Genomic DNA, 57,671 nt, shown 5'->3' with positions numbered 1-57,671 from the left:
AATTTCCTCTTCTAAATAAGGAGGACGAATGGTGTCGTCACTACATGCAGTAATGAACAGCATGGTAGTGAATAGTAACATGGTCAACCATTTAATCTCTGATGTTTTCATATAGTTCTTGATTTTGTGATAAATTACTTAATAGCCAGGGTTGTTTTTCCAACCTCTGAGTTCGCATTGTCTTACAGGTATCGGGAAAAGATAATTCTCTTTATTAGCGTTTAATCTCGCTCCAATTGCTGCATTCTTGCCTATAGCCTCGTCTACTTTTTCTGTTCTTACCAATTGGAACCATCTTTTGAATTCAAATACATTTTCCCAGCCAAATTCATCGAATACCGCATCTGCAAATTTTTCTGGTGTTAAACCTGCATATTGATGACTTTGATCTCCAAATGCCCTGTCTCTGACTCTATTTAAACATTTATATGCAAGAGTGTTGGGGGAACCCTCTGCTTTATTGCTGGCTTCGGCATAAATTAGCAATACGTCTGCAAATCTGTAAATAGGAGTGAGACCTTCTGAAAGTGAACTACGTGTAGAGGTGTTTCCATCAATACCGTATGTTCCACAGCCTCCATAGTTCCTGTATTTCCGGATAAAAGGTGCGCCTATATCAAAGTCTTCCCAGTCAATCCGATTTCCTTTAGTATCCACGGTTGATGTAATATAGCAGAATTCTTTTCTTTTGTCATTAGGGAAGTTTTTGAAGAATACAGGATCACCTACATAGTCATACCAGCCATTTTCTTCTTTTCCAAGATAGGATATGCCATATTGGCTTGGTAAATAAGATAGTGAATGCTGTAGTGCGAATATATGTTCAGTTTTATCCGTCTTTTTAGTGTTCATCCAAAGATCTTTATATTCACCGACCAGATCGTAAGGTCCATTTTCTATGATATCTTTTGCAGTTTTAGCAGCTTCTGCATAATAATTCTCTTCTTTTAATGGCCATCCAGCCATGGTTATATATACGTCACTAAGCAAAGTCTTGGCAGCCCAGGTGGTTGGAGCCTGATTGTTATTGTCACGGCTTTGTAATGGTAGCAGGTTGATTGCATTACTTAAATCAGGAAGAATTATTCTTTCATAGATGTCTTTCACCGGTTTACGTGGCATATTACTACTCCCATCTATGTCTGTACTTGAGTTAGGGTCTGTAATAGCAGGAGCATCTCCCCAATATCTTACGATATAGAAATAGGATAAGGCTCTGAAGAAATAGGCTTCTCCTAAATACTTATTACTTATTTGGGTGTCGAGATTTTCGTTTTCATTGATTAGATATATTATATTATTTGCAGAGTATATTGTTTGATAAAAATATTTCCATAAATTTAGCACATCTGCATTATCTATTGGAACTTTTAGTTGATCGTCCAAAACATTCCTGACTTTGTCCAAAGCACCTGAAGTCATATCGTCACCAGCCAATGCGAGTGATGCCAACCGGCAGTTAAAGCCGAAATTTTCTCCCCATAAATCTTTGTAAAGCCCATTGGTCATGCTTTCAAGAGTTTGTTCTGTCAACTCGATGGTGGCAGGCGTTAATTTGCTTTGCGGTTCTTGCAATAAGTCTACGCAAGAAGCTAAAGAAAAACTTGTCAGAAGTATGAATATATATTTTTTCATTGTATTCTTGTATTTAGAATGAAACATTTAAGCCAAGTAGATATTCTCTTTGACTGGGATAAGTTCCCATATCAAGTCCGGGGCGTAGAGGGTTACTTATTGACAATTCAGGATCGTTTCCGGAATATTTAGTGATTGTACAAACATTCTTTATCGAAAAATATACTCTCGCTGCACTTAGATTTATTTTTGATAATAAACCTTTGGAGAAATTATAACCTAAAGTAATGCTTTTCAATTTTACAAAATCTCCTTTTTCTACAAATGTAGATGATGCTACCGTTTCAGGGCTTGTTATAGCGTCCCGGTCCTTACCGAATCCGGCTATAATTGCATTCTCATTTTTGCCTGCAATCCAGCGTTCGGCTAATTCGGGGAATGGAGATAAGGAACTTGTAAGTCTGGCTCTTGGGTAATTGTAAATATCAAATCCATGAAAACCGATTAAGAAAATATTTAAGTCAAAGTTTTTATAGGTAAATGAATTATTCATTCCCCAATTGAATTTGGGTTGCCCGTTACCGATAATGACATAATCATCTGCATCTATAGTTCCACTATCGTTTTGATCGACATATTTGTAAGAGCCGGGTCTTACTGTAGGAGAAGTTGGTTTTTTAATATCAGGGTTATTATACTCTTCGGTACTCCACACTCCCGTGGATTGAAGGCCGTAGATTGCACCGATCGGTTCTCCTACAAAGTAACGATAGAATGAATTTCCCCATCCTGTGCCTATTTCCATGAAATCCGAATCTATATCTCCTAATTTTTCAATTTTAGCTTTATTATGAGCCAATGAAATGTCTGCTTTCCAATAGAAGTCTTTTGCTGTAATCGGAGTAATTCCCAAAGTAATTTCAAACCCCTTGTTGCTGATTTCAGCAGCATTTCTTAGTCCGGATGATAAACCTGTATCTGCCGGGAGAACTACAGTATTAATGGCATCTTTTGTTTTTTTGTCGTAATAATCGAATGTGAATGAAATTCTGCCATTTAGAAAAGCTGCATCAACCCCATAGTTGTGTTGATGTGTTTTTTCCCATTTTAATATAGGATTACCTGGGACAAGCGTATAAGCTATTTGGCCATTCCCTATTGTTGCATCATATTGTGTATATGCCGAATAAGCTGCTACTGCCTGATTTCCGGAAACTCCGTATCCGTATCTTAGTTTCAATTGGTCTAAAGAATTAATATTTTTAAGGAATGATTCTTCTTTTAGATTCCAAGCCAGACTGAAAGAAGGAAAGTTATCCCATCTATGGTCGTAAGACAACAAGGAAGAACCGTCTCTTCTGAATGTTACTGTGGCCATATAGCGGTTCATTAAGACATAGTTGATTCGTCCGAAATATGATATGGCTGTTGTCTTGCTAACCTCATTGTCTTCTAGTTTGCTGGTTTCTGCCAACATCATATTTTTCCAGCCGATGCTTTCGGAAGTTAATCCTTCTGCAGTCTGCCTCATGATGTATGAACGTGATAGGCTTTCTTCTACACCAATAGTAGCGTTGATACGATTATTCTTGTTTAGTTCCTTTGTATAGTTAAGTGTATTTGTCATGCGCCACCCCCATGAATTTGCATCATAATATGTAGCTAATGATTTTCCTTTTAGGAATCCATTCATACTTTGTTTGCTGCTTGTGGTTCCATAAAAACGGTTTCCTATATTTATTTGCTGTTCATTTCTGAATGTTAATCCGGGAATAATTTCATAACTGATATATGCCTGTAACCAGTTATTAAAAGTCATATCCTCGTTGTTATTCCTTTTTTGTTCATCAATGAAACCTATTGGATTGTAAATACCGGTATTGTCGATAGTTCCTTGGGTGAGGTTTCCTTCTTTATCATACGGAAGTACAGTTTGCGGAAATTGTTGTGCCAAAGTGAGTAGACTGTATTGTCCGGAGAAGTTATTTCCTGCAGCACTATTAATCATTCCATAAAAATTAGCTCCAAATTTTAGTTTTTTAGTGATATTAGCATCCACTTTTAAACGATAGTTCCATCTGTCATTTGTGGAATGGCCGGCAATTCCTTTATTATGAATATATTGAGTGGAAAATAAGAAGCTCATTTTATCATTTCCTCCTTTGATGCTGATGTCATGAGAATGGCTGATGGCGTAATCATTGATGATATTTCCCATATAATCATAAGTATCATATCCATTGGTGAAATTAGTGATTTGTCTTTCTGTATATAGGTCTTTACCATAATATGCCTGATTCCAATCATTGGCCATACGGGCGAACTCATTTACGGGCATGATGGAAGGTTTGTCGGCTGGTGTTCCGGCAACAATATAACCATTGTAGTCTACTGATAATTTGCCCTCTTTAGGAGACTTTGTTGTAATCAAGATGACACCGTTGGCTCCTCTTGAACCATATATTGCTGTTGATGAGGCATCTTTTAGTACTTCAATAGATTTTATATCAGCGGGATTTATGGCACTGAGGTTACCACCAGGAAAACCATCGATAACGACTAGTGGGCCACCGTCTGCTTTTATGGAGTTTACACCGCGGACACGTAGCGTAGGGGCAGCACCTGCTGCTCCGGATGAGTTTACAATACTAAGCCCGGCAATGCGTCCTTGGAGCAAATCGGCTACTTGGGCCGCAGGCATTTTTTTTAAAGTCTCAGCTGCATTAATGGAAGATATAGCTCCGGTTAAGTCGGACTTTCGTTGTACCCCATAGCCAACCACTACGACTTCATCTAAATTACTAGTTTCTTCATTCATCTTTACATTGATGACATTTCGACCTTGTATTTTAATTAGTTGTTCTTCATAGCCAATATATGAGAATCTTAGTGTTGCATTTGTGGAACTTATATTGAGAGAGTAGGTACCATTCATATCTGTGATGGTCCCATTTGATGTTCCGGTTTCCAAGATACTAACTCCAATAAGAGGGTTTCCCTGAACATCTTGTACGCTTCCTGTTATTTGCTTTCTACTCTGGGAATAAACAAAGGGAGTAAAAAGGAAAAAGAACATAAAGATGCATATCGGTAAAGATTTTATTCGTGATGCATCTCGCAGAATTTTGCTTTTCAATAGTTTCATTTTCATTTTGTATTAAATTTGGTATTGCAGTTTATTGATTGGATATCCTAATAGTGCAAATATAGCCTGATATATCAAGGTATCGATTTGATTTTACGCAGACTAGTCCTCAAAAAACGTAAGTTTAATCTACTGTATTCTTCATTTCTTTTATGAATTTTAAACTTTCTTGCCATATTGCTGTATTCGTGTCAGGTAGATTGTTGTTTATATCATGTATTATTATACCGTTACACCATTGTTGGGCGGTTTTCAATGCAGTTTTCCATTCCGTTGCTTTTATTGTATAATTGTTATTAAGCGAGGTGGTTGGCAAATATACATATATTGGTTTTCCTTCAGATTTGAATTGTGCTTCTTTTATAGTAATGTATAATTCTTTCTTCCAAGTGATTGTGTCATTATCAACGATAGGGGCATTTATGATAATGGCATCTGTGAATTTTTCCGGCTCTTGCGGAGAATTCATTGTATTTATTGCCCAACTTCCCATGTTGACATGCATATTTGAATTATGAAGCCTTAGTTTACCTAAACTTGTGGAGGGTATTTGCCATATTTGATTACCATTGTCTTTTTTTAACAATTTGTAAATTTCTTGATAATCTAATGTATCACTCTTTTTATTAATCGGTGCAATACATATAGGCGTATTGGAGGATTTTGGAGTTTGTATGGCAAATTGTTTCACTTTGTCTACATCAAGAACAAAAGTTTCATTGGTACAGTTTCCCAAATCTTTTTCATTAATCATTTGTATCGTCTGAACTCCATATTGGGCTAATTGGGGGTGATTTGTGTTTAAATATATATTGAATTCTTGTGGAGTAGAAGTCAATATGGACAAGTTTTCTTTTTCAGGAAACACAATCTGTCTTTTGTGGGAATGGATAAAATGTTTTGTTACTTCCCAGATTTGTTGAACCCGAAGATCCTCCCAGAATACTGATTGATCATTTTCATCTGTTCTACTTGACCATATGATACTTCCATCACAATATGTATAAGTAGCCTCTAGCATTTGTTTCCAAATGTGGGGGGGAATGAATTGTTTATAATATGGACTATCTTTTTTATCATAGTATTGGGGCCAAATATATGCTATAATTTTTTTATTGGGGTAGTGCTTTTTTATTTCTTTTACTGTTATTTGTAGATCTTTTATCCAAGATTCGATATTAGGCTCGGCAATGTAAAGAGAGGGTTGAGCTACATCTGCATATTTGAGTGCAGCCCAACGTTTTTTATTGCTTTTTCGCCAAGTCATCAATATACTATCTTCTGACATTTTGGGATGGTAGTATCGGTGTACACATAAGGCTGTAGGAGCGGCTCCATAGTTGCCGATTGTTATGTTTGGTGAAATATTTTGTCTAAAGTAACTAAATAATGTGTCGAATCTTTGTTCTATTTCCTGGTCTGTAAGTGAAGGCTCGTAATACCATTGTTCTATATCCGTTGAAATCATAGTTCTCGGAAATAAGGATGCAAGTTTGGCTTGTTTCTCGATTTTGTTGAAGTCAAGTATGACTTTTGAAGGATGATCGGAGTGTTTTTTTGTCAAGGTTACTTCATACATTAGATAAACAGGCTGAAGACCATAGTAACTTAAGTCTGGTTTGCCGATGTATGACATAGCATCATAAATGAGAAATTGTTTTATTTCCTGTTCCTTATTACTACAATATGCTGTGGAAATATAGCATAAAGTGAGAGAGAGCAAAATGAATCGATTGATAGTGGCTCTGCAATTAATTTTTGAGTTTTTCATAAGATATTTTTTATTATGTAATGTTTTTTGTCAACTAGTGGAACATAAATACCACTCGAAGAAATTGTAAAGGATTTCATTTGATTCGGGATCAGGATCATGTTTCGCTCTATTGGTCATCGCTACTCTGTTTTCATACCCTAGAATTCGATTAATGAGTATTGTATGATTTAGAGGTATCCATCTTTCAGGTCCGTCAGAGAAGCCTCCGGAAACAAGAAAAGGGCGGGGAGCCATAAGTGCATGAATTTCATGTAAATCATGCCCATTTTTACGTAACTGCGAATAAATTCCTTTTGCTTTAGTATATCCGTTTTTGTTCCAGGTATCTTTCCAGGGCGGAGGGTAATAGCCAAGATACCAAGGTTCCCAATAGTTGATGTATCCCCTTTTGGTTTCATCAAAAACAATACCCGGATCACTCCATGCAGCGCATGCAAATTTGTCATAGAGGCAAGATGCAAACATTGCCCATTTCCCTCCATATGAATGTCCGACAATGCCAATTTTAGTAGAGTCTACATCAGGAACTTTGGCTAATGCTTCCCATGCATTGGCAGCTGCATAGGCTAATGCTGATAGAGGTTGTAGAGAAGCATTATTGATCGTCGGATAATATATGGAGTATGTTTTTTCTTTCGTTGTTTGGGTTGTTCCTAATGACAGGGTGATAAATCCTCTTTTAGTAAGTTGATAAGCGAAGTCACGATTAGGTTTTCCACCGATTCCAATGGCAGTTTCAGGTTCATAAAAAACAGAAATAATAGCAGGCTTCTTCCCTCTCTTATCAGGGATTAGTAAATACCCTTCTGTTTGTTCATTAGGAACCCAATAGAAGCGGACACGATATTGATAGAAGTTCTCACGTTTAAGCGTATCTAATATTTCAAATTTTTGATTTTTAATTATAGGAGGCCATTTCCCCATTAAATTCATCCATGTATCTTTTATTTTTTTTCGTTTTTTATTCCAATCATTTACATTCTTGATAGTGTCTCCATTATTCAGTAACAGAGGGGAACGATAATTTCCATAATTATCTTTATATATCACTGGCGGATTGAAATAATCTTTTATTTTATTCCATGCTTTTGTATTATATTGCAGTGAATTAGTTTGTTTATTCTCTATACAACTAGCTGTGCAGAACCCTATGCAGATAATTATATAGTATATAAAAAACTGTTTGGAAAATCCGAACTTTATTGTTAGCTGCGCTTTCCTTTTGCTGTGTTTTTGAATGGTATTTGACATTTTAGAATATATTTATTTAAGGATATAACAAAGATTGGGTATAGCTAATACATTCTTCGTTAAATTGAGAGAGTATTAACTTTTATGACAAAAGTAGGTTGTTTCTATAATAGTTTTTATAGTAAAAACGAAAAGTACTATTCAAAAAACGAAGATTAAATATGACTAGTCTTCTTTTGGCGATATTCAAGAGGTGAACAACCTTTATATTTTTTAAAGACGCGCGAGATATTATTATAATCTTTGAACCCTACCTCTATTGCCAAATCAGCTAAAGACCGATCTGTCGTGAGCAATAAATCCGCCAGATGGTTACAACGGCAATTCAGAATATATTGATATATAGAGGTATTCATCGCATTCTTGAATTTCACCTCAAAGTTTCTGCGCGATAACGGAATGTTGGCAAGCAAAGATTCTATCGTCAGGTCGGAGCTGTAATGTGAATCTATATATTTCACCACTTCGAGAATATAAGGGTCTTTGATATTGTGTTTCTCCGTCGATTGGCGTAGTTCGATGCGGATGGGGTTGATAACAATATTGAAAGTGCCTTCATGTTCTTTCTTTATTTGTTGGTGGATGAGTCTGCCGATAGAATAGCCTCCTCTTTCTACTTCCAGCTCTATGGATGAAATGGGTGGGTCGGAAATATTACACATCAGTTCGTCGTTATCTACACCCAATAGAGCGATTTCTTCGGGGATATGAATGTTGTTCATCCGGCAAGTTTCAGAAATGAACAGGGCGTGCGCATCATCACAACAAAATAGAGCGACTGGCTTGGGGAGTTGCTGTAACCATTGGCTGACTTCCATCCTTATCTCATCTTCCTGTTTATCAGATTCGAAACTGAAAAATTCGCCTCCGATACGTTTCACTTCCTGCCGATACCCTTCGCAGCGTTCGTCAGACCAAACCACCCCTTTAACGCCGAAATAAGCAAAATTGCGAAACATTCTTTTGGCAAAAAACTGGGCTGCCATTCTTCCCGTTCCTTTATAATCACCTGTCAGATTAGAGTAAGTGACGCTCCGGTGATGGTAGTTTTGTAGTACTACTGGAATATTCAGCTCCTTCTGCAAATCGATCGTATCGTTATTCCACTGACCGATAATGGCGTCGGCTTTCCATTCTTTCGCCCATTTCAGAATGCCTTGTTCGCCATGCATTGTGCTATAATAAGAAGGTAGTCGGTAAAAGAGCCAGGGGCCGTTTTCTTTGGAGTATTGGACAAGTCCCCGTAGCAGTTTCCTGTCAAATTCGCTTGAATAGTCTATCAATAGAAGAATCTTAATCATAGTTCTATGTTTTTCTTTAGTATAATGTAGGGATGCACAAATATAGAAGAATTCTTTTGTTCTCTCGCAATAAAGACTTAATTTTGTTGCAGCCAACACTTATCTGACACCCGGGTCTCATGAGCACTGACACCCGGGTGTTGGTATGCTTGACACCCGGGTCTCAATGGTGTTGACACCCGGGTGTCAGATAGAACGCGAGTATAAACGAAAAAAGAAAGGAGTATAAACGATGGCAGTGCCTTATGTAGTGAGAAAAAAAGCCGATTTAACATCGGGAGAAAGAAAAGAATTATGGTATGGTGTACCCAAAAAACTGATAGATCCGATTCGGAATAGAGAATTTGCCGAGTACATGGAAAAACGGAGTGGATTTCATCGCGGGCAGATAGATGGTATATTGACGGAAATGGTTGATGCTATCCGTAGTCTGTTGTCTATCGGACAGCCGGTTACTATCGAAGGACTTGGCACATTTCATACGTCACTGACCAGTCCGGGATTTGAACGCCCCGAACAGGTAACTCCGGGAAAAGTGTCCGTTTCACGTGTCTATTTCGTGGCTTGTCCTGAATTTAGCCGGGAAGTGAAAAAGATGAAATGCATGCGTATTCCTTTTAATCTGTATATGCCCGAAGAGATGCTGACCAAAGAAATGAAGAAAGCGGACCGGGAGCAGGAGCGGGAAGAATATGACCGTATGGTGGCACCGGAAATCGATGAAGAAGTTCAGGAATAAGATAAATTAATACCCTCCCTGTCTTATTTATGAGATAAATCCCTATCTTTGTGGCACTTTTTACGAAAAAAGCAAATTCAAATTAATAGATATAGAAAAGAAAATGGCACAAGAAGACGTTTTTAAGAAGCTTGTATCGCATTGCAAAGAGTATGGTTTCGTATTCCCTTCGAGCGATATCTACGACGGACTAGGCGCTGTGTATGACTACGGTCAGATGGGCGTTGAATTGAAAAATAACATCAAGAAATACTGGTGGGACAGCATGGTGCTGTTGCACGAGAACATTGTCGGTATCGACTCTGCCATCTTTATGCATCCTACTATCTGGAAGGCTTCCGGACACGTAGACGCATTCAATGACCCTTTGATTGACAATAAAGACTCTAAGAAACGTTATCGTGCTGACGTGTTGATCGAAGATCAGCTGGCTAAGTATGACGATAAAATCAATAAAGAAGTAGCGAAAGCTGCCAAGAGATTCGGCGAATCTTTTGATGAGGCTCAATTCCGTTCTACCAACGGACGTGTATTGGAGCATCAGGCAAAACGTGACGCACTTCACACTCGCTTTGCTAAGGCTCTGAACGACGGTAATCTGGAAGAATTGCGTCAGATCATTATTGATGAAGAAATCGTATGCCCGATCTCCGGTACAAAGAACTGGACAGAAGTTCGTCAGTTTAATCTGATGTTCTCTACTGAAATGGGTTCTACTTCCGAAGGAGCCATGAAGATTTATCTTCGTCCGGAAACTGCACAAGGTATTTTTGTAAACTACCTCAATGTACAGAAGACGGGTCGTATGAAAGTTCCTTTCGGTATCGCACAGATTGGTAAGGCTTTCCGTAACGAAATCGTTGCCCGTCAGTTCATCTTCCGTATGCGTGAGTTCGAACAGATGGAAATGCAGTTCTTTGTAAAACCGGGAACTGAACTTGACTGGTTCAAGAAATGGAAAGAAATCCGTTTGAAATGGCATAAAGCTCTTGGATTCGGCGATGCAAGCTATCGTTATCACGATCACGATAAACTGGCTCACTACGCAAATGCCGCTACTGATATTGAATTCCTGATGCCGTTCGGATTCAAAGAAGTGGAAGGTATCCACTCTCGTACTAACTTCGACTTGTCTCAACATGAGAAGTTCTCCGGCAAGAGCATCAAATACTTCGATCCGGAACTGAACGAGTCTTATACTCCGTACGTAATCGAAACTTCTATCGGTGTTGACCGTATGTTCCTTAGCATCATGAGCGCATCTTATTGCGAAGAGCAATTGGAGAATGGTGAAAGCCGTGTGGTTCTGAAATTACCTGCTGCTTTGGCTCCGGTGAAACTGGCAGTTATGCCGTTGGTAAAGAAAGACGGTCTGCCTGAAAAAGCCCGTGAGGTTATTGACAGCCTGAAGTTCCACTTCCATTGCCAATATGACGAAAAGGATAGTATCGGTAAGCGTTATCGCCGTCAGGATGCTATTGGTACTCCGTACTGTGTAACAGTCGATCATCAGACATTAGAAGATAACTGCGTGACATTGCGTAATCGCGATACCATGCAACAAGAGCGTGTAGCTATCTCTGAATTGAATAATATCATCGCAGACAGAGTAAGCATCACTTCTCTATTGAAAACTTTACAATAAACCTTTGACGAATGAGTAAAAAGATCTATTTATTCTCCATCCTATTGCTGGCTCTTGCATTCACTGCTTGCAGTGAAACGGAAGAGACGGGCAAATATGATAACTGGCAGGCACGTAATGAAGCTTTTATAGATTCAATAGCCAATGCTCATGCAAATACCGCTACACGTGGTCAGTTGGATTCTATTCATATGATTGCATATCCTGGAGTTCCTATCTATTTTAAAAAGAAAACTCCTGTGGGAGATGGGGTGATTCAAAATATTATCCCGCGGGCAACAGATGAGGTTACTGTATATTATAAAGGTTCTTATATCATTTGGGGTAATACTGGTGGTTATGTTGATAAACAAGATAACTTTATAGGGGAAGCGTTTGATGGCTCTTTTACTGAAGCGAATCCTAGCATTGATTTTTCAAGAACTGCGAACTTAACAATTAATGGGCTTGTGACTGGTTTGTCAGAGGTATTGCAACGAAGAAAAATTGGTGAACGTTTGGAAGTGTATGTTCCATGGAAATATGGTTATGGTAGTAGTGATTATACTCCAAAAGGTTCTTCGATTACTATTTTAGGTTATTCAACTTTAGTATTTGATATTCAAATGTTAAAGTGCGAAAAATAATCACTTATTATCATTTGGAATTTATTAAAATAAAGTTCCCTTATTCTAATCCTATTTCATCTATGGCAAAGGATAGAATAAGGGAGCTTATTATTAATATAGCATTGGTTTAGATATGATTTTTATTCTATGAATTATTTCTAAAACTGAAGTATTTCATATATTGTATTTCTACCAGGAGTAATACCATGGAAATTCTTATCTGCAGGTAAGTCATATCCTATAGGATTGTTCCATTTATCCCATACAATAGCTTGATTTGCATTCTTTTCATTTTCATCATCAATCCATAATCCTCATTGTCATGATGTCGTTTGACTACTCCTTATGTTTTGTTCCTTCTTGCTTATATTACAGAAGATTACATTTTTGATTTTTTATACTACTCTCCCTAATCTGCAAATGTGTTGGAATCGTCACCTGCTTGATAGTCTTATCTCCTTTTATCTGATCGATAAGTAGTTGGCAGGCAGTTTCTCCCATTTTATAGGTCTGATGTGATACTGCTGATAATTTCGGTTCCACATAATTAGCATGCTGCTCGTCTGTATACCCGATGATTGCCACATCATTCGGAATCCGGAGGCCGTGATTTTTGATAACTTCCATTGCTGCGAAAGCCAATGTGTCATTCATGGCAAGAATAGCATCCGGAGGCTGTGGAAGTGACAGTAAAGTTTCTGTGGCAATCTTGCCTTCCTCATAATCAATCTTCCGGCAGACTACCAACTCTTTTTCGATCGGAATACGATTTTCACGCAAGGCTTCCAGATAGCCATGTTTTCTTCTCTTTACAATATCCAGATGATTGGCTCCTCCGATAAAAGCTACCCGCTTACTTCCATTATCCAGAAGATGCTGTGTAGCTATCTGTGCGGATTGGGCCCCATCTGCTATCACCGATGAAAATTGGTCGGTCAGGCAAACACGGTCGAACAGGATAAGTGGCATATTAATGTCTTTCAAGGCGGAGATGTGGGAGAAATCGGTTGTTTCTTGAGACAGACAGGCGATGATGCCTTCCACACGCATATTGACCAGATTCTCGATATTTCTTTTTTCGTGCTCGTAAGACTCATGCGAGGTCGTGATAATCACGAAATACCCGTTGGCAATAGCCATATTCTCTATTCCATTCAGAATTGATGCAAAGAAATGAGTGACAATATCCGGAACGATCACTCCGATGATACGTGGCGCATTTTTCCGCAGGCTCATGGCAAAAGGGTTGGGACGGTAGTTCATCTCTTTGGCCAGTGCCTTTGCTTTGGCGCAAAGTTCACGGCTGATTTCCGGACTATCTTTTAGTGCCCTGGATACAGTAGGAATCGACACCCCCAATGCTTGGGCGAGATCTTTTAATGAAGTATGTTTCCGGTTTTCCATTTGAAAGTCTGCAACTTAGATTCTTTTTACAAAGAAAGCACATTCCCGGAAAATTAAAAGCATCTGAAGCAATATTTTTTACGTAAACCGTTACGTTGGTTTTTCGACCGCTCTCTGCTGCACTGAAACTATTACTGACCTATTTTTGTCGCATACAAAATGATTTAAAACCTAAAAGTATGCAATACCATGAAATCGGAAAGACAGGGATGAAAGTATCATCTCTTAGTTTTGGAGCTTCTTCTTTAGGAGGAGTTTTCCATGATTTGAAAGAAAAAGAAGGCATTCAGGCTGTGTTTACCGCTGTTGAGGCAGGAATGAACTTTATCGATGTGTCTCCTTATTACGGACATTATAAAGCGGAAACTGTTTTAGGAAAGGCACTTAAAGATCTTCCTCGCGACCGTTATTACCTTTCTACCAAAGTGGGACGTTATGGAAAAGATGGAGTAAATCTGTGGGATTACTCTGCAAAACGTGCGACAGAAAGTGTGTATGAGAGCATGGAACGTTTGAATATAGATTTTATCGATCTGATAAATGTACACGATGTTGAATTTGCCGATTTGAATCAGGTAGTTAATGAGACTCTGCCTGCTTTGGTTGAGTTGCGTGAAAAAGGAGTGGTAGGACACGTTGGAATTACCGACTTGCAACTCGAGAACCTGAAATGGGTAATTGACCATTCACCAAGCGGTACGATTGAATCTGTGCTTAGCTTCTGCCATTATTGCCTGTGTGATGATAAATTAGCAGACTTCCTGGATTACTTCGAATCCAAAGAAATCGGCGTGATTAATGCTTCTCCGCTTTCAATGGGACTGTTGAGTGAACGTGGTGTTCCTGCCTGGCATCCGGCTCCCAAACCCTTGGTAGAGGCTTGCCGTAAAGCAATGGAACATTGCAAAGCTAAGAATTATCCGATTGAGAAACTGGCTATGCAGTTCTCCGTCAGCAATCCTCGTATAGCAACGACTTTGTTTAGTACGACTAATCCGGAGAATGTGAAAAAGAACATCGCTTTCATCGAAGAACCTATTGACTGGGAACTCGTTCGGGAAGTGCAGGAGATTATCGGAGAGCAGAAACGTGTAAGTTGGGCGAACTCATAAAACAGCGTCTTCGTATGGACTATACAATTATTGATGCGCACGCCCATCTGTGGTTACGGCAGGATACTGTTGTGGACGGATTGCCTATCCGGACTTTGGAAAATGGCCGTTCGGAATTTATGGGAGAAATCCGGCAAATGGTTCCGCCCTTTATGGTAGACGGAGTGAATAGCGCGGAAGTTTTTCTTTCGAATATGGACTATGCGCAAGTGGCTGCGGCTGTCATTACCCAAGAGTTTATTGACGGTATTCAGAATGATTATTTGTCGGAAGTCGTTTCCCATTATCCCAACCGTTTCTTTGTTTGCGGAATGTGTGAGTTTCGCAAACCTGGATTTTTGGAGCAGGCGAAAGAGCTTATAGCCAAAGGTTTTAAGGCTATAAAAATACCTGCCCAACGCTTGTTGTTAAAAGAGGGACGGGTAATGCTGAATAATGAGGAAATGATGCAGATGTTTCATTCGATGGAAGAACAGAATGTCATGCTTTCCATCGATTTGGCTGACGGAGCAACACAGGTTCCCGAAATGGAAGAGATTATTCAGGAATGTCCCCGCCTAAAAATAGCTGTCGGGCACTTCGGAATGGTGACACGTCCGGACTGGAAAGAACAAATCCGCCTGGCACGTCATCCCAATGTGATGATTGAATCCGGCGGAATCACCTGGCTTTTCAATGATGAATTTTATCCTTTCAAAGGAGCAGTGAAGGCCATTCGGGAAGCGGCGGATTTAGTTGGCATGGAGAAACTGATGTGGGGATCGGACTATCCGCGCACCATTACAGCAATCACCTACAAGATGTCATACGATTTTGTGGTGAAGTCTTCCGAGCTGACGGAAGAGGATAAAAGACTCTTTTTGGGAGAAAATGCCCGGAACTTCTATGGATTCACGGATCTCCCCGTACTTCCTTACATCAAGAACATGTCCGAATGATAGAGAAAACATCCTTATCGTAAAACTAGATTTATACCATGAAAAAGAATACATATACAATACCTTTAGCATTAGTTTTCTGCCTGTTCTTTCTGTGGGCGATAAGCAGCAATCTGCTTCCCACGATGATCCGGCAATTGATGAAGACATGTGAACTGAATACCTTTGAAGCCTCTTTTACCGAGACTGCCTACTGGCTGGCTTATTTTATTTTCCCCATCCCCATAGCGATGTTTATGAAACGTTACAGCTATAAGGCGGGAATTATTTTCGGACTGGTATTAGCAGCAATCGGAGGCCTGCTTTTCTTTCCCGCCGCCATTTTAAAAGAATATTGGGCTTACCTCTGTATCTTCTTTATTATCGCTACGGGAATGTGCTTTCTGGAGACAGCTGCCAATCCGTATGTGACGGTTTTAGGAGCCCCCGAAACAGCTCCCCGCCGATTGAATCTGGCGCAGTCTTTCAATGGACTCGGAGCTTTTATCGCTGCCATGTTTTTGAGTAAGCTCATCCTTAGCGGAACTCATTACACGCGAGAGACCCTTCCTGTAGATTATCCGGGAGGCTGGCAGGCCTATATCCAATTGGAAACGGATGCCATGAAACTTCCTTATCTGATATTGGCTATACTGTTGATTGCCATAGCTGTTGTCTTCATCTTTTCAAAATTGCCGAAGATTGGGGACGAAGGAGAAACGGCTTCTTCCGATAAAACGACTTCTTCGGGTAAAACGAAAGAGGGTAGCCAGAAAGAAAAACTGATAGACTTCGGTGTATTGAAACACTCACACTTGCGGTGGGGAGTGATTGCGCAATTCTTCTATAACGGCGGACAGACGGCGATAAACAGTCTGTTCCTGGTTTACTGTTGCACTTATGCCGGATTGCCGGAAGATACAGCGACTACCTTCTTCGGATTGTATATGCTCGCATTTCTTTTGGGGCGTTGGATCGGTACCGGATTGATGGTGAAATTCCGTCCACAGGATATGCTACTGGTTTACGCCTTGATGAATATTCTTTTGTGCGGGGCAGTGATGATATGGGGAGGTATGATCGGGTTATACGCAATGTTGGCTATCTCTTTCTTTATGTCTATAATGTATCCCACGCAGTTTTCATTGGCGCTAAAAGGACTGGGGAATCAGACAAAGAGCGGTTCGGCATTTCTGGTAATGGCTATTGTCGGCAATGCCTGTCTGCCACAGTTGACGGCTTATTTCATGCATGCCAATGAGCATATCTATTATATGGCCTATTGTGTACCGATGATTTGCTTTGTCTTCTGTGCATATTATGGTTGGAAAGGTTATAAAGTAATCGATTAATAAATTTATTTATCAAACATATCCAATGAAAGCAGTTCAAATTGTCAATCCCTCCGAAATGAAGGTGGTTGAACTGGAAAAACCGACCGTTGGTGCCGGTGAAGTATTAGTAAGAATCAAGTATGTTGGTTTCTGTGGCTCTGATCTGAATACCTTTTTGGGGCGTAATCCAATGGTGAAGTTACCGGTAATCCCGGGACATGAGGTAGGAGCGGTGATTGAGGAGGTTGGTCCGAATGTTCCGGCTGGCTTCGAAAAAGGGATGAACGTGACATTGAATCCATACACCAATTGTGGTAAATGTGCTTCTTGTCGTAATGGTCGTGTCAATGCTTGTGAACATAATGAAACGTTAGGAGTGCAACGCAATGGAGTGATGTGCGAATATGCCGTATTGCCTTGGACGAAGATTATTCCGGCTGGTAATATCTCTCCTCGCGATTGTGCGTTGATTGAGCCGATGAGTGTCGGATTCCATGCGGTATCTCGTGCGCAGGTGATCGATAATGAATATGTGATGGTTATTGGCTGCGGTATGATTGGTATCGGTGCCATTGTACGTGCTGCTTTGAGAGGGGCAACGGTCATTGCTGTCGACTTGGATGACGAGAAACTGGAACTGGCGAAAAGGGTAGGTGCTTCTTATGTGATTAACTCCAAGACAGAAAATGTACACGAACGGATGCAACAGGTAACGGAGGGCTTCGGTGCCGATGTGGTGATTGAAGCTGTCGGCAGTCCGGTCACTTATGTGATGGCGGTGGATGAAGTCGGATTCACGGGGCGTGTGGTTTGCATCGGCTATGCCAAGAGCGAAGTGGCTTTCCAAACAAAATATTTCGTTCAGAAAGAACTGGATATCCGTGGTTCCAGAAATGCGTTACCTGCCGATTTTCGTGCGGTTATTAATTATATGAAAGAAGGAAATTGTCCGGTGGAAGAACTGATTTCGAAGATAGCAAAACCGGAAGGAGCTTTGGAAGCTATGCAGGAATGGACGGCTAATCCGGGAAAGGTGTTCCGCATACTGGTTGAGTTCTGATAAGTTCTTGTAATAAGAATAGTTGTTGATACCTGTTGTTTGGGTATGTAATAAGTGAGAGGAGGCTGAATACAGTCTCCTCTCTTTGGGAGATAGGGTGATGTAACATGAGTAAATATAGATGTAACATCCTTTATCCGATATGTAGCATCACAAAGAAATCATGTAGCATACTTTGGGCAATATATCTGTTTGCATTTTCTATTTTTGTGATGTGGAAGATAACAAGGAACATTTTAAATAATTAGCTTTCAAATAATAGATAATGTAGCCAGTTAATAAAAAAACGATGATTATGCTGAAAACAAAAATCAACACTATTTTACTGTGTACTCTTTTTACATTGTTCTTCCCGCTATCAGCCGGAGCACAATACCGTAATCCTATTCTTTATGCTGACGTGCCCGATATGTCAGTATGTCGCGCAGGCGATTACTTTTACATGGTTTCCACTACTATGCACCTGATGCCGGGGGCGCCTATCATGCGTTCGCCGGACATGAAACATTGGGAAACTATCAGCTACGTATTTTCTCGCATTGACGATGGTCCTCGTTATGATTTGCTCGAAGGCACTGCTTACGGGCAAGGACAATGGGCATCATCTATCCGCTATCATGACGGTAAATTCTATGTCTGGTTTACAGCCAATGGCGCGCCCGGACGTGGGTTTGTCTATACTGCGACAGATCCGGCCGGTCCCTGGAAACTTCTTTCGCGTCCCCCGCATTTTCATGACGGTTCGCTTCTGTTTGATGATGACGGGCGGGTGTATCTCTTTCACAGTACGGGACATCTTACGGAGTTGAAACCCGATTTGACCGATGTACTTCCCGGTGGCATCAATCAGCAAATATTTGAGCGGGATGCTGACGAACAAGGTCTGTTGGAAGGTAGTTCCGTCATCAAGTATAATGGGAAATATTACTTGCTGATGATTTCTATGGATTGGAGTATTCCCGGCCGTCTGCGTCGTGAAGTATGCTATCGTGCCGATAAGATTACCGGACCTTACGAAAAGCGTGTCATTCTTGAAACGGAGTTCGACGGGCATGGCGGTGTTGGTCAGGGATGCATCGTAGACGGGAAAAACGGTGAATGGTACGGACTGATTTTTCAGGATCGTGGTGGCGTAGGACGTGTGCCGTGTCTTATGCCTTGTACATGGACGGAAGATGGTTGGCCTATGCTGGGAGACAAGGATGGGCGCATTCCGAATGATACCACTTTGTCGTATATGTCAATGGATGGTATCTGCGGTTCGGATGATTTTTCCGCTTCCGGACTTTCCCTCTATTGGCAGTGGAATCATAACCCCGTCGATCAGGCATGGAGCCTTACCGACCGTCCCGGATTTTTGCGTTTGAAAACCTCCCGTGTGGTAGATAACCTGTTTGTTGCTCCCAATACGTTGACTCAGCGTATGGTAGGACCGAAATGCATGGGCACTGTCAGTCTCTCTTTGGGGGGGATGAAAGATGGCGACCGTGCGGGATTATCGGCTTTTAATGGTGACAGCGGTGTGCTTACGATTGAAAAGAACGGAAATAAACTGTCTCTTGTGATGAGTGAACAGAAAAGTGTGTTTGAGAAAACGAAGCGTGCCATTAGCCGTGTGGATATGACCGAACAAGCCCGTATACCTCTTAACAAAGAGCTTGTCTACTTGCGTGTGGAAGGTGACTTTACCAATGGACGGGATGAGGCTCGTTTTTCTTATAGTCTTGATGGGAAAACATGGATACCTGTCGGTCTGCCTATTAAGATGAAGTTTGACTACACCCGTATGTTCATGGGCAGTAAGTTTGCCATATTTAATTATGCTACACGTTCTGTAGGCGGTTATGTAGATGTGGACTCTTTTGATTATTCGTTCTGTGATGCGTCAATGTAACACACAAATATGTATTTGTAACCAATGAAACATTGTTTTATTGGAAAATAGGCTATTTTTGTTTCCAAATTAATCATAACTAATAAGTATAATATTATGAAAAGAGGTTGGATACCGATTATGGGTGTTTGTTTGGTGTTATCGTTTTCGGCATGTAAGCAATTGCTGCCTTACCAGGACACTTCTTTAACGGCGGAACAACGGGCGGAGGATTTGTTGCCCCGGTTGACTTTGGAAGAAAAAGTATCAATCATGCAAAATGCGTCACCTGCTATCCCTCGACTGGGAATTAAAGAATATGAGTGGTGGAATGAGGCGTTGCACGGTGTGGGACGTGCCGGATTGGCTACTGTTTTTCCCCAGTCTATCGGTATGGGAGCTTCTTTTAATGATTCATTATTATATGAAGTGTTCAATGCCACTTCCGATGAGGCTCGTGTAAAATCGCGTATTTTCGGTGAAAGCGGCGTGCTGAAACGCTATCAGGGATTAACATTCTGGACACCGAATGTCAATATATTCCGTGACCCTCGTTGGGGGCGTGGTCAGGAAACATACGGTGAAGACCCTTATCTGACAGGACAAATGGGAATGGCTGTAGTCCGTGGTTTGCAAGGACCGGAAGATGCCAGGTATGATAAGCTGCACGCATGTGCCAAGCACTTTGCCGTTCATTCAGGACCGGAGTGGAACCGGCATAGTTTTGATGCGGAGAATATAGATCCCCGGGATTTATGGGAAACCTATCTGCCTGCTTTTAAAGATTTGGTACAGAAAGCGCATGTAAAGGAAGTGATGTGTGCCTACAATCGTTTTGAGGGAGAGCCTTGTTGTGGCAGCAATCGCCTGTTGATGCAAATATTGCGGGATGAATGGGGATACAAAGGCATTGTAGTCTCTGACTGTGGAGCGATCTCCGATTTCTATAGACCGGGAACGCATGGGACTCACCCGGATAAGGAACACGCCTCGGCCGCTGCTGTGCGGACAGGCACAGACCTTGAATGTGGAAGTGAATATGCTTCACTGGCGGATGCTGTAAAAGCCGGTCTGATTGACGAAAAAGAAATAGATATTTCATTGAAACGTTTGTTGACAGCACGTTTTGAACTGGGAGAGATGGATGAACAACCGGCCTGGGTGGAAATTCCAACCTCTGTGTTGAATAGTAAGGAACATCAGGCATTGGCTTTGCGTATGGCTCGTGAGTCATTGGTGCTCTTGCAGAATAAAAACAACATCCTGCCTCTGAATACCAATCTGAAAATAGCCGTTATGGGACCTAATGCCAATGACTCCGTGATGCAGTGGGGAAATTATAACGGTATTCCGGCACATACGGTTACCTTATTGGAAGCTGTCCGTGCCAAACTACCGGAAGGACAAATCATATACGAACCGGGTTGTGACCGTGTGGACGGAAAGACACTCCAAAGCCTGTTTGATGAATGTAGCATAAATGGTAAACCCGGTTTCTTGGCAGAATATTGGAATAATCGTGATCGTGAAGGGGAAGTGGTTGCTACCGATCAGATTTCCACTCCGTTCCATTTTGCGACAACAGGGGCTACTACATTTGCGCCCGGTGTGGAAATAACTAATTTCTCGGCTCGTTATGAATCTGTCTTTCGTCCTTCGCAGTCCGGTGATGTTGCTTTCCGTTTCCAACTGGATGGTGAAGTGACTCTTATTATAAATGGTGAGCAAGTGGCCCAGAAAATATATGTTAAGAATCCGACGAACCTCTATACGTTACAGGCGAAGGCTGGAAAAGAGTATCATATCGAGATTTTATTCAAACAACGGAATGAAAGGGCTACACTTGATTTTGATTTGGGCAAAGAGGTCGGGATCGACTTGAACTTCGCAGTGAAGAGAGTAATGGATGCTGATGTGATTCTTTTTGCTGGTGGAATTTCTCCAAGTCTGGAAGGTGAGGAAATGCCGGTAGAGGTTCCCGGATTTAAGGGTGGTGACCGTACAGATATTGAACTTCCGGACGTTCAACGTGATTTGTTGAAAGCTTTGAAGAAGGCTGGTAAAAAGGTTGTCTTTATCAATTATTCCGGTTCAGCTATCGGACTAGTGCCCGAAACGACTACTTGTGAAGCGATTCTGCAGGCATGGTATCCGGGACAGGCGGGTGGTACAGCTATCGTTGATGCTCTTTGGGGAGAGTATAATCCCGGTGGACGCCTGCCGGTCACTTTCTATAAGGATGTGAATCAATTGCCGGACTTTGAAGACTATTCCATGAAGGGGCGTACCTATCGATATATGCAACAGCAACCACTTTTCCCATTCGGTCATGGGTTGAGTTATACTGACTTTACTTATGGAGAAGCTAAATTGAGCAAGAATACAATCGCCAAAGGTGAAAATGTAGTATTGACTATTCCGGTAAGCAATGTCGGGCAACGTGATGGAGAAGAGGTGGTTCAGGTTTATTTGAGACGTCCGGGTGATAAGGAAGGTCCCCGTTATACCTTGCGTGCTTTCAAACGCGTTCATATTCCGGCAGGGAAAACTGAATCAGTAGCTATTCCTCTTACCAGTGAGAACTTTGAATGGTTTGATGCAGAGTCGAATACGATGCGTCCGTTGGAAGGTACTTATGAATTACTGTATGGAGGAACTTCTGATAGAAATAAGTTGAAAACGATTGTAATGAACGTACAGTAATACCGCTTTAGAATTTCGTTTATTTTTACAGGTAGACAATCCGGATTTATTTATTGAATGAATAAAGAAAGAACGACCTTGTTCCTTTAAAAGGAACGGGTCGTTTCTTTTAAACCAAGCCCCCGTTTCTTTTAAACCAACGGGGGCTTTCCTTTAAAGGAAAATGAATATTTTCTAATCCTTGATATTCAGCATTTTATATGATGGAAGATAAAAGTGCTGAAATAATAGGTAATGTAGTTATTTATCTTACCATTTTTCTGTTTTGGGGCTTTTTGTTACATCAGAAAAGAATCATGTTACATGTCTGTGATAAATGTAACCTGTATATAGATGCCTGTATCATGATTGTACATATATGATAAAACCGAATCGATACATTTGCAAACACTACTATGGAACAGAAAATTATAGAAAATAAAAAGTGATAATATGAGAACATTAAAATTGATTTTGTCGGGCTGGCAATCCGTGGCGCTTGTCGTATTTTTTATGCTGTTTTTTAATATGGAGGTGAGTGGCAAGGGTAAAATAACGAAAAATGCTCCTGTCTTTACGCAATTTATTTATCAGGGGGAGGATGCTATTTATCAAAACAATCCTTTAAAGCCGGGTGAGTTCTATAATCCTATTTTGCAGGGTTGCTATCCCGATCCGAGTATAACGCGGAAAGGTAATGATTATTATTTGGTGTGCTCATCTTTTGCTATGTTTCCCGGGGTACCTATTTTCCATTCTAATGATCTGGTCAACTGGAAACAAATCGGTCATGTGCTGGACAGAACGTCACAATTAAAGGTTGAAGATTGTGGTATTAGTGCTGGTGTATATGCTCCTGCTATAAGATATAATCCCAATAATGATACGTTTTATATGATAACCACTCAATTTTCCGGTGGCTTTGGAAATATGGTAGTAAAGACAAAGAATCCGGAGAATGGCTGGAGTGATCCGGTCAAACTTCAATTTGAAGGCATTGATCCTTCTCTTTTCTTTGATGATAATGGCAAGGCATACGTGGTACATAATGATGCTCCTGCTAAAGCAAATGAGCGTTACTCGGGACACCGTGTCATAAAAATATGGGATTATGATGTGGAGAATGATAAAGTGGTTCCGGGAACGGACCGGATCATCGTAAACGGTGGCGTCAATATAGAAGAAAAACCGATATGGATTGAAGCTCCTCATATCTATAAGAAAGATGGACGTTATTATTTAATGTGTGCCGAAGGAGGAACCGGAGGCTGGCATAGCGAAGTCATTTTTGTAAGTGATCATCCGAAAGGACCTTATCTTCCGGCAAATAATAATCCTATTTTAACTCAACGTTATTTTCCTGCAAATCGGGCGGATAAAGTAGACTGGGCTGGTCATGCAGACTTAGTGGAGGGACCCGACGGAAAATATTATGGTGTATTTTTAGGAATACGCCCCAATGAGAAGAACAGAGTGAATACCGGACGCGAAACTTTTATTCTTCCGGTGGACTGGAGCGGAACATTTCCCGTTTTCGAGAATGGGCTTATCCCTATGAAACCTACATTGAAGATGCCTTCGGGAGTTGAGAACCAAACAGGGAAAAACGGTTATTTGCCTAGTGGCAACTTTGTCTTTAAGGATGATTTCTCCGATAAGACATTAGATTTTAGATGGATCGGTCTTAGAGGTCCTCGTGAAGAATTCGTTGAGATGACCGATAAAGGGTTGCGGATCATCCCTTTTACCTCAAATATCAATGAAGTGAAACCTACTTCTACTTTGTTCTACCGTCAACAGCATAATCAATTTACCGCGGCAGCAACCATGGAGTACAAACCAAAAAATGAGAAAGATTTTGCCGGTATAACATGTTATCAAAATGAAAGATATCACTATGTTTTCGGTATCACTAAAAAGGGAAAAGACTATTACCTGATACTGCAAAGAACCGAAAAAGGACAAGCGAGTGTCCTGGGTGAGGTGAAGATAGAAACAGAGAAACCTGTGACACTGCAAGTAACAGCCAATGGAGATGATTATCGTTTTAATTATTCGATTGATGGCAAGGGTTTCCTAAATTTAGGAGGAACCGTTTCCGGCGATATTCTTTCTACTAATGAGGCTGGTGGCTTTACAGGAGCAATGATTGGACTGTATGCAACATCTGTTGGTTATTAATTAGAAACCTTATCATTCTATAATTATGAAAATACATCATCTATTTTGGGGTATATGTTTATGCTTCAGCACAAATATCTTATTCGCACAGAACTATCAGAAAACATCGTCCGGTATCAAAACCACTGTAAATGCAGTGGATATAGAAGTACAATTCTTTGCGCCTGCTGTGGCGAGAGTAATAAAGTCACCGGAAGGTGTTGCCTATGAAAAACAGAGTCTTTCTGTAATTGCCAAACCTGAAAAGGTGAGTTTCAAAGTTGATATACAAGATAATAAGATTGTATTGAATACCAGTGAACTAAGTGTCAGTGTGGACACCGGGACGGGAATTGTTTCTTATTTCTCAAAGGATGGCAAGTCGTTATTGGCAGAGAAATCCGGTATGCAGTTTATCGATTTCGATGATGCCGGGACAAAAACTTATCAGGTTTATCAACCTTTTGTATTAGATAAGGAGGAAGCTATTTATGGTTTGGGACAATTGCAAAATGGAAAGATGATTCAGCGGAACATGACCAAAAATCTGATACAGGGAAATGTTGAAGATGTGTCGCCATTCTTCCAGTCCACCAAAGGATATGGTGTGTTTTGGGATAACTATTCGCCGACTCTTTTTACGGACAACGAAGTTGAAACATCTTTTCGTTCTGAAGTAGGTGATTGTGTAGACTATTATTTCATGTATGGGAAGGATGCCGATGGTGTAATAGCACAAGTACGCAGCTTGACCGGGCAAGCACCGATGTTTCCTTTATGGACTTATGGTTACTGGCAAAGTAAAGAAAGATATAAAAGCCAGGAGGAAGTGGTAGACGTTGTTCGTAAATATCGTGAATTGGGTATTCCTTTGGATGGTATTATTCAGGATTGGCAATATTGGGGGCATAACTATTTGTGGAATGCGATGGATTTTCAGAATCCGACTTTCAATAATCCTCAAAAGATGATGGAGGATGTCCATGGGATGAATGCACACATGGCTATATCTATCTGGTCGTCATTCGGACCGATGACCAAACCTTATAGAGAATTGGACAAAAAAGGGATGTTGTTTAACTTCACTACCTGGCCGCAATCGGGATTGGAGTCATGGCCCCCAAACATGGAATATCCTTCCGGCGTAAGGGTGTATGATGCTTACAATCCCGAAGCGCGTGATATTTATTGGAAATATCTGAATGATGGAATTTTCAAACTGGGAATGGATGCCTGGTGGATGGACTCTACCGAACCCGACCATTTGGATTGGAAGCCGGAGGATATGGATACCAAAACCTATCTGGGCTCGTTCCGTAAGGTGCGCAATGCTTATCCGTTGATGACTGTCGGAGGGGTTTACGACCATCAGCGTGCAGTGACTTCGGACAAACGCGTGTTTATTTTAACCCGTTCCGGATTCTTGGGGCAGCAACGTTATGGTGCAAATGTATGGAGTGGTGATGTCGCTTCCACATGGGAGAGTTTTAGAAATCAGATTCCTGCCGGATTAAACTTTTCTTTGTGTGGTATGCCTCACTGGAATAGTGATATTGGTGGCTTTTTTGCAGGACATTATAATAAAAGCTGGAATGATGATAGTGCTTCAAAAAATCCATTGTATCAGGAGCTTTATGTGCGTTGGTTGCAGTTTGGAACGTTCAATCCGATGATGCGTTCGCACGGGACGGATGTTTATAGGGAAATCTATAAGTTCGGAAAGAAAGGCGAGCCTGTATATGATGCTATCGAGAAGATGATAGGTTTACGTTACTCTCTGTTGCCTTATATTTATTCTACTTCTTGGGAGGTAAGCAATCGTCAATCGAGTTTTATGCGCGCTTTGATGATGGATTTTGTAGATGACAGAAAGGTGTGGGATATCAATGACGAATATATGTTTGGAAAATCGATCCTTGTGGCTCCGATTACTCATGCACAATATACACCGGAAGCTGTGGTAAAAGTCTCCGAAGAAGAAGGATGGAACAGAGATGGAGCGAAAAAAACAAAAACTGACGCTGCTGTGGATTTCATGGAAACGAAATCTACTAACATATACTTACCGGCAGGAACGCTATGGTATGACTTCTGGACAAACGAGAAACATGAAGGCGGAAAGGAAATTACCAAAGAGACTACACTTGATGTTATTCCATTGTATGTAAAAGCGGGTAGTATTATTCCTGTCGGTCCACAAGTTCAGTATGCAACTGAAAAACCGTGGGATCATCTTGAATTGAAGGTGTATGCGGGTGCGAATGGAAACTTCATTTTATATGAAGATGAATTTGATAATTACAATTATGAAAAAGGAGCTTATACGGAAATTCCAATCTCTTGGAATAATATATCTCGTAAATTGACGATAGGGGCAAGAAAAGGTGCGTATGGGGGAATGTTGAAGAACCGTAAATTTACTGTAACTCTTCAGGACGGGACTCAAAAAAACGTCGATTATAATGGGAAAGCGATTTCTGTAAAGTTTTGATTGTAATAGAATGTGTGATTATGTCAGTAGAAAAGAATCTAAAAAGTAGAAATATGATGAAGTTTTTTATAGTAATGGCTATGCTATTGGGTAGTAGTATTGTAAGTGCAGAAGATAAACAGATAGCAAGTCCTGATGGAAAGTTGGTAGTAACAGTCGCAGATATGGATGGAAGACCCTCTTATTCTGTTAGTTATGACAATGTTCTTTTTTTGAAGCCATCTCCATTGGGAATTATTGCAAATATAGGAGATTTTTCATCGGGGATGTCGCTGGAGAAGAATGTTTCAACCAATAAAATAGATGAAACATACGAGTTGGCTTCTATTAAGCAGAGCAAGGTTCGTTATGTGGCCAATGAAGCTGTATTTTCGTTTACACAACAAGGGAAAACAATTTATGATGTTATATTCCGCATAAGTAATAACGATGTTGCTTTTAAATATAAGATGTATCCGCAAGGTGAGACACTAAGTTGCGTGGTTAAGCAAGAAGCTACGGGATTTGTGTTTCCTGACGGAACCACCACTTTCCTTTGTCCGCAAAGTAAACCGATGGGAGGATTTGCCCGTACTTCTCCAAGTTATGAGACGTCTTATACGGCAGATGATGTCGCAGGGAAAAATGGCTGGGGAGAAGGATATACATTTCCCTGTCTGTTCCGTAATGGAGATAATGGTTGGGTGCTTGTTTCCGAAACGGGAGTAAATGGTGGATATTGCGCAAGCCGTCTGTTGGGACACAAAGAAGGGGTGTATACCATTGGATTTCCGCAAGAAGGTGAAGCAAATGGGAATGGTACGGTTTTTCCGGGGATAGCGTTGCCGGGAGAGACGCCTTGGCGTACTATTACTGTGGGCAAGACTTTGGCTCCAATAGTGGAGACAACCGTTCCTTTTGATGTTGTAAAACCGCTTTATTCGGCAAAAGGAGAGTATACGTATGGCCGGGGTTCATGGAGCTGGATTATCGGTATGGATGGAAGTACTAATTATAAAGAGCAACTCCGGTATATTGATTTTTCGGCAGCAATGGGGTATCAATCTGTGTTAGTGGATGCCTTGTGGGATAAACAAATGGGACGTGATAAAATTGAAGAATTGGCTAAATATGGGAAGGACAAAGGGGTAGCTCTTTATTTGTGGTATAATTCGAATGGGTATTGGAATGATGCTCCGCAAACTCCGAGAGGTATTATGGATAATGCGATAGCCAGACGTAAGGAGATGAAATGGATGCAAAGCATTGGTATTCGTGGAATAAAAGTTGACTTTTTCGGAGGTGACAAGCAAATGACTATGCAGTTGTATGAGGATATCTTGTCGGATGCAAACGAGTACGGTCTTTTAGTTATTTTCCATGGATGTACTTTGCCTCGTGGCTGGGAACGTATGTATCCTAACTTCGCATCGAGTGAGGCTGTATTGGCTAGTGAAAATCTTCATTTCTCTCAAGGCAGTTGTGATAATGAGGCCTTTAATGCTACCTTGCACCCGTTTATTCGTAATACTGTGGGTAGCATGGATTTTGGAGGTAGTGCATTGAACAAATATTATAATGCGGATAATGCTCCACGGGGAAGCCGGCGGGTGACATCAGATGTCTACGCACTGGCTACGGCGGTTCTATTTCAGAGTCCGGTACAGCATTTTGCTCTGGCACCGAATAATCTGACCGATGCTCCTGCATGGGCTATTGATTTTATGAAAGAGGTTCCAACGGCTTGGGATGAGGTACGTTTCATTGACGGTTATCCTGGTAAATACGTTATTCTTGCCCGTCGTCATGGAGACAAATGGTATATTGCCGGAGTAAATGCGCAGAAGGAAACACTGAAACTTAAAGTTAATTTGCCGATGTTCTCCAATGGGGAAGAGGTGAGACTATTTAGTGATGATAAGGTATTGCAGGGCGGTGTGAAACAAATAGGAATAGGAAAGAAACAAGAATTGCAATTGACTATTCCTTGCAATGGTGGAGTATTAATAACCAAATAACTGTTTAGACAGATAGAATATGAAAAACTTGAATTTTTGGGGTGTATTACTCCTGTTGGCAATGACTGCCGTCACTTCGGGAGTGGCACAAAATCCTATTATCCAGACAAAATATACCGCCGATCCGGCTCCGATGGTATATAATGATACCGTTTTCCTTTATACAACTCATGATGAGGATGATGCCGAAGGATTCAAAATGTTGGACTGGTTACTTTATACTTCCACCGATATGGTGAATTGGACTGATCATGGAGCGGTCGCTTCTCTGAAGAGTTTTGATTGGGTGAAACGTGATAACGGTGCCTGGGCAGAACAAGTCATCGAACGTAATGGCAAATTTTATATGTATTGTCCGATTCACGGTAATGGTATTGGCGTATTGGTATCCGACTCTCCTTACGGCCCTTTTAAAGACCCTTTGAACAAACCGTTGGTTTGGCAGAAGGAGCATTGGTACGACATTGACCCGACCGTATTTATTGATGATGACGGACAAGCGTATATGTATTGGGGCAATCCGAATGTTTATTATGTGAAACTGAATGAGGATATGATTTCATATTCGGGGGAAATTGTACAAGTGGAAAATAAACCGGAACATTACCAGGAAGGTCCGTGGGTGTATAAACGGAACGGGCATTATTACATGGCTTTCGCTTCAACTTGTTGTCCGGAAGGGATTGGCTATGCTATGAGCGAAAAAGCTACCGGACCATGGAGTACAAAAGGATATATTATGCGTCCAACAGAGCGGAGTAGAGGAAATCATCCTGGAATTATCGATTATAAAGGTAGCTCTTATGTATTTGGCCTAAATTATGATTTGCTTCATTTGGAAACATTGGATCATAAGGAACGTCGTTCCACGTCTGTTGCAAAAATGCATTATAATCCGGATGGAACTATTCAGGAAGTTCCTTATTGGCAGGAGACGAAACTGGAACAGATTGAAAACTTTAATCCTTACCGTAGAGTGGAAGCTGAAACGATGGCTTGGGGATATGGTCTTAAAACTGGAAATCATGAGAATGGTGGTTTGTATATAACCGATATTGATGATAATGAATATCTGTGTGTGCGTGGTGTCGACTTTGGCAAGAAGGGAGCAAAGAAATTCAGTGTAAGCGCAGCTTGTGTTGAAAAAGGCGGAATGATAGAAATTCGTCTGGATAGCATTGAAGGTCCGGTAATAGGTAGTGTCAGTATATCACCGACAGGAGGACTGGATATATATAAACAGATGTCATGTCGGATAAAGAATGCAAAGGGTGTACATGATCTTTATTTCTACTTTAAAGGAGAGAAAGGAAACAAACTTTTCAATCTGGATTATTGGGAATTTGAATAGCTTTTATTCAAAAAAAATAAGATTGTAATGTGTTTATAATCAGTGTAATTGTTTGGGTGTGCTACAAGGGAAAAGATAGATGTAACATTGAAAATGAAGATGTTATTTAGGAAAAGAAGCCCGTAACATAATTATGTTTGTAGTTTTATGAACTAGCATATCTTTGCAGAAAAGATCAGTAATTCATATTTGATTATAAAGAAAATAAGAAGTATTATGAAGAATACACAGGTAATACAATTAATGTCAATCGTCTGGCTCTCCATATTTATGCTGGGGATAACAATGATGTCATGTAACTCAAAGAAAGAACAACAATTACCGGCTATTGGAAAATCTGTGGCTCTCTTTGATTATTTTTCTTATAAGGGAAATGATGATTTTTATATTTCCAATCCTCTGTCAGGTGAAGACTATTTCTATAATCCTATTTTGCCGGGATGGTATTCTGATCCTAGTGTTTGTACAAATGGAGAAGGTGATTATTTCCTAGTAACATCTACATTCACTTATTTCCCCGGTATTCCTATTTTTCACAGCAAAGACTTGGTGAATTGGAAACAGATAGGGCATGTGTTGAACCGTGCTTCGCAATTAGTGAATATGGAAGGACAGAAAGTGAGTGGCGGTATTTTTGCTCCGGCTATTTCTTATAATCCGTATAACAAGACATATTATATGGTAACAACCAATGTCGGAGCCGGAAATTTCTTTGTTAAGACGCAAGACCCGTTTGGTGAATGGTCGGAACCCATCATGTTGCCGGAGGTCGGAGGTATTGATCCTTCTTTCTTTTTTGATGAAGATGGTAAGGCATATATTGTTAATAATGATGAGGCTCCGGATAATAAACCTGAATATAGCGGACACCGTACTATACGCATACAAGAGTTTGATGTGAAAACAGATAAGACGATCGGTCCCCGTAAAATTCTTGTAAACAAAGGAGCTCAACCGGCAGACAAACCAATTTGGATAGAAGGTCCTCATTTATATAAGATAAATGGAAAGTACTTCTTGATGTCCGCCGAAGGTGGAACGGGAAACTGGCATTCGGAAGTGATTTTCCGTGGTGATTCTCCGATGGGTAAGTTTCTTCCATGGAAAAACAATCCGATTCTGACGCAAAGACATTTGAATTCTGACCGTCCTAATTCGGTAACCTGTGCTGGTCATGCAGACCTGATTCAAACAAAAGAGGGAGATTGGTGGGCTGTTTTTCTGGCTTGTCGCCCTATTAATAATCAGTTTGAGAATTTGGGACGTGAAACATTTATGATGCCGGTGAAATGGAGTGAAGACGGATTCCCGTACATGACACAAGGAGATGATTTAGTACCTATGATTGTAAAACGTGAAGGTGCGAAACGCGATACGACAGTTACTTATGGTAATTTCGAGTTAATAGAGAACTTTGATTCTCCTATACTTGACATGACCTGGATGACTTTAAGAGCTTCTGCTTCCGATTTATATTCATTGACGGAAACGCCCGGATATCTGACCTTGAAGTGTGCAGATATTAGCGCTACGGAAAAGAAAACTCCGGCATTTGTCTGCCGTCGGTTACAACATCATAAATTTGAATGTGCTACCCGTATGTTGTTCAATCCTTCTAACGATAAGGAAACAGCCGGAATGTTATTGTTTAAAGATGAGACGCATCAATATTTCTTCTGCTTGAATAAAGTGGGTGAGAATAAAAATATTTCTCTGAAACAAATCGGTGAAAAGGAACAGACATTGGCTTCAGATGAAATAGACGCAGATACAAATGAAGTATATTTGAAATTAGTATCTCAGGGAATTGGTTACGATTTCTATTATTCTATTGATGGTGAAAAAAGCTGGAAACTGCTTTGTAAAGATGTAGATCCCAGTTATCTCTCTACTACAACGGCTGGTGGATTTACCGGTACTACAATTGGATTATACGCTACTTGCAAATAATTATTTTTTTTATATAAATCTAATACTAGCAACTATGGGTGGTATTTATAATGATAGCTAATGCAATTAAAAAAAGAATGATGATTAGAAAACAATGTAGTTAATTAACATCTTAAACTAATGGTAATGAAAAATGTAACGAAGAAAATTCAAAAAATTCCTTACCTGTTTCTCCTTATGTTGTTTAGTTTTGTAACAGCATCAGCACAGAAAGGGATAACGGTGAGGGGAACGGTTCTTGACAGTAATGGTGAGACAATCATTGGAGCCTCGGTAACTTTAAAAGGTAATAATTCAGTAGGTACGATCTCAGATATAGATGGCAATTTTGTATTGACTGTGCCCAGTGAGAAGTCTATCCTTATTGTTTCGTATGTAGGAATGAAACCACAGGAAGTAAAAGTGGCTTCCAAAGGTTTGATAAAAGTGACGTTGGAAGATGATACCAAACAACTGGAAGAAGTAGTAGTTGTAGGTTACGGACAACAGAAGAAAGCGTCAGTGGTAGGTGCTATCACGCAGACAAGTGGCAAAACGCTGGAGCGTGCCGGTGGTGTAACTAGTCTTGGTTCAGCATTGACAGGGTCTTTGCCGGGAGTTATTACTTCTGCTTCTTCTGGTATGCCTGGTGCAGAAGATCCTCAGATTATCATTCGTACACAGAGCTCGTGGAATAATAGTGAACCTTTAATATTGGTGGATGGTATTGAACGTGAGATGAGTTCGGTAGATATCTCGTCTGTAGAGAATATTTCAGTGTTAAAAGACGCCTCTGCTACGGCTGTTTATGGTGTGAAAGGTGCCAATGGTGTAATTCTTATAACTACCAAACGTGGTAAGGAAGGAAAAGCTAGTGTGCAAATCAAAGCTAATGTAACAGCAAAGGTGGCATCCAAACTACCGGAGAAGTATGATGCATACGATACTTTTTATCTGTTGAATAATTCTATTGAACGCGAGGCTTGTCTTAATCCTAATGGCTGGAATGACTATACTCCGACTTCCATTATTGATAAGTATCGTCATCCTGCTAATGCGGAAGAATGGGATCGTTATCCTAATACTGATTGGGAGAAAGCACTGTTTAATAGTACAGCCATGTCTTACAATACTAGTGTCAATGTTTCCGGAGGTACAAAAATTGTCAGTTATTTTGCAGCGGCTGATTTTGTAAGTGAGGGTGACTTGTTTAAAGTATATGATAACCGTCGTGGCTATGATTATGGTTTTGGCTATAATCGTATTAATGTGCGTAGTAATTTGGATTTCCAATTGACTAAAACTACAAAGTTTTCTACCAATCTATTTGGATCGAATGCTCAGCGTACCGTACCATGGGACTATAATGACCAAGATGCAACTTTTTGGGCAGCAGCCTATAAAAGTGCTCCTGATGCCATGCGTCCGATTTATTCTAACGGTATGTGGGGATGGTATCAACCTCGTGATGCCGATGTGCCTAACTCCGTATACAAACTGGCTGTAGCAGGGTCGGAGAAACGTACGACTACAAAGATGACTTCAGATTTTATCCTTGAGCAAGATTTGCATATGCTTACCAAAGGGCTGAAATTCAAAGCTAATTTCTCAATGGACTATACATTCGTTGAGAATAAGCGTGGCGTCAATGATATGTATCATAATTCTCAGCGTATGTGGGTTAGACCTGATACTGGAGAAATTATTTTGGAACAACCGGAGCTTGGTACCGGTTTGGATGCTATTATCAATCCTATCTATTGGGAACATCAGGCTGGTAGCGTGAATACTGGTGCTACTTATCGTAAGCTTTATTATTCCATGCAAATGGATTATGCACGAAATTTCGGTAAACATGAAGTGACTGCTCTTGCTCTTTTCAGTCGTTTGAAAGAAGCGTCGGGCAGTGTGTTCCCTATTTATCGTGAAGATTGGGTGTTTCGTTTAACTTATAATTATGCTATGCGCTACTTCTTCGAAACTAATGGTGCCTATAATGGTTCAGAGAAGTTCGGTCCTGATTACCGTTTTGCTTTTTTCCCTTCTTTTTCATTAGGATGGATGATTAGCGAGGAAAAAATTGTTAAGAACAATCTGAAATTTCTCGATATGTTGAAGTTACGAGCTTCTTGGGGTAGAGTGGGAGATGATGCGGTGGTTCAGCCTTGGCAAAGATTTACAGATGGTCGTTTCTTATATAAAAATCAGTTGGATTATGGAGGTAACACACTAATGGGTAATATTAAGCCTGCCAATACTCCTTATACTTACTACACAATCAGTCGACTGGGGAATCCTAATATCTCATGGGAAACTGTAGAAAAGAGAAATTTAGGTATTGATTATGCTTTTTTAGGAGGGGCGGTTGCCGGTTCGGTGGATATATTCAATGACACTCGTACTGATATTTTGGTGAAGGGAAGCGATAGAGCAATAGCTTCTTATTTTGGAACTGATGCTCCTTATGCTAATCTCGGTAAAGTGAGCAGTCATGGTTATGAGTTGGAGTTGAGATTGAACCATACTTTTAATAATGGTATTCGTGCTTGGCTCAATACTAGCATGACTCATGCTGTCAACAAAGTGAAATTCCGTGATGATGCACCTTTGAAACCTGATTACCAGAAAGGGGCGGGACACGCCATTAATCAGGTATATTCTTATATTGATCATGGTAATCTTGCTACATGGGATGACGTGATTGGAAGTCCGGTTTGGACAACGGGTAATGATGCAAAACTCCCTGGGGATTATAACATTGTCGATTTTAATGGCGACGGTGTAATTGATGCTGATGACCGTGCTCCCTATCAGTATTCTACGATGCCTCAGAATACTTACAATGCTTCAATCGGAGCAGAATGGAAGGGATTTAGCATTTTTGCACAGTTCTATGGAGTAAACAATGTGACTCGTGAAGTCAATTTCCCGACGTTCCGTAGCACTGCCCATGTAGCTTATGCTGAAGGTGATTATTGGACTCCCGATGGGAGTGCTACTCTGCCCGCACCGCGTTGGGGGACCACTATTGATCAAGCAGCATCAGGCACTAGATATTGGTACGATGGTTCTTATTTGCGTTTGAAAAACGTTGAATTGTCCTATACTTTCCAAAAATCAAACTGGTTGAAGAAGATGGGGATCAAAAACTGCCGTATATATCTGAATGGTGATAATCTTTATATGTGGACTAAAATGCCGGATGATCGCGAATCTAATACCGGATATAGTTCTTCTGATGGTGCTTATCCGACAATGCGCCGTTTCAATCTTGGTATCGACATTACTTTATAAATACTAAGTAAAGACTATGAATAAGTATATTAATAAAATATTCCTTACGTCGGTCATCACTTTGGCCGGTATGTTGGGAGCTACTTCTTGTACTGACTATTTGGACAAATCTCCATATAGTGACATTGAAGAGAATGATCCATATAAGAATTTCAAGAATTTCCAGGGATTTACCGAGGAACTCTATAACTGTATACCTGTTGTATCAAACAGTGAGTATCATACTAGTTTTAATTTTGGTGAGGAAGATTATTGGGAGCCACAGGAGCTTCGCCTCTTTGCCCGTAATATTGACTATGGTGATTTCTGGGGATGGACTACCTGTTATTATTCTTATCCTTCTTCTATACGTGGTGGAAAGGCTAATTCACAGGAACGCAGTGATAAGGGTAATCTGTGGAAACTTTGCTGGTATGGTATCCGTAAGGCTAACATTGGTATAGCTAATCTTGGTAATTTGGTAAGTGCTACAGAAGAAGAACGTAATCTTATTGAAGGACAACTTTATTTTTTCCGTGGATGGTTTCATTTTATGTTGATGGAATGGTGGGGTGGAATGCCTTATGTTGACCAAGTATTACCGCCGGATGTTGCTCCTGCATTATCCAGACTTACCTGGCAAGAGTGTGCTGAAAAATGTGTGGCTGATTTTGACCATGCTATTCCTTTGCTTCCCGTTGACTGGGATCAAACCACAGCTGGTAGAGCTACTCTTGGTTTGAATGATACTCGTATTAATAAAATTATGGCCTTGGCCTATAAAGGGAAGACATTGCTTTGGGCGGGTAGTCCGCTAATGAACTGGGCTTCCGGAGGTGACAAAGAGTATGATGCGGGACGTTGTAAGCGTGCAGCTGAAGCTTTTGGCGAAGCTTTGAAGATTGTTGAGGATACTAAACGCTATGAATTAGCAGATATGGAAAATTATAACGACCTGTTTGTCGTATACAATTCCGGCGGTAAGCTTAACGGGGTGAAAGAAGCTATCTTCCGCGAGAATTTAGTGCAGTATGATGGTCGTTGGAACTATAACATGAATACGGATTTTCGTCCGCGTTCTCATATCAATGCTGGTATTAAATGTTATCCGACTGCTAATTATGTAAATTATTTTGGCATGGCTAATGGCTATCCGATCAAAGATATGACAAAAGCCGATGCAGAATCAGGATATGATCCTAAGTATCCTTGGAAAAATCGTGATCCGCGTTTTTATAAAGACATCATATTTGACGGTGAATGGTGTGGAGAAACTGGAAACGGACAATATTGCCAGTTGTATACGAATGGAGCAGACAGTGAAGAGAAAGATCCACAGAAAGGGTGTTTTACAGGTTATATGAATAGTAAGCTCTGTCTAAAAATAGTGAATAATGCTAACGTCAGAGGTGCTCACTACGCTGTTTTAAGTTTGATGCGTTTAGCAGATGTTTATCTGATGTACTCGGAGGCAACGGCTGTAGGTTATGGCTCTCCGCAAAGTAAAGCTTCTAGCTTCTATATGACGGCTGAAGATGCTATCAATGAGATTCGTGATCGTGCCGGTGTGGCTCACGTACTTGATCGATTTACTGGAAATACGACAGACTTTCTTGGTGAGATTCGCCGCGAGCGTGCCGTAGAACTTGCTTTTGAGGGCTTTCGCTTTATGGATCTCCGTCGTTGGATGCTTCTTGATAAGAGTCCTTATACCTTGAAGACAAAGATTGAGTTTGACCGTGTACCTACCGCAAGCTATAACAAAGAGCATCCGGAGGAGAATGAAATCATGAATTTGAAAGAAGTGGTACTGGTGGAGAGAAAGTATACCGACAGACACTATTGGCTGCCATTACCCAAAGCAGATGTTTACTTGTATGAAGGCTTTGGCCAGAATCCGGGATGGTAATCATGACGTATTAACTAATAATGACGCGAAATATGAATAGAAAGTTTATATATATCGGCTGTACTGTTTTTGCCATGTCATTGCTTAGCATGACAGGTGTGCAGGCACAGGAGGAAAGCAAGGACAGCTTAGTGAATGTGGCTTTCGGCAAAGTTGCTCAGGAAGATTTGACTCATGCCATTTCTACTGTCAACACGTCAGAGCTGACAAAGAAGACTGCTAACAATAATAGCCTTGTGGGCCTTGAAAGTTTTGTCGGTGGTTACAATGGATCATCCCTTTGGGGACAAGGACCGTTGGTACTGGTAGACGGTGTGCCTCGTAGTGCATCAAGTGTAAAGGCTTCGGAAGTGGAAAGTATATCTATGCTGAAAGATGCGGCAGCTGTGGTACTCTATGGTAGCCGTGCCGCGAAAGGAGTAATTCTTATCACTACCAAGCGAGGCAAAGATTCACCCATGCATATCGATGTTCGTGCCAATGTAGGGGTGAATGTCCCGAAGGCTTATCCTAAGTACTTGGATGCAGATTGTTATATGACCATGTACAATGAAGCCTGTCGTAATGACGGTATAGCAGAAAGGTATGATGCCGGTACTATTTATAACACGGCAATGGGTACTAATCCTTATCGTTATCCGGACATAGACTTTTATAGTTCAGATTATTTAAGAAAGTTCTATACTAATTCTGATGTTACGGGTGAAGTGTATGGAGGTAATGAAAAGACTCATTATTACTTGAACTTCGGTATGAATTATGCTAATAGCCTGTTGAAATACGGTGAGTCAAAGAAAGCTTATGATATGAGTTTTAATGTACGTGGTAATGTGGATATGACACTGGCTCCATGGCTTAAAGCAACTACTAATGCTGCTATTATCTTTGACAATAGTTATCAAGGCCGTGGTGACTTTTGGGGAGCGGCTTCTACATTGCGCCCCAACTGGTTTGCACCATTATTACCCATTGATATGATGGATCCTAATGTTGCATATATACAGGAATATATAACTAACAGCAATCATCTTATAGACGGTAAGTATCTGTTAGGAGGTACTTCGGCAGACACGACAAACCCGTTTTCCGAATTGCTTGCTGCTGGATATACGAAGGAAAAAGCACGTAGATTTATGTTTGATGTGGCTGTGATGGCGGATCTTGGAGGCTTGTTAAAGGGCTTATCTTTCAAAACTGCTTATAGCGTAGATTACACTTCTTATTATTCAGAAGCTTATGCTGAAAAGTATGCTATTTATGAGCCTAAATGGTCTAATGTGAATGGTAAGGATATGATTATCGGACTTACCAAATTCAATGATGATACAAAATCAACTAACGAATATGTAGGTAAATCGACTTACGACCAGACCATGACTTTCAGTGCACAGTTTGATTATAACCGTACATTTAAGACATTCCATAATGTATCTGCGACCTTGTTGGGATGGGGATATCAGACACAAAGTTCGGCTGATGAAGGTCATGAGAGTAGTGATTATCATCGTACCAGCAACGTAAATCTGGGATTGCGTGCTTCTTATAATTACGATCATAAATATTATGCAGACTTTAGTGGTGCTTTGGTACATTCAGCCAAGCTGCCGGAAGGAAATCGCAACGCTTTTTCTCCATCGGTCACTTTGGGATGGAGACTTAGTAAAGAGAAGTTTATGGAAAGTGTAGGCTTTGTGGACGATCTGAAGATTACGGCTTCTTATGCCAAGTTGCATCAGGATCTTGATATTTCTGATTACTATATGTATAAGGGCTATTTTTCTGACAAAGGCGGTTGGTTTCAATGGTATGACGGAACGGTGGGTGGTAATACGACCGGTTCAAAACGAGGTGACAATCCGAATCTTGACTTTATCACTCGTGAGGAAGTTCGTGCAGGTATAGACGCCACTTTATTCAATAGACTGTTGAGAATTAATGCGAACTATTTTACTCAGAAGACTAGTGGACTTCTTACTCAAGGTGCTTCTACTATTTATCCTTCGTTTTTCGATTTAGGTACAGATCTTTCATTTTTACCTTGGATCAATTATAATGAAGACAAACGTACTGGTTTTGATTTTTCACTAAGTGCAAATAAAGAGATAGGTGATTTCGACGTGACTCTCGGGTTTAATGGAATGGTATTTTCTTCAAAAGCTTCTATTCGTGATGAAGTGGCGAATGAGTCTTATTTGTTGCGCCAGGGGCGTGCACTTGATGCAACTTATGGATATGTTTGCGAAGGTTTCTTTCAAGATCAGGCTGATATCGAGAAACATGCCAAGCAGACATTCGGCACAGTTCGTCCCGGTGACCTGAAGTATAAGGATATCAATGGTGATGGTGTAATCAATAGTGATGACCAGATTGATCTGGGTGCAGGCGGGTGGTCTACATCACCATTTACTTTTGGTTTGAATTTGACATTGAAATACAAGAACTTTACTCTTTTTGCAATGGGATCGGGACAAACCGGTGCGGTGGCTTTTAAAAATAATTCTTATTACTGGAACAGAGGTACGAGCAAGTTCTCAGAAATCGTTATGGGACGTTGGACTGAAGAAACGAAAGAAACAGCTACTTATCCTCGTCTTTCTACCAGCAATGGTGATAATAACTTCCGTAATTCTACTTTCTGGATGTACAAGAATAATGTTTTCCGTTTGAGTAATGTGCAGCTTACTTATGATTTTCCTACAGATACTTTCAACGGAACTTTCATACGTGGACTTAGCTTGTATTGTGGTGGAAGCAACTTACTTACAATAGCAAAAGAACGTGAGTATATGGAGATGAGTTTGGGGGCTCCCCAATACCGGAATTTCTATCTAGGCTTTAAGGCCGCATTCTAAATCTAACTAAAAAAGATAGTACATAATATGAAAAAGAAAATAATATTTTTGGTAGCTGCTGCCTTGATGCTGAATAGTTGCGATGACCTTTTCGAGCCGGCCATCGAGAACTTCAAGGATGTGGAACAGATGTACGACGATGCTCAATATGCACAAGGCTTCCTGGTGAATGTGTACCGTTGCGTTCCGGGATACTATGATAATAGTGAATATGCAACAGATGATGCTGTCATTAATCAGAAGAACAATGCATTTCTCACGATGGCTACCGGTGGTTGGACTTCCCGGTTATGGACGCCTATCAATCAATGGACCAATTCGTTCAGTTCTATCCAGTATATCAATCTTTTCCTGGAAAATGTGGATAAGGTAAGGTGGTCGGATGATGCAGAGAAAGCACAATTGTTTGCTCGTCGTACCAAGGGGGAAGCTTATGGACTTCGCGGTATGTTTTTATACTATTTGCTTCGTGCACATGCTGGATTTGGAGAAAACGGAGAATTGCTCGGTGTACCTCGTTTGACAGAGTATCTTACTATAAACTCGGACCTTAATTTACCTCGTGCTTCGTTTGCTGATTGTGTACAGCAGATATATAGTGACTTGGAAAAAGCCGAAGAATTACTTCCTTGGGAGTATAATGATGTGAATGAGGTACCTGCCGATTTTCAGAGTATTACTCAGGATAAAGGTAAATATAATACTGTAATGGGAGAGAAGTCCCGTCAGTTATTCAATGGTCTGATTGCACGTGCTTATCGTGTTCGTACAGCTCTTTTGGCTGCTAGTCCGGCTTTTCAGGATGCCTCTAATCCTGCTTCATGGGCCGATGCTGCTAATGCGGCTGCCGTTGTACTCAACTACAATGGAGGATTGGGCGGATTGGATGATAAAGGAGTGGAATATTATTCAAAAGAGGTAGTAGAGAACTTGCAAAAAGGCATTAATCCTAAAGAGATTATTTGGCGTGAAAATGTTAGTAATAGTGAGGCTGCCAATTCACAGGAGGCAAATAACTTTCCGCCTTCTTTGAATGGTAGTGGCAATATGAATCCGTCACAAAACCTTGTTGATGCGTTCCCTATGGCTAATGGGTATCCTATCTCGGACATTGTTAACAGTAACTATGATAAGAATAATCCTTATAATGGACGTGATCCTCGTTTGGCAAAATATATTATCTATAACGGAAGTATAGCTGGAGTAGGCGATGTACCTATATATACAGGGCGCAAATCGGGCACTGATGACGGTATAGATGTGAAAGAGCAGAGATCTACACGTACCGGTTATTATATGAAGAAAAGACTGCGTATGGATGTAAATCGTGCGCTCGGATCGGTTACGAATCAGCAGCATTATATTCCACGTATTCGTTATACAGAGATGTATTTGGCTTATGCTGAAGCGGCTAATGAAGCGTGGGGACCTAAAGGAGATAATGGAAATGGTTATTCGGCTTATGATGTAATCAAGGCTATTCGTAAGCGTGCTGGTATAGGCGGTACTTCTGATCCTTATCTGGAACAATGTGCGGGCGATAGAGACAAAATGGCTAATCTTATCCGTAATGAACGTCGTCTGGAACTCTGTTTTGAAGGTTTCCGTTTCTGGGATATACGTCGTTGGAAAGAAAACTTGAACGAGCCGGTACGTGGTATCGACTGGGACAGAGATGGGCATTCTTTTAATGAATTCGTTGTCGAAGAACGTAATTATGAAGATTACATGTATTATTGCCCGATTCCAAATTCTGAAATACTTAAGTTCAGCAACCTTGTACAAAATAGAGGGTGGAAATAATTATAGAATTATATTTAATTAAAAGTACGTTATGAAAAAGAACTTAGCATATATCGGACTGGTTTTATTGATCCTTACTTGGACGTCATGCGAAAGTAGTGACAATGAATTTCCTGATTTCGATTACCAGACAGTATATTTTGCCAACCAATACGGACTTCGTACCATAGAGCTTGGTGAGAGTGAATTTGTGGATAATACTCTTGACAATCAGCATAAGATGGTAATAAAAGCTGCTTGGGGTGGAGGATATACTAATAGAAACAATGTGGTGATAAACTTTAAAGTGGATGAGTCCTTGTGTGACAATCTTTATTTTAAAGATACAGATCAGCCTCTTGTCCCTATGCCGGCTTCTTACTACACGTTGGCTTCCGATCGAATTGCGATTCCTAAAGGGCAAATAATGGCGGGAGTAGAAGTGCAGTTGACGGATGATTTTTTTGCTGATGAAAAATCGATCAGTGAGAATTATGTCATTCCTTTGTTGATGACTAATGTGCAGGGGGCGGACTCTATTTTGCAAGGGAAGCCGGTTGTTGAAAATCCGGTGTTAACTAATGCCAGTGATTGGAGCATATTGCCGCAGAACTTTGTCTTGTATGCAGTGAAGTATGTGAATCCCTGGCACGGAGAGTACTTGCGTCGTGGCATTGATCATGCTACTGTAGCAGGTACATCAAAAGATATTATTCGCCATGAACAGTTTGTGGAAAATGATGAAGTTGTGAATATTTCTACTAAAAGTATGAAAGACAATCTTTTGACACTGAAAACCAAAGATGAAAGTGGTAAGGATATTAGCTATACTGTTCGTTTGTCATTTGCAGAAGATGGTTCGTGCACTGTACACTCTGGTTCGCAGAATGTAGTGGTAAGCGGTAGTGGCAAGTTTGTCAGCAAAGGTGAGAAAAATAGTCTTGGTGGAAAAGACAGGAATGCCATTTATCTTGACTATACAGTCAATTTGACAGACAATAACATTCAGCTTGCAACAAAAGACACTTTGGTGTTACGTACACGTAATGTGTATGGTGGCAAGTCACTCGAAGTAGTGAGAAAATGATGTTTTGATATGAACGTTAAAATCAAGAGTATATGAAATACATCAATAACAAGATAATTGCTTTTACACTGATCGCTGCGTCGATAATGTCGTGTACAGACGAATATGATTGCCAGCTTCAAGTAGAGAAACCACAGAATGCAGCTATCAACGAATATTTAGCTCAATTTGACCTGCTGAAGTCGTATATTGACCGTAGTGGTACACCTTTTCAGTTGGCTGTAAATGTACCGGGAAGCGAATTTGTAAAGAAAGAAATTGCATTCAGTACAGTGTTTACCAATTTTGATGCAGTGGATATGAACGGTTCTTACGATCCGCTAAATGCACTAAAGGAGGACGGTACTTACAATTTTGGTGGCATGCAAACGGCTGCCGATGTAGCGGCGGAGGCTGGTGTGACTCTTTATGGAGGGGTACTTTGTTCAAACCAAGGACAGCGTGCCGCATATTATAATAAGCTTATCGAGCCGATAGATATTCCGGTAGAAGTACAAAAAGGAACGACTAAGTTGTTTAATTTCGAAAATGATGCTATCGGTACGACTTATCCGATGACAGGTAATAGCTCGGCTACAGTTGAGGAAGACCCTGCCGGTGAAAGCGGTCATGTTTTACATGTGGGAACAAATGATGTGAAAGCTGCTTATTCCTATCCTAAATTTCACGTAGTTTTGCCTGCAGGAAGAAAACTCGGAGACTACGTTAGATTGAATATAGATTTGCGTTTTGTAGGAACTGATGGGATTTGGGGACAAGGTTTACGAGTCTTGATCAATGGAACGGAGTTTAATGTAGGAAAAAATGGAGATGGTTTCTGTGACGGAGGTGACAAATGGAAACGTGAAGGAACAATTAATCTGAAAGATGATACCGCTCCCGGATTGGTAGTACCCGAAAGTTTAGGAAGTCTGACAGAATTTGATTTAGCGATAGGTTCTGCATCCACTAGTGCACAATTTTATCTGGATAATATTTCTATGGACTATGAAGTATCCGGAAAAGGTACTACGGTTATCAATTTTGAAGGGGATAATCTGAATACAGTGTATCCTATGGTTGCTGGAGCTGGTGCTCCCAATAGCGGTACAGCTACTGTAGTAGAAGATCCAGCTGGAGAGACTGGTCATGTACTTTACATAGATCAGGCTTCACATTACTTCCCGGAATTTACAGTTAAGTTAGCTGAAGGCAAGACTCTTGGAGATTATACTGGCATGTCAATGGATATGCGCCTTTTAAAAGGGATGTATGGTTATGGAATGTACGTGAAAATTAATGGTCAGTTATTAAATCTCAATCAAAATGCAGCTGCTTACGGTTACGCAGAGAATGATACTTGGAAACGTGATGGTGTATTTGTGACCTTTGTGAAGGAAGGTACTTACACTGCTTTGGGTGAAGCGGTTCCAGCTACTACAATTGAGATACCCAATGCAATGAAAGACCTCAATGAAATAACATTTGCGATCGGTTCCAGTTCTGGCAACTGGACAGCATACATCGATAATTTGATTTTTACATGGGAAGCCAAGCCGCAACATATCGAAAAGACTCCAGAAGAGAAAAAGGAAATCTTCACTAAAGAAATGGAAAAATGGATTGGTGGTATGGTGTATGCAGGTGTGAATGAAACGAAGAGTGTAAAAGCTTGGAATATAATTGGTAATCCTTTGGATAAGACTGTTAATGATAATACATTTAACTGGGGGGAATATTTGGGTGAAGTAGACTATGCACGTACCGCCGTGAAGATTGCCCGTGATACAGTGAAGAATGCCAATGTAGATCTTGAGCTTTTTGTCAGCAACACATTTGGTCAATATGATGAAATGGGGAATATGGCTGATGAGCTCATATCTTTAGTTAATGCTTGGGAAGAAGACAACGTTACCAAAATTGACGGGTACAATATTCTTCTCAATGCAATTTATTCCAAAGATGTTGTTTTCCAGGAAGGCAATGAAACGATGATCACCAATCTGTTTGATAAACTAGGTAAGACTGGTAAACTTATACGGGTATCCGATCTTAGCATGATGGTTGAAGAACTGGATGGCAACTTTATTGCGATTAATAAATTAACAGAAGAAGATAGAGCTGCCGCTGCTTCTTATATGGCTTTTATCATGCAGGAGTATCGAAGACTTATTCCTGCGGACAAGCAATACGGAATCTCTATATCGGGTATTACAGAGACCAATACAGGTTATAAACTGTGTCCTTGGACATCGGACTATAACCGTAATGAAATGTATGAAGGTATAGTGGACGGATTGAAATAATCCTCTTCTCTGGATTAAAAGGACTATTTATATATGAAGAATATTACATTTTTATTTTGGCTCTTTCTTGCGAATATCCTCTTGGGGGCTTGTTCGGGAGGGGAAGATGAAAAAAAAGAAATGGATGAAGGAAAGGGCGCGTATGCGCTCTTTCTTAAAAAATCCATTACTGTGAGTACTGGGGAAAGTCAGACGGATGTTGTGGTGGAATGGGCGAAGACTTCTTGGGAGATAACTATCGGTGAAGGAGAGATCGTAAAAAGCGTTACTCCTACATCAGGTGGGAATAGTAGTGGGGAAAAACAGTACACGAAGGTTCGTGTATCTTGTGGGGCAAACAGTACGATGAAAAAGCGTACGCAAACCATTCACTTATTCGATAAAACTAATGAAACAACTGTTGATTTGCTGGTAGAACAAGCTCCAGCGTACAAGTCTGTTACGCTCAATATTGATCCTTCGGTGAAATATCAGCCGGTTGTAGGATTTGGCGGTATGTACAATCCGAAGATCTGGTGTGGTGACAATCTTATTTCTGCACCACAATTAGATAAAATGTATGGTGTCGGCGGATTGGGATATTCTATCCTTCGCTTGATGATTTATCCCAACGAATCAGATTGGAGTGCAGATGTAGAAGCAGCAAAGGCAGCACAAGCTAACGGAGCAATTATCTTTGCATGTCCATGGGATTGTACAGATGCGCTTGCAGATAAAATCACGGTGAATGGAAAGGAAATGAAACACCTTAAAAAAGAAAACTATGAAGCGTATGCAAACCATCTTATCCGTTATGTTACATTTATGAAGGAAAAAGGGGTGAACCTCTATGCGATTTCCGTCCAGAACGAACCGGATATGGAATTTACGTACTGGACTCCTTCTGAAGTAGTGGATTTTGTAAAACAATACGGAGCAAGGATACGGGAAACAGGAGTGAAGCTGATGTCACCGGAAGCTTGTGGTATGCAGCCTGAATATACTGATCCTATTATCAACAACGCCGAAGCATTTGCTCAAACGGATATTCTAGCCGGACATCTCTATCAAGGGTTTACAGATTTGAGTAGCGGATATGTTAAGAACCGCCACGATTACATCTGTGGTGTGTATTCACGTATTCAAGGAAAGACATGGTGGATGACAGAACATCTTTTTAATGACGGTGAGAATTCTGATGATTCTTCGAAATGGGAATTCCTGAAATGGCAATACAGTCTCAACCATCTTGGTAAAGAGATTCACATGTGTATGGAGGGGTATTGCAGTGCTTATATATATTGGTATTTGAAGCGCTTTTATGGTTTGATGGGCGATACGGACAAACGGAGTCCGACGGGTGAAGGAGAAATCACAAAGAATGGTTATATTATGGCTCATTATGCTCAATATGCAACAGAAACAACTCGTATTAAGGCAATTACAAATAATGAAGAAGTATGTGCTACTGCTTATTTGGATGAAAAGACCGGTGAAGTGACCATCGTATTATTGAATCTGAATGGTGCTTCTCAATGGCTGGAAATACCATTAGCAGGAATAAAAAAAGCAAGTGCCGTTGAAACGAACGAAACAAAAAATATGGAAGTGATCGATACTGGTTTGATGGAATCTGCTGAAGGCATAACGGTGTTGTTATCTGCTAACAGTATAACTTCAGTCAGATTGACATTTTAATGATAATAATAACTAGTTGGAATATGATGAATTTGTTAAATACGAAAAGTAAGCTATCATCCCTACTTTTTCTCGGAATAGTATGCTGTGCATGTATTCTTGGTTCCTGTAAAGATGACGATGTCATTGATCCTGACGCTCCTTCCGTACCGAAACCCGGTACGGCTGTCGAGAATATTAATACTAATGTCAAGGCATTACGTAAGCTTATTGAGGCCAAACAACAGGACCTGGCTGTAAAGACATACAATCCGGTGAATAATGGTGCGAGTTATACGATTGAGTTGTCGGATGGTACAAGCTTCAGTATGTATGCTCAGATAGCAGCATTGGAAGGCGGAGGAGAGGATGTAGTTTATTCTCCAAAAGTAGGTGCCAAAGTAGAACATGATGAATATTATTGGACTCTTGATGATGCTTGGCTAACGTTTGAGAATGATGAAAAGGTCAAGGTGTTGGATGAAAACAATACAGTTGCACCGATAGTGGATATCAACACTGACGGCTATTGGATTGTAAAATACGGAGCTAAGTCTCGTACCCTTGACAAGGCGGTGAGCGGCAAACTTACCAGTCAGTTTAAACAAGTGAGTACTATTGGTGACGAATCTGTCAGTTTCACTTTTACCGACCGGACACCTGTCATCGAACTGAATCTTTTTAAAGGAGACAATCCCGAAATTCCTCCGGTAACGGGGGCGTTACGCCGTCCTATTTCTCCTGAACAACCGGCATGGTTTGTTCATATCGATTCATGGAATTATGCCGATCCTCAGAAAATCATAGACCTTATCCCTGCAGATATTCGTCCGTTTACCATTTTTAATATCTCGTTGTCTGTAAGCCATGATGAGGCTACTGGGATCTATAATGTAAGCGAGTATGGTTATGAGATAGCAAAGTCGTGGTTGAGGACGTGTGCTGAAAATAATGTGTGGGCGATGGTGCAGCCTTCAAGCGGCGGTTTTAGTCATTTTAAGGATGTCAGCTTATATAGTCAATTTGAAAGTGACGATAAGGTTCGGGTATATGATGAGTTTTTCAGAGAATATCCCAACTTTCTTGGTTTCAATTATTGTGAGCAGTTTTGGGGGTATGATGACCAGTTCTCTGTATCGTGGTTACAACGAGTGGCTCACTGGAATCAACTTTTGAAACTTACTCATAAATATGGAGGATATCTGGTAGTTAGTTTCTGTGGTAATACTTGGTCGGCTAATATTAATCCTATTGCTCTTGTGAAGCGTAATTCTGATTTTGCCCAAACTGCCAAGTTGTACTCTGAAAATTTCATTATGTGTGAAAAATACACCACGCAAAGTGGCTTCTTCAATGTCGAAGGAATTTGTTTAGGCACGTGGCTCTCCGGTTTTGCAGGTCAGTACGGCATCCGTTTCGACCAATGCGGCTGGACAGAGGAGAAAGGACAGAATGGCGATAAGGATTTCCCGCCGGCTGCCGGTGCGCTGCCTATTATAGAGCATGTGATGCTGACAGGTCAGACTGTTATTGACGGACCTGAACTTATATGGCAGCAATGTTTTAAGGAGACGAATGCAGTCAGTGTAGGTGATGGTTATCAGAGCCGTAATTGGGAATGTTTTCCGCAATTTGTCAATATCAATATAGATATGTTCCGTAAGATTATTGATAAAACAATTCGTATTCCTTCCCGGAAAGAAGTTATTGACCGCACGAAAGTGGTGATTCTTCAAGATGTCTATTCCGGTGATGATAATGCTAAATACAGCAGCCCGAAGAATTTGCATGAAGGGCTTTACCTTCGCGATGATGATGGTAATCTTTGGGATAATCATTGTTACTTTAAGAAAACGGGCCGTTATCCTACGATTCCTGTTGCGTTCGAATTGTGTGACGATGTAGCTAATTCATTCCAGTATAAAATCAACCAATCAACTTTCGAAGGATCTTGGAGCGATGTAAATACTAAAGTTGGAAAATTCAACCGTTGGTTCCCGCAAGAGTATACGGGAGAACTTTATGCAGGACGTATAGAAAATGGTTGGGTGGTTTATAACGGACTTGCCGGAATACGGAATGCTGCAATTCCGTTTAAATACAATACATGTGACAAGATGGAATTGGCTTACTCCAAATATACTGTAAGTGTTATAAAAGAATATGCCAATAAGCTCACCTTCTACATGAATAACTATGACCCTAGTGGTTCGAGCAAGACGGAGGTAATCAAGATATATGGATGTACATCCAAACCAACTCATTCTGTGTCTTCCAGAGCCAATGGTACTGCACAAGTTTCCGAGAATTGGAAAGAAGATGTATATACGCTGACTGTCACTCATAACGGACCATTGGATTTGACGGTCAATTGTTCAGGAAAAGCCACCGATCGTTTAACTGTATCTACTGCAGCATCTATCCAGATTCCCGCTTCTCCACAAATTTATCAGGGCGCTTATCAGTATGAGGCTGAATGCTTTGATTTTAAGAATGTGACTAAGAGAGTGACAAAAGGAGATTCGGAGCCGATACGTAACTACACAGCACAGGGATATATAAATTTTGGTGCTAGTTCTGCAGCTGCCGTACGTGATGCTGTTACTGCACTGGAAGATGGTGTATATACAATCCGTATTCGCTACCGTGCTCCGTCGGCTACAGTCAATACCGTAGATATGTATATAAACAATACCAAAGTAGGTACTCCGGAGTTTGCACAAACTGATAATGACAATACTGTATGGAATACAGCCTTAATGTCGGTTTCCTTACGAAAAGGGGCAAATACGTTTGAATTGAAAGCCAATTCATCAGCTGCCGGTGACTTGTATCTCGACAACATTGTTATCGAAAGAAAATAAGAATTCTCTTAAATTCGATTATCCGCATTTTACAAGTAGTATCTTGCGGATAATTGTTTTTAGGACAGTATGTAACTAGAAAATAATGAAGAACATGTTTTTGAGTCGGATAATAATTATATTTCTATTCTTATGTGTATCTGTTTTGAATGCTGCGGAACCATTTGTCACTTTTATATCAGCGGATGCCAAGTTACCTTTGGTTACACCACAAAACAGATCGTTCTCTATTTGGTGTGATGATGCAGAACATCGTGGGGTGCTGTTAGCGGTGCGTAATTTACAAACGGATTTTGAAAAAGTGACTACTGTAAAACCCGAATTATCGAATATTGCGGGAAAAGAAGTGCGTATTATCATAGGTTCGTTTGACAAAAGCCCACTTATACGTCAATTAGTAAAAATAGGAAAACTGGATGGTAAAGAATTGAGAGGTAAGAATGAAAAATATATAATCACCACTCTTCATGCTCCTTTGGAAGGTTTACAGGGAGATGTGTTGCTGATTGCTGGAAGTGATAAGCGTGGAACGATTTATGGTATTTATGAATTGTCAAAACAAATAGGTATTTCTCCTTGGTACTGGTGGCTTGATGTTCCGCCGGTAAGGCATCAGGCTGTTTATATTAAAGAAGGTGTTTATACTGATGGTGAACCGGCTGTAAAATACCGTGGTATTTTCATTAATGATGAATGGCCTTGTATGGGAGGTTGGACAACTGAAAAGTTCGGAGGATTTAACAGTAAGATGTATGTGCATGTCTACGAACTTCTCCTCCGTTTGAAAGCTAATTTTCTATGGCCGGCCATGTGGAGTGCAGCATTTTATGCAGATGATCCGATGAATAGTCCTTTAGCTGATGAAATGGGGATTATAATCGGGACTTCCCATCACGAACCGATGGCACGTAATCACCAGGAATATGCCCGTAATCGTAAGTTGTATGGTGAGTGGAACTATCAGAGGAATAAAGAGGGAGTAGAACGTTTTTTCCGTGAGGGTATCAAGCGAATGAATGGAAAGGAAGAAGTAATTACTATCGCTATGCGTGGTGACGGTGATGCTCCGATGGGACCCGATACAGATACGCATCTATTGGAGGAAATCGTAAAAGGACAGCGTAAAATAATAGCAGATGTAACAGGTAAACCTGCTTGTAAGACTCCACAATTGTGGGCACTTTATAGTGAAGTGCTGGAATATTATGATAAGGGAATGAAAATACCTGATGATGTCATGATTTTGCTTTGTGATGATAATTGGGGGAATGTACGTCGTTTACCAGATTTAAAGGATAAACGGCATCCTGGTGGATATGGTATGTATTATCATGTAGATTTACATGGAGCACCACGTGCCTATCAATGGCTGAATATGACACAGATCCAGCATATGTGGGAACAATTATATTTGACTTATTCTTATGGTGTGGATAAAATGTGGATTCTAAATGTGGGTGACTTGAAACCGAATGAATTTCCTGTTGATTTTTTCTTGAATATGGCATGGAATCCTGGACACCTTACGGCTGATAATTTACAGGAATATACTTGTAGTTTCTGTAAACAACAGTTTGGGGATAACTATGCAGTAGAAGCCGCTCGCATCTTAAATCTGTATTGTAAATATGCTGCTCGCGTAACTGCAGAAATGTTGGATAGCCAAACTTATAATTTTTCCAGTGGAGAATTTAAGGCTGTAACAGATGAATTTCTTGCTTTGGAGGCGCATGCCTATCGTCAGTTTATGACTTTACCGGAAGAATTGAAGGATACATATAAAGAACTCATTCTTTTTCCTGTTCAGGCCATGGCAAACCTTTATGAGATGTATTATGCGGTTGCTATGAATCATAAGTTAGCATCTGAGGGTGATCCACGTGCCAATGAATGGGCAGATAGAGTGGAGTATTGTTTCAGGTATGATGCGGAACTTTGCTATGACTATAATAACAATATAGCTGATGGAAAATGGAATCATTTAATGGATCAGACGCACATCGGTTATACAAGCTGGGATGAGCCTAAAGGAGGAAATATAATGCCCGAAATCATAAGAGTGGATGTCTCTGCATATAAGCCGGGAGGATATGAGTATAAGGAGAAAGGTGGGGTGGTAGTAATGGAAGCGGAACGTTTTGCAGAATGTACACAAGGGAATAAGACGGAGTGGACAGTTATTCCTGACTTGGGACGTACTCTTTCTGGTTTGTCGTTGATGCCCTATACACAACCTGTAACAGGAGCTTCATTGACATATCGCATGAAGCTTAATTCTGAGATGAAAAATATACGTGTAAGATTAATCTTGGATAGTACTTTGCCTTTTATAAAAGGAGGACATAGTTATGCTATCAGTTTGGATGGTGGTAAAGAACAAATAGTAAATTACAATTCAGAGATGACTTGGGCTAATTGTTATACGAAGATGTATCCCGCCGGTGCTGCGCGGTTGATAGAGTCGGTGGTGGATTTTTCCAATGTTAATCTGAAAGAAGGAATACATGCATTAATTATTCGTCCGTTAAGCCCTGCTATTGTATTGCATAAAATTATAATTGATTGTGGTAGTGATGAAGTCAGTCGATTGAATCTTCAGGAAAGTCCTTATCGCAAGGTTACGCATTAATTAATATTTATGATATAGATACGCAAATGAAGAAGATTATTGTCTTATGTTGTTTATTATGTGCAGGCATATTTGCCTTTGCACAAGACCCGAATTTCCATATTTATCTTTGTCTAGGACAATCCAATATGGAAGGGAATGCAAAGATCGAGGCCCAGGATACGTGCAATGTCAATGAACGCTTTCTGATGATGGCGGCTGTTGATTGTCCGTCTTTGGGACGTGTCAAAGGACAGTGGTATAAGGCTGTTCCTCCGTTGGTACGTTGCCATACAGGGTTAACACCGGCCGATTATTTCGGACGTACGTTAGTGGAAAGGCTGCCTGATAATATTAAGGTAGGTGTCATCAATGTAGCTGTAGGTGGTTGCAGGATTGAACTGTTTGATGAGGAGAATTGCGAAGAGCATATTGCCTCTCAACCGGAATGGCTGAAAAATACCGCGAAAGCGTATGGTAATAATCCTTACCGTAGACTAAAAGAATTGGCTGTAGAAGCACAGAAAGCCGGTGTGATTAAAGGTATCCTCTTGCATCAAGGCGAGTCTAATACCGGTGATAAAGAGTGGCCTCAAAAAGTAAAGAGAGTCTATGAGAATTTGTTGAGGGATTTGAATCTTCAGGCAAAAGATGTTCCTTTGTTGGCGGGAGAAGTGGTGCATGCCGACCAGAATGGCAGATGTGCAAGCATGAATGAGATAATCAATACGCTACCGCAAGCGATTCCGACTGCGTACGTGATTCCTTCTTCGGGCTGTCCTGCCGCAGAAGATAATTTGCATTTCACGGCAGAAGGATACAGGAAATTGGGAGTGCGGTATGCCGAGAAACGACTCCTTTTGTTGGAGAAGGAACCAAACTCCGGGATTACTACCGAACCGGCATCCACTAATATTCCGGGATATGACTATCCCCGGGTGGATAAAGAGGGGCGTGCTCATTTTCGTTTCTATGCTCCGCAGGCTAACAGGCTACAAGTGGATTGTTGCGGAAAGAAGTATGATATGTGGAAAGATGCCGGAGGACTCTGGACGGCAACGACCAACCCTCTGCCTGTAGGATTCCATTATTATTTCCTGATTGCAGACGGGGTGTCGGTAACAGATCCTTCCAGTTATACGTTCTTCGGTTGTTGCCGTATGGCAAGTGGCATCGAAATCCCTGAAGGTGAGGAGGGGGATTATTATCGTCCTCAACAGGTACCTCACGGGCAGGTTCGTTCCTGTACGTATTACTCCGAAACGCAGAAAGAGTTCCGTCTGTGTATGGTATATACGCCGGCAGAGTATGAAACTCATCCGAAGAAGCGCTATCCGGTATTGTATCTGCAACATGGCATGGGTGAAGATGAAACCGGCTGGAGCACGCAGGGAAAGATGAATCATATTATGGACAACCTGATTGCATCCGGTCAGTGTGTGCCGATGCTCGTGGTGATGGATAGCGGTGATGTGGAAGCTCCGTTCCGGCCGCGTCCGGGAAAAGATGTGAACGAGGAGCGGGCTTTGTATGGCGCCACCTTTTATGACGTTATTCTGAAAGACCTGATTCCTATGATAGACCGGACATTCCGTACGAAAACCGACCGCGAACACCGTGCTATGGCAGGACTCTCGTGGGGAGGACATCAGACTTTCAATACGGTTCTGCCTCATCTCGATAAGTTTTCTTATATCGGAAGTTTCAGCGGGGCGATTTTCGGTCTGGATATGAAGACTTGTTTTAACGGAGTGTTTGCGGATGCGGACAAGTTCAATAAGAAAGTGAATTATTTCTTTCTCGGCTGTGGCACGGAGGAACAAATGGGAACAAAGAAGATGGTGGATTCACTCCGGAAACTGGGTATCGAGGTTGATTATTACGAATCGCAAGGCACAGCGCATGAATGGCTCACGTGGAGACGTTGCCTGAAAGAATTTGTACCACATTTATTTAAACACTGAAAATAGCATGAAAATGAAATCTACATTTATCGCAGCCACATTGTTGCTCGTTTCGGTTATGACCGAAGGAGGACTGTCGGCACAGAACCCGATTGTGCAAACTTGCTTTACTACAGACCCTGCTCCTATGGTGCACGACGGCACCTTGTATGTGTATACGGGACACGATGAAGACAAAGCGGATTTTTTCTGGATGCAGGAATGGCGTGTGTATTCTACCAAAGATATGGTGAACTGGACCGATCACGGCTCTCCTCTTGCCATCGAATCATTCGACTGGGCGGACGACCGTGCCTGGGCAGCACAATGTGTAGAGCGTAATGGTAAGTTTTATTGGTATGTCTGCCTGCATTCCAAACTTTCCAATACGATGGCAATCGGTGTGGCGGTAGGCGATTCGCCTGTCGGTCCTTTTAAAGATGCCATCGGCAAACCGCTTCATGACGGAAGCTGGGACTATATTGATCCTACGGTCTTCATTGATGATGACGGTCGTGCTTATCTGTATTGGGGAAATCCGAATATCTATTATGCAGAACTGAATGACGACATGATTTCCTTGAAAGGTGAAGTGGGCAAACTGGAACAGACTGTTGAGAGCTTTGGTGCACCCAATCCGGAAAAACGTGTCAAAGATGTTAAGTATAAAGATACTTATACAGAAGGTCCATGGCTTCATAAACGGGAAGGAAAATATTATCTTCTTTATGCTGCCGGAGGTGTACCCGAACATATTGCCTATTCCATGAGTGACGGACCTCTTGGGCCGTGGAAGTATATGGGAGAAATCATGCCTTTACAAGATACGGGCTCGTTTACTAACCATTGTGGAGTGATAGACTATAAAGGCAATTCTTATTTCTTCTATCATACGGGTAAGCTGCCGGGTGGTGGAGGCTTCGGGCGAAGTACGGCGGTGGAGCAATTTAAGTATAACGCTGACGGCACTTTCCCGATTATTAATGCTACCCGGGAAGGGGTGTCACCGGTAGGTACGCTCAATCCTTACGAAAGGGTGGAAGCTGAAACAATCGCTTTTTCTGAAGGTGTGAAGTCCGAACCAAATGTGAAAACCGGTATATATATATCTGAAATTCATAATGGAGATTATATAAAGGTACGTGAAGTGGATTTCGGCAATAAATCCCCCAAACGGTTCACTGCTACCGTTGCCAGTGCCCTTCGTGGCGGGACACTTGAAGTACGTACAGACAGTATAAGCGGACCATTAATTGCGGAACTGACTATTCCTTCAACGGGAGGTTGGGAATGCTGGAAAACATTGCAGGCTGATATTGTAAAACCGGTCACAGGAATACAAGATATTTATTTTGTATTCAAAGGACGTAAAGGCTGCAAACTTTTTAACTTCGACTGGTATAGGTTTAGTAAATAATTACTCTCAAGCTTTGTGAATAAACGAAAGATTCATCATGGTCTTTCGTTTATTTATGTACTTTTGTATATGAATACACTTTTCGGTATTCATATTGATTTATGACACATGATGATATTATAAAAATAACGCAAACGGCGGAAAGTGCTGTATTGGAATTTAAGGAAACGACCGGTCAATTAGAACGTGGTATGGAGACTCTCTGCGCATTCCTTAATGCACGAGGAGGGACTGTGCTATTCGGTGTAAGTGATAGCGGTAGAATCAAAGGACAAGATATAAGCGACAAAACCAAGCGCGACATAGTTGAAGCTATCCGGCGGATTGAACCGACAGCGCCTATTGAAATTTCTTATGTTTCTGTTCTCAATACCGATAAATTCGTCGTGGCTCTCAAGGCTGAAGAACTGTCTTATTTACGCCCTTTTACATATAAAAGCCGGGCATATCAACGCATAGAAAGCGTAACTACTGCTATGCCGCAGGAAATGTACAATCAATTGTTGATGCAGCGTGGCGGTGCTTATTGTTGGGAAGCGATGACCAACGTGAACCTGAAAATCGAAAATCTTGATGAAAACGCCATAATGGGTGCAGTAAGAGCCGGCATTCGGAGCGGGCGCTTGCCTGAAGCTACTATACGTGAAGAAATTCCTGCTATCCTCGAAAAGTTCAACTTACTGTATGACGGGAAGTTGAATAATGCCGCCGTCGTGCTTTTTGGAAATAAATTTTATGACTATCCACAATGTCTGTTGAGGTTGGCTCGCTTCAAAGGAACAGGTAAAGAAGAGTTCATTGACAATCAGCGCGTACAAGGTAATATTTATAAGCTACTGGATGCCGCTATGGCTTTCTTCTTCAAACATCTTTCTATTTCTGGCAAAATCGAAGGGCTTTATCGGGAAGAAGAATTAAGTATTCCTTATAAGGCATTGAGAGAGAGTTGTATTAATGCTTTTTGTCATAGAGCATACGGCCATCCGGGTAGTTCGGTCGGAATCGCTATCTATGATGATCGAGTAGAGATTGAAAATACAGGAACTTTTCCTGCTGATGTGACATTGGAGAATTTGTTAAAAGAACATCATTCCAAACCTCAAAATCCGCTTATTGCTAATGTATTGTATAAAAGTGAGATTTTGGAAAGCTGGGGACGGGGTATTGGACTCATGATGAGTGAATGTCGTCGTGTCGGTATTCCTGAACCGGAATTTCATACTGATGGAAGTTTTGTATGGGTGGTGTTCAGATATGAAGAAGAGAACACCAATAAGCATCCGACAAGCATCCGACAAGCACCCGACAAGTACCCGACAAGCACCCGACAAGTAAAGACTCTTGTCGAGTTGATTGGTGAAGATATGTTTTCTGTAAAGGAACTGATGGGATTAATGCAATTGAAAGACCGAGAGAACTTCTTGAACAATTACCTTAATCCGGCAATAGAAGCTGGTCTGGTTGCACCATTGTATCCGGAAAATCCCAAACACCCTAAACAGAAATATCACTTGACGGAAAAAGGAAAAGAATAGTCGGAATAATATAGGTAGGGATATTCAGTAAATGTTCCTCTTTCTAAAAAATCAAGAGAAAAGCTTTGCTTTACGTGAGCTTTTCTCTTGATTTTTTCGTTCAACTCTCCCA

33 protein-coding genes (1 of these 33 running past the window's edge) are annotated in these 57,671 nt (G+C 40.8%); 26 read left to right on the top strand and 7 right to left on the bottom strand.

Annotation, left to right across the window (positions count from 1 at the left end; translation table 11 throughout):
• The 6 genes from KFO40_RS01885 to KFO40_RS01860 all read right to left on the bottom strand — a co-directional run.
• Positions 1–111, bottom strand: the start of a protein-coding gene (locus KFO40_RS01885; RefSeq protein WP_117683160.1) for a hypothetical protein. 2,403 nt of this gene lie to the left of the window's left edge; only the first 111 of its 2,514 coding nucleotides appear in the window; it begins with the start codon at positions 109–111; its stop codon lies beyond the left edge, outside the window.
• 27 nt (positions 112–138) lie between these two features.
• On the bottom strand, positions 139–1,635 hold the full coding sequence (locus tag KFO40_RS01880) for a RagB/SusD family nutrient uptake outer membrane protein (protein WP_117683221.1): 1,497 nt from the start codon (positions 1,633–1,635) through the stop codon (positions 139–141).
• Positions 1,636–1,648: 13 nt separating this feature from the next.
• Positions 1,649–4,651: a SusC/RagA family TonB-linked outer membrane protein gene (locus KFO40_RS01875; RefSeq protein WP_248005553.1), complete on the bottom strand. Its 3,003-nt coding sequence runs from the start codon at positions 4,649–4,651 to the stop codon at positions 1,649–1,651.
• A gap of 193 nt (positions 4,652–4,844) precedes the next feature.
• The gene (locus KFO40_RS01870) at positions 4,845–6,491 is read right to left on the bottom strand and encodes a hypothetical protein (RefSeq protein WP_004324506.1); all 1,647 of its coding nucleotides are present in this window, start codon (positions 6,489–6,491) and stop codon (positions 4,845–4,847) included.
• Positions 6,492–6,521: 30 nt separating this feature from the next.
• Positions 6,522–7,733: an alpha/beta hydrolase family protein gene (locus tag KFO40_RS01865; RefSeq protein WP_369848678.1), complete on the bottom strand. Its 1,212-nt coding sequence runs from the start codon at positions 7,731–7,733 to the stop codon at positions 6,522–6,524.
• Positions 7,734–7,900: 167 nt separating this feature from the next.
• On the bottom strand, positions 7,901–9,046 hold the full coding sequence (locus KFO40_RS01860) for a XylR family transcriptional regulator (protein WP_134985864.1): 1,146 nt from the start codon (positions 9,044–9,046) through the stop codon (positions 7,901–7,903).
• 232 nt (positions 9,047–9,278) lie between these two features.
• On the opposite strand from KFO40_RS01860, the gene KFO40_RS01855 reads away from it, so the two are divergent.
• The 3 genes from KFO40_RS01855 to KFO40_RS01845 all read left to right on the top strand — a co-directional run bounded on the left by KFO40_RS01855 (position 9,279) and on the right by KFO40_RS01845 (position 12,056).
• On the top strand, positions 9,279–9,785 hold the full coding sequence (locus KFO40_RS01855; RefSeq protein ID WP_004299627.1) for an HU family DNA-binding protein: 507 nt from the start codon (positions 9,279–9,281) through the stop codon (positions 9,783–9,785).
• A gap of 103 nt (positions 9,786–9,888) precedes the next feature.
• Positions 9,889–11,430, top strand: a complete 1,542-nt coding sequence (locus KFO40_RS01850) for a glycine--tRNA ligase (protein ID WP_004299629.1) — start codon at positions 9,889–9,891, stop codon at positions 11,428–11,430.
• 11 nt (positions 11,431–11,441) lie between these two features.
• Positions 11,442–12,056, top strand: coding sequence for an FKBP-type peptidyl-prolyl cis-trans isomerase (locus KFO40_RS01845; RefSeq protein WP_049701713.1), 615 nt, complete (start codon positions 11,442–11,444; stop codon positions 12,054–12,056).
• Between the two features lie 351 nt (positions 12,057–12,407).
• Here KFO40_RS01845 and KFO40_RS01840 read toward each other — a convergent pair whose 3' ends face one another.
• Positions 12,408–13,442 (bottom strand): LacI family DNA-binding transcriptional regulator, encoded by a 1,035-nt coding sequence (locus KFO40_RS01840; protein ID WP_049701714.1) that lies wholly within the window; start codon positions 13,440–13,442, stop codon positions 12,408–12,410.
• Between the two features lie 179 nt (positions 13,443–13,621).
• On the opposite strand from KFO40_RS01840, the gene KFO40_RS01835 reads away from it, so the two are divergent.
• The 23 genes from KFO40_RS01835 to KFO40_RS01725 all read left to right on the top strand — a co-directional run bounded on the left by KFO40_RS01835 (position 13,622) and on the right by KFO40_RS01725 (position 57,559).
• On the top strand, positions 13,622–14,554 hold the full coding sequence (locus KFO40_RS01835; RefSeq protein WP_004309617.1) for an aldo/keto reductase: 933 nt from the start codon (positions 13,622–13,624) through the stop codon (positions 14,552–14,554).
• A gap of 14 nt (positions 14,555–14,568) precedes the next feature.
• Entirely contained in the window at positions 14,569–15,492 is a 924-nt protein-coding gene (locus tag KFO40_RS01830) for an amidohydrolase family protein (RefSeq protein WP_211146027.1), read from the top strand.
• A 38-nt stretch (positions 15,493–15,530) separates the two neighbouring features.
• Positions 15,531–16,823 carry an L-fucose:H+ symporter permease gene (fucP, locus tag KFO40_RS01825; RefSeq protein WP_004314063.1) on the top strand — a complete coding sequence of 431 codons (1,293 nt, stop codon included), beginning with the start codon at positions 15,531–15,533 and terminating at the stop codon, positions 16,821–16,823.
• 25 nt (positions 16,824–16,848) lie between these two features.
• Positions 16,849–17,865, top strand: a complete 1,017-nt coding sequence (locus tag KFO40_RS01820) for a zinc-binding alcohol dehydrogenase family protein (RefSeq protein ID WP_055235207.1) — start codon at positions 16,849–16,851, stop codon at positions 17,863–17,865.
• A gap of 295 nt (positions 17,866–18,160) precedes the next feature.
• Entirely contained in the window at positions 18,161–19,759 is a 1,599-nt protein-coding gene (locus KFO40_RS01815; RefSeq protein ID WP_211146026.1) for a glycoside hydrolase 43 family protein, read from the top strand.
• 96 nt (positions 19,760–19,855) lie between these two features.
• Entirely contained in the window at positions 19,856–22,441 is a 2,586-nt protein-coding gene (gene xyl3A / locus KFO40_RS01810) for a xylan 1,4-beta-xylosidase (RefSeq protein ID WP_211146025.1), read from the top strand.
• A 432-nt stretch (positions 22,442–22,873) separates the two neighbouring features.
• Positions 22,874–24,601 carry a glycoside hydrolase family 43 protein gene (locus KFO40_RS01805; RefSeq protein WP_117512538.1) on the top strand — a complete coding sequence of 576 codons (1,728 nt, stop codon included), beginning with the start codon at positions 22,874–22,876 and terminating at the stop codon, positions 24,599–24,601.
• Between the two features lie 25 nt (positions 24,602–24,626).
• Positions 24,627–27,071 carry a TIM-barrel domain-containing protein gene (locus tag KFO40_RS01800; RefSeq protein WP_211146024.1) on the top strand — a complete coding sequence of 815 codons (2,445 nt, stop codon included), beginning with the start codon at positions 24,627–24,629 and terminating at the stop codon, positions 27,069–27,071.
• A gap of 20 nt (positions 27,072–27,091) precedes the next feature.
• On the top strand, positions 27,092–29,068 hold the full coding sequence (locus KFO40_RS01795) for a glycoside hydrolase family 97 protein (RefSeq protein ID WP_211146023.1): 1,977 nt from the start codon (positions 27,092–27,094) through the stop codon (positions 29,066–29,068).
• A 19-nt stretch (positions 29,069–29,087) separates the two neighbouring features.
• Positions 29,088–30,419, top strand: a complete 1,332-nt coding sequence (locus tag KFO40_RS01790; RefSeq protein WP_211146022.1) for a glycoside hydrolase family 43 protein — start codon at positions 29,088–29,090, stop codon at positions 30,417–30,419.
• A gap of 216 nt (positions 30,420–30,635) precedes the next feature.
• The gene (locus tag KFO40_RS01785) at positions 30,636–32,369 is read left to right on the top strand and encodes a glycoside hydrolase family 43 protein (protein WP_211146021.1); all 1,734 of its coding nucleotides are present in this window, start codon (positions 30,636–30,638) and stop codon (positions 32,367–32,369) included.
• Positions 32,370–32,489: 120 nt separating this feature from the next.
• Positions 32,490–35,642: a SusC/RagA family TonB-linked outer membrane protein gene (locus KFO40_RS01780; RefSeq protein ID WP_120144824.1), complete on the top strand. Its 3,153-nt coding sequence runs from the start codon at positions 32,490–32,492 to the stop codon at positions 35,640–35,642.
• Positions 35,643–35,658: 16 nt separating this feature from the next.
• Positions 35,659–37,530 carry a RagB/SusD family nutrient uptake outer membrane protein gene (locus tag KFO40_RS01775; RefSeq protein WP_004299665.1) on the top strand — a complete coding sequence of 624 codons (1,872 nt, stop codon included), beginning with the start codon at positions 35,659–35,661 and terminating at the stop codon, positions 37,528–37,530.
• 32 nt (positions 37,531–37,562) lie between these two features.
• Positions 37,563–40,382, top strand: coding sequence for a SusC/RagA family TonB-linked outer membrane protein (locus KFO40_RS01770; RefSeq protein ID WP_211146020.1), 2,820 nt, complete (start codon positions 37,563–37,565; stop codon positions 40,380–40,382).
• A 27-nt stretch (positions 40,383–40,409) separates the two neighbouring features.
• On the top strand, positions 40,410–42,185 hold the full coding sequence (locus tag KFO40_RS01765) for a RagB/SusD family nutrient uptake outer membrane protein (protein WP_120144825.1): 1,776 nt from the start codon (positions 40,410–40,412) through the stop codon (positions 42,183–42,185).
• A 31-nt stretch (positions 42,186–42,216) separates the two neighbouring features.
• Positions 42,217–43,251 (top strand): DUF5627 domain-containing protein, encoded by a 1,035-nt coding sequence (locus KFO40_RS01760; RefSeq protein ID WP_004322246.1) that lies wholly within the window; start codon positions 42,217–42,219, stop codon positions 43,249–43,251.
• A gap of 32 nt (positions 43,252–43,283) precedes the next feature.
• On the top strand, positions 43,284–45,536 hold the full coding sequence (locus KFO40_RS01755; protein ID WP_211146019.1) for an endo-1,4-beta-xylanase: 2,253 nt from the start codon (positions 43,284–43,286) through the stop codon (positions 45,534–45,536).
• A 33-nt stretch (positions 45,537–45,569) separates the two neighbouring features.
• Positions 45,570–47,213 carry a glycosyl hydrolase gene (locus tag KFO40_RS01750; protein WP_211146018.1) on the top strand — a complete coding sequence of 548 codons (1,644 nt, stop codon included), beginning with the start codon at positions 45,570–45,572 and terminating at the stop codon, positions 47,211–47,213.
• A gap of 23 nt (positions 47,214–47,236) precedes the next feature.
• Complete coding sequence (locus KFO40_RS01745; protein WP_211146017.1) at positions 47,237–50,056, top strand: glycoside hydrolase family 98 domain-containing protein; 2,820 nt, start codon at positions 47,237–47,239, stop codon at positions 50,054–50,056.
• Between the two features lie 85 nt (positions 50,057–50,141).
• Entirely contained in the window at positions 50,142–52,685 is a 2,544-nt protein-coding gene (locus KFO40_RS01740; RefSeq protein WP_211146016.1) for a glycosyl hydrolase 115 family protein, read from the top strand.
• Positions 52,686–52,711: 26 nt separating this feature from the next.
• Positions 52,712–54,628 carry a sialate O-acetylesterase gene (locus tag KFO40_RS01735; protein ID WP_134985159.1) on the top strand — a complete coding sequence of 639 codons (1,917 nt, stop codon included), beginning with the start codon at positions 52,712–52,714 and terminating at the stop codon, positions 54,626–54,628.
• Between the two features lie 7 nt (positions 54,629–54,635).
• Complete coding sequence (locus KFO40_RS01730; RefSeq protein WP_211146015.1) at positions 54,636–56,024, top strand: glycoside hydrolase family 43 protein; 1,389 nt, start codon at positions 54,636–54,638, stop codon at positions 56,022–56,024.
• A 101-nt stretch (positions 56,025–56,125) separates the two neighbouring features.
• Complete coding sequence (locus KFO40_RS01725; protein ID WP_049701725.1) at positions 56,126–57,559, top strand: ATP-binding protein; 1,434 nt, start codon at positions 56,126–56,128, stop codon at positions 57,557–57,559.
• Positions 57,560–57,671 lie beyond the last annotated feature (112 nt).

Origin of the sequence: Bacteroides sp. 1001302B_160321_D4, assembly GCF_015667765.1 — a bacterium.
GTDB classification, from domain to species: Bacteria; Bacteroidota; Bacteroidia; order Bacteroidales; family Bacteroidaceae; genus Bacteroides; species Bacteroides xylanisolvens.
The sequence above is the reverse complement of the archived record's forward strand: the minus strand, read 5'-3'. Positions and strand labels throughout refer to the sequence as shown.

Bases quoted from the DNA above. Each gene is read 5' to 3' on its own strand.
- KFO40_RS01880 (WP_117683221.1), bottom strand. From the start codon at position 1,635: ATGAAAAAATATATATTCATACTTCTGACAAGTTTTTCTTTAGCTTCT.
- KFO40_RS01875 (WP_248005553.1), bottom strand. From the start codon at position 4,651: ATGTTCTTTTTCCTTTTTACTCCCTTTGTTTATTCCCAGAGTAGAAAG.
- KFO40_RS01870 (WP_004324506.1), bottom strand. From the start codon at position 6,491: ATGAAAAACTCAAAAATTAATTGCAGAGCCACTATCAATCGATTCATT.
- KFO40_RS01860 (WP_134985864.1), bottom strand. From the start codon at position 9,046: ATGATTAAGATTCTTCTATTGATAGACTATTCAAGCGAATTTGACAGG.
- KFO40_RS01855 (WP_004299627.1), top strand. From the start codon at position 9,279: ATGGCAGTGCCTTATGTAGTGAGAAAAAAAGCCGATTTAACATCGGGA.
- KFO40_RS01850 (WP_004299629.1), top strand. From the start codon at position 9,889: ATGGCACAAGAAGACGTTTTTAAGAAGCTTGTATCGCATTGCAAAGAG.
- KFO40_RS01845 (WP_049701713.1), top strand. From the start codon at position 11,442: ATGAGTAAAAAGATCTATTTATTCTCCATCCTATTGCTGGCTCTTGCA.
- KFO40_RS01840 (WP_049701714.1), bottom strand. From the start codon at position 13,442: ATGGAAAACCGGAAACATACTTCATTAAAAGATCTCGCCCAAGCATTG.
- KFO40_RS01835 (WP_004309617.1), top strand. From the start codon at position 13,622: ATGCAATACCATGAAATCGGAAAGACAGGGATGAAAGTATCATCTCTT.
- KFO40_RS01830 (WP_211146027.1), top strand. From the start codon at position 14,569: ATGGACTATACAATTATTGATGCGCACGCCCATCTGTGGTTACGGCAG.
- fucP (WP_004314063.1), top strand. From the start codon at position 15,531: ATGAAAAAGAATACATATACAATACCTTTAGCATTAGTTTTCTGCCTG.
- KFO40_RS01820 (WP_055235207.1), top strand. From the start codon at position 16,849: ATGAAAGCAGTTCAAATTGTCAATCCCTCCGAAATGAAGGTGGTTGAA.
- KFO40_RS01815 (WP_211146026.1), top strand. From the start codon at position 18,161: ATGCTGAAAACAAAAATCAACACTATTTTACTGTGTACTCTTTTTACA.
- xyl3A (WP_211146025.1), top strand. From the start codon at position 19,856: ATGAAAAGAGGTTGGATACCGATTATGGGTGTTTGTTTGGTGTTATCG.
- KFO40_RS01805 (WP_117512538.1), top strand. From the start codon at position 22,874: ATGAGAACATTAAAATTGATTTTGTCGGGCTGGCAATCCGTGGCGCTT.
- KFO40_RS01800 (WP_211146024.1), top strand. From the start codon at position 24,627: ATGAAAATACATCATCTATTTTGGGGTATATGTTTATGCTTCAGCACA.
- KFO40_RS01795 (WP_211146023.1), top strand. From the start codon at position 27,092: ATGTCAGTAGAAAAGAATCTAAAAAGTAGAAATATGATGAAGTTTTTT.
- KFO40_RS01790 (WP_211146022.1), top strand. From the start codon at position 29,088: ATGAAAAACTTGAATTTTTGGGGTGTATTACTCCTGTTGGCAATGACT.
- KFO40_RS01785 (WP_211146021.1), top strand. From the start codon at position 30,636: ATGAAGAATACACAGGTAATACAATTAATGTCAATCGTCTGGCTCTCC.
- KFO40_RS01780 (WP_120144824.1), top strand. From the start codon at position 32,490: ATGGTAATGAAAAATGTAACGAAGAAAATTCAAAAAATTCCTTACCTG.
- KFO40_RS01775 (WP_004299665.1), top strand. From the start codon at position 35,659: ATGAATAAGTATATTAATAAAATATTCCTTACGTCGGTCATCACTTTG.
- KFO40_RS01770 (WP_211146020.1), top strand. From the start codon at position 37,563: ATGAATAGAAAGTTTATATATATCGGCTGTACTGTTTTTGCCATGTCA.
- KFO40_RS01765 (WP_120144825.1), top strand. From the start codon at position 40,410: ATGAAAAAGAAAATAATATTTTTGGTAGCTGCTGCCTTGATGCTGAAT.
- KFO40_RS01760 (WP_004322246.1), top strand. From the start codon at position 42,217: ATGAAAAAGAACTTAGCATATATCGGACTGGTTTTATTGATCCTTACT.
- KFO40_RS01755 (WP_211146019.1), top strand. From the start codon at position 43,284: ATGAAATACATCAATAACAAGATAATTGCTTTTACACTGATCGCTGCG.
- KFO40_RS01750 (WP_211146018.1), top strand. From the start codon at position 45,570: ATGAAGAATATTACATTTTTATTTTGGCTCTTTCTTGCGAATATCCTC.
- KFO40_RS01745 (WP_211146017.1), top strand. From the start codon at position 47,237: ATGATGAATTTGTTAAATACGAAAAGTAAGCTATCATCCCTACTTTTT.
- KFO40_RS01740 (WP_211146016.1), top strand. From the start codon at position 50,142: ATGAAGAACATGTTTTTGAGTCGGATAATAATTATATTTCTATTCTTA.
- KFO40_RS01735 (WP_134985159.1), top strand. From the start codon at position 52,712: ATGAAGAAGATTATTGTCTTATGTTGTTTATTATGTGCAGGCATATTT.
- KFO40_RS01730 (WP_211146015.1), top strand. From the start codon at position 54,636: ATGAAAATGAAATCTACATTTATCGCAGCCACATTGTTGCTCGTTTCG.
- KFO40_RS01725 (WP_049701725.1), top strand. From the start codon at position 56,126: ATGACACATGATGATATTATAAAAATAACGCAAACGGCGGAAAGTGCT.